The sequence below is a fragment of the Deinococcus psychrotolerans genome, assembly GCF_003860465.1.
GTDB classification, from domain to species: Bacteria; Deinococcota; Deinococci; order Deinococcales; family Deinococcaceae; genus Deinococcus; species Deinococcus psychrotolerans.
Genome location: NZ_CP034183.1, coordinates 1296333 through 1352538, shown reverse-complemented (window position 1 = coordinate 1352538; position 56206 = coordinate 1296333). Strand labels below are relative to the sequence as shown.

Genomic DNA, 56206 nt, shown 5'->3' with positions numbered 1-56206 from the left:
TGCGGGCCTCGTCAATGCTCAGCAGGCGAATGTTGCGCTCGCCGTGCCGCTCGCGCAGGATGTCGTACTCGGCTTTGACGCGCTCAGTGATTTCTTCGCGCCGCTGAATCAGATCACCCGCCACGCCCACCGCCCGGCTGGCGTCCAGCACATGCACGACTGGCCCGCCGTTGTAAGCCGGATCGATCTTGACGGCGGTGTGCGCCCGGCTGGTCGTCGCGCCGCCGATCATCAGCGGGGTGGTGAGGCCCCGGCGCGTCATTTCGCGGGCCACATTCGCCATCTCGTCCAGGCTCGGCGTGATCAGACCGCTCAGCCCTATAATGTCGGCGTTCAGCTCTTTGGCGGCGTCCAGCACTTTTTCGGCGCTGACCATCACGCCCAGATCGGTCACGTCAAAGCCGTTGCAGGCCAGCACCACGCCCACGATGTTCTTACCAATGTCATGCACGTCGCCCTTCACCGTAGCCAGCACGATTTTTCCCTTGCTGGTGCTGCCCCCAGCTTTCTCGGCCTCCAGGTACGGCATCAGGTAGGCCACCGCTTTTTTCATCACGCGGGCCGACTTGACCACCTGCGGCAAAAACATTTTCCCGGCCCCGAACAGGTCGCCAACCACGTTCATGCCGTCCATCAGCGGCCCCTCGATGACTTGCAGCGGCGACTTGAGCAGCTGGAAGGCTTCCTCGGCGTCGGCGTCCACAAAGTCGGTGATGCCGGAAATCAGCGCGTGCTTGAGCCGCTCCTGCACACTGCCGCCGCGCCACTCGCTGACGGCACTGACCTCACGCTTGATGCCCTTGTAGCGGTCAGCCAGCTCGATCAGGTTCTCGGTGGCGTCGGGGGTGCGGGCCAGAATCACGTCCTCCACCGCCTTCTTCAGCTCCGGCTCGATGTCGTCGTAGACCGCCAGCATTCCCGCGTTCACGATACCCATGTCCAGCCCGGCGCGAATGGCGTGGTACAGAAACACCGCGTGCATGGCCTCGCGCACATGGTTGTTGCCCCGGAAGCTGAATGACACGTTGCTGATGCCGCCCGACACCTTCGCGCCCGGCAAATTGCGCTTGATCCAGCGGGTCGCTTCGATGAAGTCCAGCGCGTAGCGGTCGTGCTCGCTCATGCCGGTGGCCACCGTCAGCACGTTGGGGTCGAAGATGATGTCCTGCGGCGGGAAATCGGCCTGCTCGGTGAGCAGCGTGTAGGCCCGCGTGCAGATTTCCTTGCGGCGTTCCAAGTTGTCGGCCTGCCCGGTTTCGTCGAAGGCCATGACCACAGCGGCGGCTCCGTAGCGGCGCAGCAGCCTGGCCCGCTTCAGGAATTCCTCCTCACCGTCTTTGAGCGAGATGGAATTGACCACCGCCTTGCCCTGCACCCGCTTGAGTCCGGCTTCCAGAATGCTCCAGCGGGAGCTGTCAAGCATGAACGGCACGCGGGAAATGTCGGGTTCTCCGGCCAGCAAATTCAGGAAATGAATCATGGCCGCCTCGCCGTCGAGCATGCCCTCGTCAAAGTTTACGTCAATGATCTGTGCGCCGTTTTGAACCTGCTGGCGGGCAATTTTGAGACCTGCGTCGTAGTCGCCTTCCAGAATATGCTTGGCAAACTTGGGGCTGCCGGTCACGTTGGTGCGCTCGCCCACGTTGACGAAGTTGGTTTCTGGCGTCACCGCGAACTGCTCCAGACCGCTGAGCCGCAGAAATGGCGCGAGTTTCTTCGGGCCGCGTGGCGCGTAGGGAGCCACCGCCGCCGCGATCTGCCGGATGTGTTCGGGTGTGGTGCCGCAGCAGCCGCCCACGATGTTGAGCAGGCCCTCTTCCGCGAAGGTTCGCAGCACCTCGGCGGTGTGCTCGGGCAATTCCTCGTATTCGCCGAAGGCGTTGGGTAGACCCGCATTGGGGTGAACGCTGACCAGCGACTCGGTGTTCTCGGCAATCGAGCGCAGGTAAGGCCGCAAATGGTCGGCCCCCAGGGCGCAGTTGAGGCCCAGGCTGAACGGCTTGGCGTGGGCCACGCTGACCGCGAAGGCTTCCGGCGTCTGCCCGCTGAGGGTGCGCCCCGAAGCGTCGGTAATGGTGCCGGAGACCATCACTGGGACGCGCCGCCCGACTTCGCTGAACACCGTTTCCACCGCGAACAGGGCGGCTTTGGCGTTCAGGGTGTCGAAAATGGTTTCGATCAGCAGCAGATCGGCCCCACCTTTTAGCAAACCGCGAATCTGCTGGGTGTAAGCGTCGTGCAGGCCGTCGTAGGTCACGGCCCGGAATTCGGGGCGCTCCACGTCGGGTGAGAGGGTGGCGGTGCGGTTGGTCGGCCCGATGGAACCGGCCACAAACCGCTGCCGCCCGTCCCGGGCTTCAAACTCGTCGGCCACTTCACGGGCCAGCCGGGCGGCCTCCACATTCAGTTCGTCCACCAGATGCTCCAGCCCGTAATCGGCCTGAGCAATCACCGTGCTGGAGAAGGTGTTGGTCTTGGTGATGTCTGCACCCGCCTCAAAGTACAGCGCGTGAATCTTTTTCAGCAGATCGGGGCGGGTCAGTTGCAGCAGGTCGTGATTGCCCTTGTACTGCCGGGCCTCTTCGAACTCGGGGCGGCGGTAATCGGCCTCGGTGAGTTCCTCGCGCTGAAACATGGTGCCCCACGCGCCGTCCAAAATCAGGATGCGCTCTCGGGCCAGTTGCTCTAACGTGGGTCGGGCTAAATCACGGGGCTGGTCATGAAGCTGGGTCATCTTGGGTTGTCCTTCTAAAACTCAAAAAACCGCCCTCACTCTGCCTTTGGTGCGCGGCAGTGGAGCGGGGCGGCGGGTCTCTTGCGCCGAAAAAGCTCCATCGTTCCTGCGCCGGGGAAGTCAATCCGGAAGCCATCGTTGGCGTGCAGGCTGGCCTGAGCACCGTGCCCGAAATGGGGGGCCGGTTGCCGCGCCGTCAGTGAGCCAGTTCTCTCGGGCGCTTCTGGATGGGAAAAAAAAGTTCAGCACTTGCGGGTGCCGCTCAGCAGTTTAGCGTGAATGGCTGGCGGCAGGGCGGGGGAGGGCAGACAATTTGAGCAAGCGGCGCAGCAATCACAGAAACCACTTTCGCCACAGCAGAGGCCCTCCGACACGGTGAAGCCAAGCGGTGACGTTCGTTTCATCTCAGCCTTATGTGTTACTTTGACAGCATGAAACATATCGCGCTCACAATTTTTCTGGTCTCTGCTTTCATGCTGGGAAGCGGTTCGAGCAAAATCAACGACAAGGTGCCTGCGGGCGCTTCCTTCGATGCCCGCATCAACAACTTGGACGGTTTGCTTTTTGCCAAGCCCACTTCGGCTGATGCTTGCGCTTCTTGGAAACTTTCGGGTATGGCTGCCGAGCGTAAATGGAAGCTGGTCAAAGTCACTGCGAAAGTCAGTGATATGCCCTCCGATTACGCACTTCAGCGTATTATGGGCGGTATCGACGGCTTACTTACGCCCAAAGGCTCTTACGGGGGCAACGACGAAGCGATCAATGCTATTCAGAAGTTTACCGAAACCAGTGACCTCGTGTACGCTGGGCTGTTTTCATTTTCTTGGTCGCCTAAATTGGTTTACTTTATAGGAACCAAGCCCTTGGAAAAAGAAACGAGTATTGTCTGTTACGCGGCATTTCAACGGTAGTTTTTGCATTGTGACAAGTACGGGTATGCGGGAAAGACACGAGCAGTTTTGAGTCATCTCCTTGCATGTTGAGAATAAATAATATAATTCGCTTAAATAGATAACCACAAAAAAGCGGCCCTCCTTGTAGGGGGCCGCTTTGAGTTGGGAAGGTTTAGAGGGCCAGAATTTTGGCGTAGGAGTTGCCGTTGGGGAAGTTGCTCAGCCCGTTGGGGAAGAACAAGCCCTTGGCAGCGTCTTTGGCACCAAACACAATGTTGCCAACTTGACGGGGGGTACGGCTGAACGCGATGGAGTCACTGTCAGTCGGAACGATATTGGCGCTGCCGTTGGCGTTGACAATGCCCTGGTCTTTGCCTCCGCCAAGCGAGCCGCGCAGCGCACTGATGAGCCCGATCAGTGTCTTCACGTCTACGCCGAAGCCCGTCTGAGCGTCTTTGTTGGCGTAAAGCAGCGTGCGGATTTCAGCCGCGTGATAAGCCTCAACAGCCAGAATGCCAGCGGCTTTTTCCAAGTAACCGTCTGGTTTATCGTTGACGATGAAGCGGGCTGCGCCCTTGTAGGCCGTAACGCCCACATCTTCAAAGATGAACGAGCCGTGCAGGAAGTACAAATCGGCGCTGGGCTCAGTGGTGTAGGGGCTGAAGGCGCTGGCGGCGGGCGCACTGGCAGCTAGCGCGGCAGCGACGCCGAAGGCTGGTCCAATATCAAGGACAGGCCGGGGAGCAGCGCTTGCGCCGAGTGCATTGCGCAAGAACTTGACGTGAGCCAGCTCGTCGTTGGCGATTTCGGTGGCGTAAGCCTTGACTGCAGGGCTAGAGAAGGTCATGCCCACGCCGTCACGGGCTTTGGTGTAGGCCGGTTGCGCGGCGCTGCCACCTGCTGGGATGCTGCCGTCAGGCAGTTTGATGGCGTTGGTGTTGCCGGGCTCTAAGGCTTCGAGCTCGTTCAAGCGGCCTACAGCAGCCAAGTAGAAAGCGCCTTCCAAGTACTCCAAGTTCAGGGCAAAGTTCAAGATCTCGACGTCAAGGTCGGTCTTGGTCACGGCGGCCATAGCGGGCGCACATGAGGCCAAAACGGCTCCGGCTCCCATCAGACCAGCGGCGGAGAGGAATTGACGGCGGTTGGGCAATTTACGATCTTCACTCATAGGAACTCCTCATAACAAACACAAAGGACGGGGGGCATTTGCCGACTCGCCAAGAAACCCGAAGGGATGTCCGACACTGTGTTGTATGCCGAGCTTAGCCGATTGGATGTGGAAGTATGAACGTACCCACCTTTGCCTAAAGTTCATGTAAATGTTTGGTTTCTTATTTAGGTGCGTATAGATTTTAATTTAGTCTCGTCTAAAAAAGGGAAGGCAAATGAAGAGACAGAGCACGCTTACCGTTGCTGCTACGAGTCTCTTCGGCTATGAAGGGGCCCCCATTGTGTGGTCAGGGGTTACGTCTGGGCGGGTAGCGGACATGTAGGGCGTGTCCATCCGGCCCGCGTACCTTGCACTAGCATACCCACGTGACCCTTTCGCCTCCCTCAGCTGAGTTGGTGGCCGCTTACCGCGCCAAGCACGGCGATTACCTCGCGCTGCGCGAAGACGCTATGCGCCTGATCGAGGGCCTGATCGAGGGCGCGGGCATCAAGATTCACCACCTCACCTCGCGCATCAAGACGCCCGGCAGCCTCGCGGAAAAAATGCGGCGCAAACCCGGCAGATACGCCCAGCTCTCCGACATCACCGACCTGGTGGGCGTGCGGATCATCACTTACTTTGAGCAGGATGTGGCGGCAGTGTCACGCGCCTTGGAAGCGGTCTTTGACATCGACTGGGACAACAGCGTGGACAAAAGCAAATTCCACGATCCTGACCGCTTCGGCTATATGGGCGTGCATTACGTGATGCGTTTTGAAAGCCGCAAGTACGTGGGCGGATACTCGCCGCGCTTCGAGGTGCAGATTCGCAGCATCTTGCAGCACGCTTGGGCCGAAATCGAGCATGATCTGGGCTACAAGAGCCGCGCCGCCGTGCCCAGAGAAGTGCAGCGGCGCTTTTACCGTTTGGCGGGCCTGCTCGAAGTCGCTGACGAAGAATTCATGACGATTCACCGCCTCTCGCAGGACTACGTGGCGACCTTGCCCGAGCGCATCGAGCAGGCCCCCGACGGCGTATTTATTGACGCGCAGAGTATGGCTTACCTGATGCACGACTCCTTTATTCATGGCCTCGATCTGGAGGTGGCCCGCGCCCTCAATGTGCCGCTGCTGGAAGACTGGATCGACCCCGAGCGTCCGCAGCGCTTATCCAGCATTCTCGATTATGTGGGGGTGCGCTCGGTAGGACAGCTTCACAAGGAGCTGCACCGCTTGAAAGGCGAAGTGGTGCAGTTTGCCGCCGCGCTCAATCCCGAATTGCAAGGCGTTTGGACTCCGGTGGGCGGCGCTCGCCCCGGCACCAGCATCATGCACTACGCGCTGTGGCGGGCCTGCGGTCACGCGGGCTTGGAGGCCGATGTGGTGGCCAAACTGCTCGATTTGCGCGGCTCGTCCGGCAGCTTGGAAACGCGGATTCGGGCGGTGTACGCCAAAGTACACGGTGAGCGGGCGGTGTGAGCCAAACAGGGGTGAGCCAAAAGTAGCCGCGAACCCCAAACAGGTCAAAACAAGTCAAAACGAGCTTGACAAGTTCGCTGATCCTGGCTTCAAATGAGTGGCGTATGACAATCTCAATGCTCGGTAAGCGTCTGGGGGCGTTGGCTCTCCTGTCACTCACGCTGGCGGCTTGCAACCCCGCGCCCCCGCCGCCCAGCGGCGCTCAGCAGTGGCAAGACGAAGTGATCTACTTTGCGCTGACCGACCGTTTCAGCAATGGAGATACCAGCAACGACAACGGCTCCAACCGGAATGCGGGCGACGTGGCCGACAAAACCAATCCGCTGGGTTGGCACGGCGGCGATTTTAAGGGCTTGACCGACAAGATCAACTCGGGCTACTTCAAGGCGCTGGGCGTCACGACCTTGTGGGTCAGTCCGGTGGTGCTGCAAGTTCCAGCCATCCCGGTCAACGACGGCCCCAACAAAGGCAAATTGTTTGCGGGCTATCACGGTTACTGGGCCGAGGATTTCAAAGCTGTAGACCCGCACTTCGGTTCGCTGGCCGAGTTCAAGACCCTGATTTCGGCGGCGCACGCCAGTGGCCTGAAAGTCATTCAAGACATCGTGGTCAACCATGCCGGATACGGGGCCACGCTGACCACCCAGCATCCCGAATGGTTTCACACGGACGCCGAGTGCAAAGTGGCGGTCAACACGCGCACCGATTGCCCGCTGGCCGGTTTGCCGGATTTCAAGCAGGATATTCCCGCCGTCACGACCTTCCTCAACGATTTCGTCAAGTACTGGCGCAGCAACACCGCTATTGACGGCTTCCGGATCGACACCATGCAGCACGTGCCCGACAGCTATTGGCAGCAGTTTTTTGCGGCAGGCGGCGCGGGAGATGCCAGCAAGATCTGGTCGGTGGGTGAAGTCTTCAACGGCGAGCCGAGTTTCCTGGCCAACTACATGAAGCTCGGCTCGCCCAGCGTCTTTGATTTCCCGCTTTACTACGCTGTCACCGATCAGCTCAGCAGTGCGGGCGGCAACCTCGCGGCCATCGGGGACGTGTTTGCCAAAGACGGCGCTTATCCTGACGCCTCGCGCCTGACCACTTTCGTAGACAACCACGACGTGACCCGCTTTATCACCCAAGTCACCAACAAGGGCGGCTCGGCGGACGAAGCCCAGCAGCGCCTCAATCTGGCACTCAGCTTGATCTACACGGTGCGCGGCACCCCCAGCATCTATCAGGGCACCGAAAACGCCGCGCCCGGTAAAGGCGATCCCTACAATTACCCGCTCGGCGAGGGCAACCGCGAAGACATGGTGTTTTCGGGGACTCCGGTACTGCAAAGCCGATTGGCGGCGCTGGCCAAAGCCCGCAAAGACTATCCGGCGCTGCGGCGCGGGGCTCAGCAGGAGTTGTACCGCTCCGGCAGCGTCTACGCTTTTCGGCGGGTCGTCAGCGGCAGCGATCCGGTGGTGGTGGTGCTGAACAACAGCAACGCAGCGGTTGATTTGAGTACCCTCGGCGGCGGCATTGCCCTGCTCGGCACCTTTTCCGGCTCCCTTAATGAAATCACCGGACAGACCAGCACGCTGAGCGTCTTGAATGGGCGGCTGATCGGCAGTGTTCCGGCCCGCAGCGCCCTGATGCTCAGCGGCAAAGCGGGCGGGAATACCGGCAGCGTGGTCATCAATCCGGCCTTGCCCGAAGTGTCTAGCCTCAGCGCCAAAGCCGGAGACGGCGCGGTGGGCCTGACCTGGACACCCAGCACCGACAGCGCGGTCAGCGGCTACCGCGTCTACGCCACGCCCGCAGGCGGCAAGGAAAGCCAGCTCAACTTCGCGCCGATTGCCGCTTATCAGGGCAGCTACGTGGCCAGCGGGGTGGGCAACGGCACCGCTTATAGTTTCCGCGTCGTCACGGTGGACAGCCAGGGCAAGGAAAGCACCGGGGTCAGCGCCTCGGCCACGCCCAGCACCTCGGCCACCACCGATGTCACCTTCACGGTGGACGCCCGCACGCAGGGCAACGGCCCCATCGAGCTGCGCCGCTTCGACACCGGCAGCCAGGTCGCCTACCCGATGACCCAAACTGGGCGCGGCGTCTGGAAGACCACCATCGCCTTGCCGCTTTACCGCGACATCACCTTCAAGTTTGGCAACAACGCCGCCTACGCCAAAAACAGCGGCTATGAAGGCCCGAATCAAGACAACCGCAAGCTGAATACTGGCCTCAGCACCAGTTACAGCGGCACCTTTGACTTCATCAGCGTGCCGGTGCCGACGTCCAGCTTGGAAGGGAAGGTTACGGGCGGCGGCAAACCGCTCTCCGGCGCACTGCTGACGGCCAGCGGCAACGGCGCGGACGCCAATCTCAACTACGGCTTCAGCTTCCCTGACGGCAGCTTCACGGTGCTGACCGCAGCGGGAGCGCAAAAACTGAGCGCCAGCAGCGCCGACTTGCCGCCAGTCACCAAAGACGCGGTGGCTCCGGCCAAAGACCTGACGGTTGAACTGAGCGCTCCACCGGTCATCACCCCGCCCAGCGGCCTCAAGTACAAGATTGACGGCGACCTGAGCGACTGGTCGGCGGCTCCTCTCAAGCTGAGTAGCCCCAGCGCGGGCGTGTTCGGCGACAACAACAACTGGCTGACCCTGCTGGCCGACTCGGACGCCACCTACTTGTATTTGGCCTACACCTACAAAGTGGACGGCAACAAAGCCATTTTGTATCTGGACACCAAACCTGGCGGCGCGACCAAAGCCGATGGTTTTGACGCTTGGAAGCAGGCCGCCAGTTTCAGCGCCGCTCAACCCGATTTCTTCCTCGCCCGTTATAACAATGAAGCGCCCGAACTGCGCCAAGTGATCAGCGACAGCGCCACCAGCGTGCTCAACGCCAACAACTATGCGGTGGCGACCAGCGGCACTCTGCCTGACCAAACCGTGGAAGTGGCGATTCCTTGGTCGGCGCTGGGCCTCAGCGGCAAGCCGGCGGGCGGCGTCAACTTGTACGGCGGCATTTTCGGCGGCGACGGCTACGGCGCGGGCGACATCGTACCGGACGCGGGCAGCACGCCAGCGGGGGCCAACACCATCGGCAGCTCAGGTGATAACCGCAAAGTGACATTCAGCGTGCCGCTCAACTTGCCCTAAACCAAAATCCAAAAAGCCAGCCGCCGCCTGAATGAAAAGGCGGCGGCTGTTTTGCTGATGCGGGCAAATGGATTTCGTCCCTAGCCTTCTTCCATCACAGCCCGCAGCTTTTCTACGCTCAGTTCCTGCGTCGGCGCGTCGAGTACCACCATGCCGTCGCGCAGAGCCACCACTCGCTCACCGAGTTTCAACGCTTCTTCCAGGTTGTGGGTCACGAACACCACCGTGATGTGCTGCTCTTGCCAGATGCCGCGCAGTTGCTCGCTCAGGTCGGTGCGGGTGCGCTCGTCGAGGGCGCTGAACGGTTCGTCGAGCAGCAGCAGGCCCGGACGCGTCGCCAAGGCGCGGGCAATGGCGACCCGTTGTCGCTGCCCACCCGACAGCTCGTGAATCCGGCGCTCGCCGTACTCGGGGAGGCCGACTTGAGCCAGTGCTGCCGCCACCCTGCGGCGCTGCTCGTCGCCGGGTACACGCTGGGATTTAAGGCCGAAGGCGACATTTCCGGCGACGGTCAACCAGGGAAAGAGAGCGTGTTCTTGCTGAACCAGTGTCAGCGCGGGGTCGGGGCCGCTGACGACCTGTCCAGCCAAACGGACTTGGCCCTGCTGCGGCTTCAAAAAACCAGCCAGAACGCTGAGCAAAGTGCTTTTGCCGCTGCCTGACGGCCCCACGATGGTCAAAAATTCGCCCGCCCCCACCATCAGATTGATTGGCCCCAATCCGGCGGTTCGCTGCCCACGTTTGCCGGCGTAGTGGTAAGCCACGTCCGAGAGTTCTAGGGTAGCTCCACTCGGTGGGTTAGTGGCGGCAAAGTCGTTACTCACATCACTCAGTCTAGCGGCCTCAGCGCGGCGCAGCAGGGGCCTTTCTTTAACGGTCATGCGCCCGCCTCCAAGCCGTAATCGCGGCGAATGCGGCTTTCCAGGGTGCGGATCAGCAGATCAAACAGTGCGCCGATAACCCCCACAATGATAATGGTGGCGATCACCAGCGCCATATTGGAGGTGTTGCGCCCGACTTCCAGCAGTCTGCCGAGGCCTGGATTGGCGGTCAGCAGCTCCGCGCCGATGAGTGCCCGCCAAGCAAAGCTCCAGGCGGTTCTGAGGCCGGTGACGATGTTGGGCAGCGCGGCAGGCAGCAGCACCCGCGTGACTAGGCCGAAGTTGTTTGCGCCCAGCGTGCGGCCCGCCGTGCGCCAGGCCGGAGGCACGTTCAGTACCGCGCCTGAGACCGCCAGCGCCACCGGAATAAAGCCCTCGATAATGACCACGAACATCACGGCCCGCTCGTTGAGGCCCAGAAACAAAATGGCAAACGGCACGAAAGCGATGCTGGGGACGCTCTGGAGGCCCTGCAAATACGCGCCAAGCGTTTCGCGCAGCGGTCGCCACAGCGACATCAATAAGCCCACCACTCCGCCAAGTCCCACCGCGATGACGTAACCCAGCGCCACCCGACGCAGCGAACTGCCCACCGAGGACAGCAGCTTGCCGTCTTGCGGGCCAGTGCCCCATAGCCCATAAGAAAACTCCTCCCACACGTCTTTGGGGCTGGGAAACACGTAAGGCGGCCAGATTTTCAGTACATCGGTGACCAGCCACCAGAGGCTGATGATGATGATGAGTCCCGCGATTTGCCAAACAAACGTCATGCTGCGCGGACGCCGCACCGCGCTGAGCGGCGCAGTGGTCATTTTCTTCCCAGGATGAGCGGCGCGGGCGACTTCTGGATGGGCACTTGGCTTTGAGGCGCGGTCAGGGAGCGCAGCAAGCTGAGGTCAACCAGACTGTCGAAGTCAGGTGATTTGCGGCTGTAGCCAGCATTGATATTGAGCTGTGCGTACTCTTTGATCGCTTCAATATCCACGTCGGCAGTGAAGGTGGTGCGTTTGAGGGCACGCTGCAAAACACGGGGATCGAGCTTCTGATTGGTCAGCTTGAACAGAGCGCTGCTCACTGAGGTTTGCGCGGCGGCGGGCGATTTGTTGAGCAATGCGATGGCCTGAAGGTGAGCCTTCAGAAAACTTTTGACCAGTTCGGGATTGGCCTGGGCAAATTTGATGTTGACGATCACCACCGCCGAAGGGTATTTGCCGCCGCGCCAGACAGTTTTTTCGTCGCCAACCGCTTTATTGCTCTGAGCTTCGAGCAGTGCGGCCCAGGGTTCGGGCACCAGTGCGGCGTCAACTTGCTTGCTCAGGAAAGCGGCGGCCACGTCAGCGGGGGCGAGCGGCACAATTGTCACGCTGCCGCCGTCGCTCTGGGGCTTGAGGCCCGCGTCAGCCAGAATGGCCCGCAAGCTGATGTCCTGCGTATTGCCCAAGCTCGGCACCGCCACTTTTTTACCGGCCAAGTCTTTGTAAGTGCCAATCCCTGAGCCTTTGCGGGCGATCATGACCGCGCCCGCTTCGGCAACGCCCGCAATGATCTGAATCGGCATTCCCTTGGCCGCCGCGTTGATGGCTGGCCCCGGGCCGATTAAGCCGATATCCAGCGCTCCCGCCGCAAAGGCTTCGCTGAGCGTAGTGCCGGAAACGAAATCTTTGGTTTCAATCTTGACGCCTTTCATTTGGGCGGCGTAATACCCCTTGTCCAGTGCCACCAGCGCCGGAGCGTGGGTCAGGTTGGGAAAAAAGCCGATGCGAACGGTGGTGGCCGTCTGGGCCGAGCTGCTGCTCAGCGATGTCCAGAGCAGTGACGAGAGGAGCAGCACGGCCAAGGACTTGCGGGTGCGGTGTGTCATGTTGACCCTCCGGAGGAAGTGGATGTGATGAGAAGGCGGTGGGCAAAAGGGTCAGCCGGAAACCAGAGCAACCTCAGCACTTGAGCTTTACGCCGCAGCGGTCTGCAGTATCTCAGCAGACTAAAAGTCGAGCGGCTGTTGGTGTGAGCTTGATGGACAAACAGCTAAGGCAATGGATGCGGGCTTGAAGAGTGTGTACAAGATTTCACGCCGATCTGAGCAGCGCTTTAACTTTGCTGCTGATACGCCGCCCGCAGCACTTCAGCGACTTCTCGGCGGCTAAATTCCGGCGGCAAGTTTTCGCCGGCCCGCAGCTTCTCACGCACCTTGGTGCCACTCAGGATCAAATGATGAGAGCTGTCGTGCGGGCAGGTGCGCGGGCTGACCAGTTGGCCGCAGGTCTGGCAATAAAAGGTGTGTTCAAATTTGAGAATCTGGATGCCGAGTTCCTGCGGCGTGTACGCCCCGAAAATCTCCTGCGCGTCGTAGGTGCCGTAGTAGCTGCCGACCCCGGCGTGGTCGCGTCCCACGATAAAATGGGTGGCTCCGTAATTGCGCCGAGACAGCGCGTGCAACACCGCTTCACGCGGCCCGGCGTAGCGCATGGCGGCGGGGTAGACGCTCAGCAGCGTGCGCTGAGCCGGGTAATACTTGTCCAGCAGCACTTCGTAGGCCTGCATTCTGGTGGCGGCGGGTACGTCATCGCCCTTGGTCTGGCCGACCAGCGGGTGCAGCAGCAGGCCGTCTACCAGCTCCAGCGCCACTTTTTGCAAGTATTCGTGGGCGCGGTGAATGGGGTTGCGCGTCTGGAAAGCCACCGTACTGTGCCAGCCGCGTGCCTCGATAACCTCGCGTACCTCGGCGGGCGTGCGGTGGGCATGTGGGAAGTCGCCTCGCGGCACTTCAAACAGGGTCACCGCACCGGCCAGATACACGTCTCCGGCAGCGTAAAGGGCCGCCACGCCAGGGTGGGCTGGGTCGGTGGTGCGGTAGACCTCGCGGGCCTCATAGTCCTTTTGCGCCGTGAATTGCTCGCTGACTTGCAAGGTGCCCACCGGCTGTCCGGCGTGCGTCAGCAGCACCCGCCCGGTGTATTGGCCAGCTTCGTCACGGTGAACTGGCAAGGTGATGGGAATGCTCCAGGGCGTGCCGTCGGCGAGACGCAGGTGTTCAATCACTGACAAATAGTCTTGCTCGCCCAAAAAGCCGGTCAGCGGCGAATACGCTCCGGTGGCGATCATTTCGAGGTCGGCAAAGCTGCGCCCGCTCAGCTCCAGGCGCGGCAGATGCTCAAACGCGCCGAGCTCAAAATCTTCGCCCAAACGCACCACGCGGTTGACGAGTTCACCGCCCAGCGGCGTCGGCAAAGTCAGGTTAGAGGCAGCGAACTGGGTCAGTGGAGTAAGGGTCATTGCAGGGTCTCCGAGTGAGGACAATTGAAGGAAGGAGGTGGGGGAGAGTCTAGAAGAGTTGATAGAAAGGGTCAACTATTGGAGTGTGAGGAAGGAAATCGCTACGGTCATTTTCCCTGTGCTGCTTTTCAGGGGAAGGGGAGGCATCAGTACCTAGCTTCAGAGGCCCAGTTTCAGAGCTGCCCTGCTCCATCCCACAGCCCGCATTCTGTCTTGCCTTTACCGGCCCAGCGGCCAGCGCGGGCGTCTTCGCCAGCACGGACGGCGCGGGTGCATGTCCAGCAGCCGACGCTCAGGAAGCCGTCAAAGTACAGCGGATTCACAGGCAAGTCATGCTCGGCGGCGTAGGCTTCCAGCATCTGGCGTGTCCAGTGGGCCAGCGGGTTGATCTTGCGCCTCGCGTTTCCATCTTCCACAAAGGCAATCTCGGCGCGGGTGCTGGCCTGATCGCGGCTGCGGGCGTTCAGCAGCGCCGAAGGAGCTTTGCCGCGTAAATACTGTTGCAGCGGCGCGACTTTGCGAACCGCGCAGCAAGCATCTGGGTCGCAGGCGTACAAGTTGTCCGGCGTCTGACCGTCCTCAGGGTATGCGCCCGCGTTCAGCGTTACGAATTGCAGTTCGGGATAGCGGGCCGCGAGGCGATCACGGGTCGCTAGCGTTTCGGGGAAATGATAGCCGGTGTCCACGAAAACCACTTCGCCCGCGTAGCCGGCCCGCACCGCCAAGTCGATCAGCACCACGCCGTTGAGGTTAAAGGCGCTGGGCATCACCAGATCGGGGTGGGTGGCAAGCGCCCAACCGATGATTTCTAACGGATCAGTTTCAGGACTGAACGGCGGCAGGCCGACGAAGGGAGCAGCAGGATGACGCTCCAAAGCCGTCACACTCCCACTTCCTCGCGCAGTCCGGCCAATGGGCGCAGGCGCTCCAAGCATTCGGCTACGCTGAGCTGATCGGTTCGCAGGTGCAAGTCCGGCGCGGTGGGAGCCTCATAAGGATCAGAGACGCCGGTAAAGTGGGCAATCTCGCCTGCGAGGGCTTTTAAGTACAGGCCCTTCACATCGCGCTCGGTGACGGTTTCCAGCGGCGCGTCCACGAAGATTTCGTAGGCGCTGGGAAGCTGGCTCAGCACTTCGCGGCGGGTTTGGGCGTAAGGGCTGATGGCGCTGACAAGCACCGTGACGCCGTGCCGCGCCAGCAGTCCGGCCACGTAGCCGATGCGCCGCACGTTGGTGTCTCGGTCGGCTTTGCTAAAGCCCAAGCCTTTGCTCAAATTCTCGCGCACGCCGTCGCCGTCCAGCAGCTCAGCCCTGACGCCCGCCGAAACGAGTTCCTGATACAGCGCACCCGCCAGCGTGCTTTTGCCTGCCCCGGACAGTCCGGTTAGCCACAAGACTCGGCCAGTGTATTGGCTTTGGTGATGGTCGCTGCTCACGCCAGCACCAGTTCGGGTTCGGTAGCAAGCACATGGTCGGGCAAGAAGTTGGCCTGTCCCACGCGGTCAGCGTATTCTACGAAGCTCTCGGCGGCGGCTTTGTTGGCTTTGAAGTCGCTCAGCACTTTGTCGGTGTACTCAGTCAATCTATCGGCGGGCACCACGCCCCTCAGCTTCGCACCCACCCGCTCGGCTTGCCCGATGCTTCCGGCCAGATGCACGTTGTACACCTCGTCAAACGCCCCTTCCTCACCCTCTTTGCTGGCCCGCTGCGCTCCCATAAAGCCCAGATCGGCCACCTGATAGCGGGTGCAGGCATTCGAGCAGCCCGTCAAATTGATCACGAACGGCACGTCCAAGTCGCTGTGCTTGACTTCCAACTCGTCGATCAGGCCCGCCACCCGCGCTTTGGTTTCGGTCAGCGCCAAGCGGCAAAACTGGGTGCCGGTGCAGGCGATGGTGGTGCCGCGCAAGGTGGCTTTGGGAGCCAAGTCCAGCGCCCGCAGTTCGTGGGTCAACGCGTCCAAATCTCCGGTTTTGACGTGCGGAATCATCATGTTCTGAAAGGCGGTGGTTCGCACGACCCCTTTGCCGTACTTATCGGCCAAATCGGCCAGCGCCCGCGCTTTTTCGGGGTTGATTCGGCCCACCGTCGTGGACAGCACCACATAATTCAGGCCGTCACGCTGCGGGTTGATGCCCAGCACGTCGCTGCCGCCGAAACGGGCCACCGGCGCGGCGGGGCCGTCCTGCAGGGCGTAACCCAGATACTGAGTTTCCACGATTTCGCGGAATTTCTCCACGCCGAGGTCTTTGATCAAGTACTTGAGGCGGGCTTTTTTGCGGTTGAGGCGGTAGCCGTGATCGCGGTAGGCTCCTGCAATCGCCCGCCCGACTTCCACCACTTGCTCAGGCCTGATGAACACGCCCAGCCGCTTGGCGAGGTGCGCCACCGCGCCCAAGCCGCCGCCCACCCACACGTCAAAACCCACTTCGCCGCCGACTTCGTGCGCCAGAAAGCCGATGTCATTGATCAGGTGAATGCCTTCGAGTTCCGGCGTCGCCGTGATGCTGATCTTGAATTTGCGCGGTAAGTCTTCAAAGTCTTTGTTGCCGCTCAAGCTGCCTTCCATCGCGGCGGCCAGTGGGCGCACGTCTAAGCGCTCGCGGGCGTCGAGTCCGGCCAGCGGCGAAGCGATCACGGCCCGCACGGTGTCGCCGCAGGCTCCGCGTGTATGCAGGCCCACCGTCTCCAAGCGCTCCAAAATGGCAGGGATGTTTTCAATTCTCAGCCAGTGAAATTGGAAGGCTTGGCGGTCGGTCACGTCCAGTAGGCCGCGCCCGTAGTCCTCGGCAATGCCCGCCACCACTCTCAGTGCGGCGCTGCTCAGCTCGGCGGTGGGCACTTTGACGCGCATCATCAGGTAGCCGTCTTCCTGCGGGCGCTGCGGATAAACACCGGCCCATTTCAGCAAATCCATTTTCTCCGGGTTGATGGCTCCGGCGGCGGCGTACTGCGGAATCAGGTCAAAGATTTCAAAAGGCGGCAGTGACTTTTTCAGAAGTTCAATATCAGACATGTGGGCTCCGGTGGGATCGTGTCAGGCTTTGGCGGTCAGGCGGTAGCGCAGCATTTTGTACTGGAAGTACATCCAACACCCCACACAAACGCTTTTGGTCAAGTTGAGCAGCACCAAGCCAATCACCACGAAGCCGAGAACCACGCCCAGTCCGGTGAGGCCGCTCAGCAGTGCCAGCGCCGAAGCCAGCAAGAATGCGCCGCCGACGCCCTGCGCGAAGTGGTGCGCTTCAGGCGACTCGCCCACAAGATTGGGCTTCAGGCCCAGCAGGGGAGACGCAGCCAGGTAAGCCGCTTTCATGGGGCTGCGCTTGGGCCACACCGCTCCCGCGAGCATGGCGGCACCCAGCGCGGCGATCAGCCAAGGCTGGCGAAACAGCAGCGCGGCGGCAGTGAGGCCCACCACGCTGAGCTGGTTGAACTTGAGGGCCGAGAGGTCAGTTTGCACGCCCGGTATTATTGACCAAACTTGTCAATAAAGAAAGTGAGTTGTTTGGTCAACTTGTCATGCCAACCAAATACGCAAGCTGCGACGGCTTCCTGCGCCAAGCACATGGTGTTTTATGGGTGTGAAAAAGCAAGCATGACCGGCGTTTCAAGCCGTGCTCATGATTTCACTGCTGACTCAGACTCTGAACTGTGCGAGCGGATCAGCCTTGAATCCGGGCCGGAAGAAACTGAGCAAGACAATCCCTACACTTGGCAGCCATTTTGAGGCGCTAGCCTCAGCGGATGCTCTCCCCAGCTTCTCCACCGGTTATTCGCCGCCTTTACGGCTTGCTGCTGCCTTACCGCCGCACCGTGCTGATCGGGATGTGCTGCTTGATCGGCAGTGTGGCCGCCGAACTCTATCCACCGCTGGTGTGGGGCCGGGTGGTGGATTTGGGCCTCATGAAACGCGATTGGCGCTTTGTCGGCTGGCAACTGGCGCTGCTGGTGGTCATCTTCGCCGCGCAGCAGGTGTTGGCCGCTTGGCGCGGGCTGCTGCTGGAGCGGGCCGGGCAGCAACTGACTTTTGATCTGAGGATGCGGCTGTACAACAAACTGGCCGGGCAATCGGCGGCTTACTTTGAGTCTCAGCGCAGCGGCGACCTGCTTTCCCGCGTCACCGCCGACGTGGACGGCATTCAAGATGTGCTGCTGCGCGGCACCGACGCCGTGCTGGGCAACGCCCTGCGCTTAATCGGGGTGGTCGCTATTTTTATCGCCCTCCAACCGCTGCTGGGCGTGATCGTGACGCTGCCGATGCTGGTGGTGGGCTTGCTGCTGCGGCGCTACAACAGCAACGTTCGCCCGGCTTACCGCGCGGCCCGGAACCGCCTCGGCGATTTGTCGGCGCTGATCGCCGACCGGCTGGCGGGTATCCGGGTGGTGCAGGGCTTTGCCCGCGAGGACGCCGAGGCCCAGAAAGTAGAAGCCATCGGTGAGTCGCTCTATCAGGAAGGAGTCAAAGCCGTGCAACTGCGCAACCGGGCTTTTCCGGTGGTGCGCTTCGTGTCCAACTTCGGCAACATCTTGATGCTCGGCGGCGGCGTGCTGCTGATCAGTCGCGGTCAATTTACGCTGGGCGGCCTGCTGGCTTACCGGGGTTACGGACGCTACTTTTACGGCCCGATTGACGACCTGGTCAATATCAACGACTTGTTGCAGCGGGCCGAAGCCAGCGGGCGGCGCATTTTTCAGGTGCTGGACGCGCCGCAGCAGATCGCCGAGTTGCCCGGCGCTCGCCCACTCGCTCAGCCTGTACGCGGCGAGGTGGCTTTCGAGCACATCACCTTTGGCTACGACTCCGCCGCGCCCGTTTTGAAGGCACTGAGCCTGCACGTTCCGGCGGGGCAGCGGGTGGCGCTGCTCGGCGCGTCGGGCGCGGGCAAAAGCACCTTGATCGGACTGCTGACCCGCACCTACGATCCCCAAGCGGGGCGGGTCACCTTAGACGGCCAAGACGTGAGTGAACTGACCTTGCCCTCGCTGCGCCGCGCCGCCACCGTGATGCAGCAAGACACCTTCCTTTTTCACGACACGGTGCTGGAAAATGTCCGGTATGCCCGACCAGACGCCACCCCGGAAGAAGTGCAGGCGGCTTTGACGGTGGCGGGCGCGGCTGAGTTCGTGGCTGCCTTGCCGCAGGGCCTGAACACCATGGTCGGTGAGCGCGGTGTGCGGCTGTCGGGCGGCCAGCGCCAACGCCTCGCCATCGCGCGGGTGCTGCTGGCCAACCCCGCCGTGCTGCTGCTCGACGAACCCACCAGCGCCCTGGACACCGAATCGGAAACGCAGATCGTCGGCGCTCTGGAACGCTTGATGCGGGGCCGCACCGCCTTAATCGTCACCCACCGCTTGTCGCTGGCCCGCAGCGCCGACCGGATCGTGGTGCTGGAAGGCGGTGAAATCGTGGAGGACGGCAAGCCCGAAGTGCTGCGCCGCCTGCGCGGTGGCCGCTACGCCGCGCTGGAGCAGGCCGCTCTGCTCTCCGAGGGCGTGCTGGCCGATGACTGAGCAGGGCGTGAGAAGTTGGGTCGTAGGGTAAGCGCCAGAATCGTCCGCTTCAGGATTCGTGAAGACGGTATTCGATCTTGTCACCCAGAGCGCGGCTGTAGGCGCAGATGGCTTTGCCTTTATCGACGAGGTGCTGGGCTTGCTCCCGCGTCAATTCGGGCAGGGTGATGTCCAGCGCTCCCGTCAAATCATGCGCCTCACCGTTGGCAATCAAGCCGACCTCGGCCCGCACGCCCATCACCCCGAACTCGGGATAGTGCTCGGCGCGGGCGGCTGCGCCCATCGCGCTTTCAAAGCAGGACGCCAGCGCGGCGGCAAAGAGCTGCTCCGGCGTGCTGCCTTCTCTGCCGTTGCCGCCGAGTTCGGTGGGTACGGCCAGGCGAACTTTGAGTTGATCGTCTTGGCTGTCCACATGTCCGGCGTGGCCCCCGTGAGCGTCGGTTTGGTCATGTTCGCCAGTGTGCTGGGCACTGTGCCCGCTCTCGGTAGGAGGCGATACGGTTCCGGCTCAGCGGTGAAGTTTGATTTAGAAAAGCTAAGCAGCTCAGGCGTTGGGCTTGAGCAGGTGCCCCAAGCAGTGGCCGTAGCTCACCCCCTGCTGGGCGTCGATCACCAAATCCTGCACGCTGAATTCTTGCAGCACCGAGAGCATGGCGTCTCTCATGCGGGTATAAATCGTGTTGCGGGCGTGGCAGCGCTCTTCTTCCACGCAGCTCTCGCGCCAGTTTAGGCTGATGCAAGACAGCGGAGCCACCGGCCCGTCCACGGCGCGAACCACCTCGCACAGCGAAATGAGCTGCGGCCTGCGCGCGAGGGAGTAGCCGCCGCCGATCCCTTTTTTGCTTTTCACCACGCCTTTGGCGCTGAGTGCGGCTAGAATCCGCACCAAATAGGGCCGAGCGATATGGGTGTGTTCGCTGATCTCTTCGCTGGACACCCAGCGCTGAGCCTCCTGCGTGCCGAGGTAGCCCAGCGCCTGAAAAGCATAGATGTCGGTGGTGGATAAGCGCATAGAAGTCTGAGTTTAGCGCTTGTTGAGCTGTTTTGTCAGGTATTGTGCTCCGGCTTTGGGGGTATGCTTTGGCCATGAGCAGCCCAGCCCCACGCCAATGACACAGAAGGCGATGAGTGTTGAGGACTACTTGCGTACCGAGGAACTCAGCCCCGTCAAGCGTGAGTACGTGGGCGGATTCGTGTATCCGCTGCACGGCGCTACGCGTTCACAGGCGGGGACGAGCAAAGCCCATATGCGGATCAGCCTCAACATCATCAAAGCGGTGGATGCTGCTGCCACACGCTTAGGCTGCCGCACCTCCATGGCCGATATGAAACTGCGAATAGAAGATAGTAATGCCTTTTACTACCCCGACGTGATGGTGGCGTGCGAGCCCGACAACGGGGAGGCGTATTTTGAAACGGAACCGTGTTTATTGGTCGAGGTTCTTTCCAAAGGCACCGCCAGCGTTGACCGGCACGCCAAATATCAGGCCTACACTGCTATCCCCAGTCTTCAGACTTATCTGATCGTGGAGCAGAACGAGCGGCGGGTTTACGCCTACGGACGCGGCGTTAAGCAGTGGCAACTCAGCGAGATGGTTGGGCAAGGCGATATTGCTTTGCCGTGCCTGAATCTCTCGCTGAGCTTGGATGAAATTTACTTCGGGGTGCTGGAGGGCTGAGACGCTCTATTCGTCGGTGTCTTCCGGCCACTCGGCGTTGGAATAAACGTTTTGTACGTCGTCCAAATCTTCGAGCGCTTCGATGAGCGTCATCAGCTTGCTCACGTCATCGCCGCTGACCGCCACCGTGCTGCTGGGCACCCGTGAAAGCTGGGCGCTCTCCACTTTGAAGCCTTTTTCGGTGAGGCCTTCTGAAACCGCATACAAATCGTTGGGCGCGGTGCTGATCTCCAAGCCTTCCTCGCCTTCCTGCAAGTCTTCCGCGCCGAGTTCGATGGCGGTTTCCTGCGCGGCTTCGGAGTTTTCCGGCAAGTAGATCAGGCCCTTGTTTTCAAACTGCCACGCTACCGAGCCGCTGTTGCCCATGCTGCCGCCCTTTTTGCTAAACACACTGCGGACTTCGGCCACCGTGCGGTTGACATTGTCGGTCAGCGTTTCGACGTAAAGAGCGGTTCCGCCGGGGCCGTAGCCCTCGTAGACCGCTTCCTTGTACTCGGTGGCCCCACTCTCGCTGCTGATGGCCCGCTTGATGGCGTTGTCGATATTGTCGACTGGCACGTTGTCTGTTTTGGCGGCGGCAATCGAGTTTTTGAGGCTCAGATTGCCCGCAGGGTCGCCGCTGCCGCCGGAGCGAACCGCTGCCGTGATGGCCCGAAGGTGTTTGCTGATGGTGGCCGAACGCTTTTTGTCGTTGGCTCCCTTTTTCCGTTTGATCTGCGACCATTTGCTGTGTCCTGCCATGTCAGCCAGCAGTTTAGCTCATCTAAGCGGCACACAAGCGCCCTACCGCATCATTTTCGGGAAGCCGATTTTTTGGGCATAGCCTCAAGCCAGCACCGTAGGCAGGGAAAGTGTCCGCTTGCTTTGCCACACTGTCACGCACGCTCACTTCTCACCCAAAATAATGCTCAGATGAAAGCGTAATCTCAGTTAGGTTTCGGCCCAATGGTTTCGTTCATTTTCGCTTCGGGAGGCCCATCCATGAAACGACTCAAGCGGCGCACCTACACTCTGCTCAGCTTCGCTCTGGCTTCGTCGGCGCTGGGATTTTGCGGCTTTTTTGTGGCCAAAGGTGACACCAAGCTGTTTAACCGCAGCAATCAGGTGGTGATCGCCCGCGACGGCAAACGCAGCGTGTTCACCATGATGAACGACTATCAGGGCGACGCCAAAGACTTTGCCCGCATCGTGCCGATTCCGGTGGTGCCGAAGCGCGAGGATCTGAGCATCGGCGATCCCAGCATCATCAAAAAGCTGGACGCCTACAGCGCACCGAGGCTGGTGGAATATTTTGACGAAGACCCGTGTGCGCCTCCGCCCGTGATGATGGATGCTGTGCCCGCGCCGAGTGCAGCTCCCATGCAAAAATCGGAGGCCCGCGCCAATGCCTTGGGCGTCAAAATTGAAGCCAGCTATCAGGTGGGCGAGTACGACATCGTGATTTTGAGCGCCAAGCAGCAAGACGGCCTCGCCACTTATTTGCGCGGCGAAGGCTATAAGTTACCCGCTGGAGCCGATGAAATGCTGGGCGGCTACATCAAAGGCGGCATGAAATTCTTCGTGGTGCGTGTCAATATGGAGCGCTTCGATAAGAGCGGCGGCGGATTCCTCAATCCGATTGTACTGTCTTACACGTCCGACAAGTTTATGTTGCCGATTCGCCTCGGCACGCTCAACTCGCCGGGTGAGCAAGATTTGACGGTGTATCTGCTTTCGCCGTATGGCCGGGTGGAAACCAGCAATTACCGCACCGCGCCGATTCCTACCGACAAAGAAGTGCCGATGCTGGTTCAAGATCAGTTCGGTTCCTTTTACCGTCATGTGTTTCGTAAAGCTTACGAGCGTGAAGGCAAAAGCGTAGCTTTTATGGAGTATGCCTGGAACACCAACAACTGCGATCCCTGCGCGGGTGAGCCGCCGACGGCCGCCGAACTCAAGAAAGCGGGGGTGTTCTGGGAGCAGCAGCAGGGCTTCGGCGGCAGGTCGGTGCCGTTACCGCCGCCGGGCCAGGGTTCTATCCGGCCGAGCGGAAACGGTGAAGCCAAGCCGGTGTTCCTCACGCGCCTGCACGTGCGCTATACCCGCGCCACCTTTCCCGAAGATTTGCAGTTCAAGCTCACTGACAATCAAGACACCTTTCAGGGCCGCTACATTCTGCGCCACCCTGCTGAGAGTGGCAAAACCTGCGCGGCCAGCAAGAGTTACACCGCTTCACTCAAGCGCCGAGCTGAGCTGCAAGCCCAGACGCTGGCCAATCTGACCGGCTGGGACATCAACCACATCCGGCAGCGCATGGCCGAGTAGGGTTAGGGTGGCCGAATAAGAGCGAAGCGCATTAGGAAGCGGCTGGCCGTGAGACAATGCCCACATGACGGATTTCTCTTCCAGAACCGACGCGCCGACCCGTTCAGGGTTCGTGGCGATTATCGGCAAGCCCAATGTGGGCAAAAGCACTCTCCTCAATACCTTTTTGGGTGTCAAGGTGGCCCCGACCAGCCCCCGCCCGCAAACCACCCGCAAAGGGGTGCGCGGCATCTACACCACCGACGACGCGCAGCTCGTCTTTGTGGATACCCCCGGCATTCACAAGCCCAAAGACGCTATGGGCAAGTACATGAACAACGAAGTCAATACGGCTCTGAGCGACGTGGACGCGGTGGTGTGGGTGGTGGATCTGCGCCATCCGCCCACCGACGAAGACCGAATGGTGGCCCGCCAGATTCGGGATTTGCCCAAGGCGCTGACCTTGGTGGGCAACAAAACCGACGTGGCCAAGTACCCCGACGAGGCCATGAAGCTGTATAAGGCGTTGCTGGAAGGCCGCGAACAGCTCAGCGAAGTGATGCTCAGCGCCCAGAACAATCCGGCGCGGGTACAGGAGCTGCGCGACCAACTTCTCTCGGAGCTGCCGGAGAATCCCTTTTTCTTTCCGCGTGGAGCCAGCAGCGATCAGAGCCGCGAGCAGTGGGCCGCCGAGATCATCCGCGAGGAAGCCATGAAGAAGTTGCGCGACGAGTTGCCTTACGCGGTGGCCACCCGCGTCAACTCGTGGACGGAGCGTGACGACGGCCTTCAGCGTATCGAGGGTGAGATCATCGTTGAAAAAAGCTCCCACAAAGGTATGGTCATCGGCGCAGGCGGCAAGCAACTGCGCGAAATCGGTCAAGCGGCCCGCAAGCAACTCGAAGTCTTCCTGAACCACAAAGTCTATCTGGGCTTGGAAGTCATCGTGATCAACGGTTGGCGTGAAGACGTTGAGGCTCTACGCGAGTTGGGATACGAGTAATAAAGTATCTTCACCCTTTTTCTAAGAGACGAAGACAGTTTTGACTTTGATGGGTTGGTTAAGTTGAACTAGTCGAGTCGTCTTTCCATCTGTCATCAACGCGGCAAATCTTATTGCCGTTCCGTCATCTAATCGGATATTTAACTCAGCTGTGTAGCGTCGGTTACCGTTGATGAAGACCTCTTTGCTTATTGGAGCACTTTTATACACTTTGTCTCCAGCCAAAATATAAAAACTATGAGCGACCACATTGGACGGAATGGGAAGATCAGAAGCTAAGTTGATGATGGCAAATGTGGGGCTCTTTCTGTTGTTTCCGCTGTTGACTATTTCTGCTGTGACAGTGATTGTTGCTCCGCTTAAAGTGATGCTTGAAGGCGCAGTTTCAATTTCCGAGCTTGTAGGGTTTGGGAGTGTGACTGTGTTGCAACCTGCCAAAAGTAGTGTGCCTGTTAGTAAAAAATCAAATCGTTTCACAAATCGAGTCTAACAAAAAGCGGGCGAGGAGTCTTGACACTCCCGCCCGCTTCTCTTTGCCATCTACTTGTTACAAATCCCGTTTCTCGAAAGCGAAGATCGCCAACACTGAAAAGCCGACCGTGTAAATGACCATTAAGATGATCGGCTGTGTCAAATCTCCCTGACGGCTGTAGAGATCGAGGTAAGTGGTAATCAAAATCTTTTGCAGCGCTTCGGGAAAGACCACCAACATATTCATGATCTGGATGGTGGCCAGCGTAGCCAGCGCCGCCGCCGCCGTGTTGAGGTAAAGCACCGCGAAGAGCAGGGCCAGCGCCGCAATCGGCATCAGCGCCAGGGCGTCGAGGAAAAAGGAGCGCAGCACTTGGCCAAACGCCTCGCCGCTGCTGAGTTGGCCCACGCCCACGAATAGGCCCGGCCCCAGCCCGGTGCCGCCGCTGAAATCGCCGAAGCCGAAGCGCAGGCCCGCCACCATACTGGCCACCAGCAGCACGGTGAGCAGCATGGCCGGGTAAATCAGCGCAGTAATCAGTTTGGCGATGATAATTCGGCTGCGGTCAATCGGGCGCAAAATCAGCGGAGCCAGCGTGCCCTGCGAAATCTCGCTGCCGATCATCTCGGCGCAGGTCAGGGCCACCAAGAGCGGCAGCAAAAACTGGGTGATGGTAATCAGCGAGAGCGTCGGCACTTGCCAGCCGCTGACGATGACCAGGTTATACACTTCTTTGAGGCGCGGGGCGAGCGGCCAAATCCACGGCAGCAGCACGCAGATGAGAACGGCCAAGCGGGCGCTGCGGGCACCGAACAGCTTGCGAAATTCAAGAGCAATGAGAGTCAGCATCAGTTTTGCTCCACCCGTTCGCGGTAGTACTCGTAGAGGTCAAAATGGTCGGGGCTGGCCTCAAACACCCGGATGCCCGCCGAGGTGAGTTGCGAGAGCGCGTCAGGTACACGTGACTCGCCGCCGAGGTGGGCGATGGCGTAGGGCGTGCGGGTCGTCGCCTTTTTGACATAAGGCAGCGCTGAGAGAATCTGGGTGGCTCCCACCGGATCGTCCACCCGAAAACGGTAAGCCGCTTGGCGGGCGCGGAGGTCTACCGAGTCGACCATCCGCCCGCCGGTCAGAATGCCGACGGTGTGGGCATAGGTGGCGATTTCGCGCAAGTGGTGGGTGCTCAAAATCACCGCGCAGCCGCTGGTGGCTAGCCCGGTCACGATCCGGTGAATCAGGCCGATGCCCAAAGGATCAAGCCCCGAAGTCGGCTCATCGAGGATCAGCACTTTGGGTTCGGCCAGAATCGCTGCCGCCACGCCGAGACGCTGCCGCTGCCCCAGCGAATACTGCCCCACCGGGCGGTCAGCCATGCGGGTGAGTTCGAGGAGGGCCAGCACCTCGCGCACCCGGTCACGGCTGATTTTTTTGGTGCCGGGGGCCATTGCCGCGAGCTGGGCGTGCATGCTCAAGTTCTGCGAGCCGGAAAACTGCGGGTAAAACTTGGCCGGCGCTTCCACCACTGCGCCCAAGTTGGCGCGGGCACGCGGGCCGTCGCTGTGAACGTCGCGGCCCATGATCGTGACCTCGCCGCCAGTCGGAAAGGCGAGGCCAGTCATACAGCGGATCAAGGTGGTTTTGCCCGCACCGTTGGGGCCGGTCAAGGCATAAACCTCGCCGGGTTTGACGCCCAGCGAGACTTCTTCGAGCACCACCTGATCTTTGTAGCGTTTCTGAAGGCCCTTGACCTCAATGGCCGGGCGCACGGGAGCAAGTGAGGATTTCGTCACAGAGTCAGCTTAAGGCAAACAAGCAGACGGGGTTCTTACACGCCAGCCGGCTTTTTTTCCACTTGAATTTGCTCCACCTCATAAAATGTTTCTTCCAAGATGCGTTCAGGAAATTTGCGAATAAAATCCACCGTGCTCAGCGCCTGGGAGCGGTGGCAGGCAATCGCTTGCAGTTTGCGGGTGATGTGGCGGCTCACGTCGCGCTTGATATTGGGCGGGATCCACATGGCCAGAAGCTCTTCATTTTCCGGCGGCTTTTCGGAGGCGTAATACCACAGCTTGGGCCGCTCCTGTTCCGGTAAGCTGTCCCAAGCGGCTTTGACGGCTCTGTGAGCAGTGATGTGGTCGGGGTGGCCGTTGCTGCCGTTCGGCGGAAAAGCCAGTACGGTTTCGGGTTTGTGGCGCTGCATGGCGTCGCGGGCGGCCTCGACCAGCGGCTCAAACGGCTGGTCTTTGAGGTACTTGTCGGGAAAGCTGAGCTGCTCGTGTACTTGCAGTCCGATCACGTCCAAGCAGGCCCGCAGCTCCAACTCGCGCAGCTTGGCGAGTTCCTCGGGCGTGTTGCACAGGCCCAGCGTGCGTCCCGCTTCGCCGCGTGTCAGGGTCACGAGGCCAACCGTGTGGCCCTGTTCAATCAAGTCCATCGAGGTGCCGGACGCGCCGTACACTTCGTCGTCGGGGTGGGGAAGAATCAGCAGGAGTTTCATCTTGGTTGGGTTGGCGGTGGCCAGGTTCAGTGAAGTTGGGGCGGCAGTCATAACGATCAGGATACGGCGTTCATTCGCTCAATTGCCGCTGCCGTCCTGGAAAAGTACCGCCGATCCAGAATGGCTGGTGCCGACCAAGCGCGGTGAAGAATCGCTAAGTAACGGACGAACGCTTAGAGAGCAAGCCTTCGTACACGCCCAGCAAGGCCTTGGCCCGTACCCGCAAATCGTATTGCTGAGCACTGGCTCTGGCCGCGGCGCGGCGGCGCGGCAAGGTTGCGGGTTCGAGAGCGCTTAGCAGGCCCTCGGCAAGCGCTCCCGCGTGGGCCTCTCTGATCAGGCCGTTTTCGCCGAGCAGCGCACTGGTGTGAATCAGGTCTTCGGCAGCTGGACTGCGGGCGGCCACCAATGGTGTGCCTGCCGCCAGCGCCTCGATCATCGACATCGGCAAGACTTCACTGGTGCTGGCGGTGATGAACACGTCGGCGGCGGCCAAGAGCTGCGGCACTTCCGCGTAAGGCAGCGCTCCGGTAAACACCGCGCCCTGCGGCCTGCGGGCTTCCAGCGCGGACTTCACCGGCCCGTCGCCCACCACCAGCAGCCGGAGGTCGGGGCGGCGCTGACGGGCTTCGTCAAAGGCCCGCAACATCACGTCCAGATTTTTTTCGGCGGCCAAACGGCCCAGCGAAATCACCAGCGGAGCCTCATCCGGCACCCCGTAGCGCTCCCGAACGGCCCGGCGAATCTCTGGCGTGTCTGCCGCCTGAAACGCCTGCAAATTGACCGGATTGGGCATCAGGGCCACCGAGCCGCCGTAGCCGTAATCGCCGAGCATCTCGGCCATCGCCCGCCCCGGCACCAGCACCTGATCCACGCTGCGGGCAAAGGCCGCCACGTGCGCCCGCGTGAGGCTGCGGCTGACCCGGCGCGGCACCAGCGGCGCGTAGTGCAGGTACTGCTCGTACTGGGTGTGGGCGGTAAATACCACCGGCGTCTGAAAGCGCCGCGCCCAAAAGCGGGCCAAAATCCCCGGCAAAAACGGGTGCATGGTATGGAAAATGTCGGTGCCCCGCAGCGGCAAGCCTGCCACCGCTGGCGGATTGGGCCACAACAGCACTGGATAATCGGCGGGCGTGCCCATCATGGTACTGGGCAGGCGGTACACGCCGTCCTCAGCGGGGGGGCGGGTAGGGTGGTTGGGCGCGTAGATGCTGACCTCGTGGCCGAGTGAGCGCAAACCCTGCGCGAACAAAGCGGTGCTGGTCGCGACCCCATTGCGCGAGGGAAGATAAGTGGTGGTGACAAAGCCAATCCGCACGGTAGTGCTGAGTGTAGCGTGATCGGCGGCCCTATAACCGCTGCTGAGCGCTTCAGGTAGACTTGCTCCATGACCAGCTCTTCTCCAGCTCCTTCCCTCGCGCCGCTGATTTTGCCGTGCGTGGACATCCAGCAGGGCCGCGCCGTGCGCTTATACGAAGGCGACCCCGAGCGCGAAACGGTGTATTTCGATTCGCCGCTGAAGGCCGCCGAGCACTGGGTGGCGCGGGGCGCGGGGATGCTTCACCTCGTTGACCTGGACGCCGCCACCGGACGCGGCGAAAATAAAGCCATCATCGCTGAGATTGTGGGCGCAGTGGGCGTGCCGGTCGAGGTCGGCGGCGGTATCCGTGACCACAAAAGTGCCGAGGCGCTGCTGCAACTCGGTGTGGCGCGGGTGGTGATCGGCACGGCGGCGGTTGCCCATCCCGAGCTGGTGAGCGAACTGCTCGCCGCGCACGGCCCCGAGCGGGTGGTGGTCAGCGTGGACGCCCGCGCTGAAGGTGGGCGCTTAGAAGTCGCCACCCACGGCTGGGCACAGGGCAGCGGCGTGCAGGTGGCCGAGATCACCGCCGACCTCGCCGGACGCGGCTTAGAGATCCTGATCTTTACCGATGTCAGCCGCGACGGAACTTTGCGAGGCCTCGACGCCGCTCTGATGGCTGAAATCCGCAAGTTGTGGATCAATACCTTGATTGTGGGCGGCGGCGTGCGCGACCTTCAAGACGTGGCCTTGCTCGAAGCCCTCAAGGTTCAGGGCGCAATCGTGGGCCGCGCCATTTATGAAGGGACGTTGCCTTATCCGCTGCCGGTTTAGGACAGCGCTGGGTGGGCAGGGCAAACATAATAGACCGGTCGGCGGCGAGCCAAGCGTCACGCTCTGTCGCGTCTCAGAACCGCGCCGTTCCGCGTCCCAGCAGCAAGGTGCCCAGTCCCCAAGCGCTGCCGACAATCGCCAAGCTCGCCGCCAGCGCCGGAATGCTCAGCGTGGCGCTGAAGGCCAGTAAGCCTGCCAGCGGGCCGGAGATGTCGGGCAACGCGAGGTGCAGTTTTCTGGCGACGCTGCGCCCCGCCGCGTAGACGCTGACGCTCAGGCCGGTGAGTGCCGCCAGTCCACTCAGCAGGGCCAGCACCAGTCCCGCGTCCGTCCAGCCGAACGAGAGTAGCAGCAGGCCCAGTCCGCTGAGGCCCAGTCCGGCCAGCGTGCCTGCTGCCAGCGTGCGAATGGGAGCGCGGCGCTGGGTGCGGGCCAAAGACGCGCCCCAGCCGCCCCGCAGCAGCAGGGCAGTGACCGCCAGCAGCAGCCCCGCGCCCAGCCAGCGCTCCAGCAGCAGGTTCGGCTTGGGATGCGCCGCGCTCAGCGCTGTCAAGTGCCCTTGCAGCGGCGTGTTTTGGATGGCGTCCCATAGCGCGGGTAAAGTCAATACGCCGGTCATGGCGAAGGCGAGCGTGCCCAACCGCTGCACCGCTGGGGTGGGCCGCGCCACGATCAGCCAACTCAGCAGTGCCAACACCGCCACGCCGAGAAGGGCGGGCAGTGGCAGCGCGAACGGCGCGGCGCTGCCGAGGAGTCCCAGGGCGCTCCTGGCCGCTTCATTGCCGCGCAGCACGGTGAGGCCGCCGAAGGCCAGCACCACGCCCAGTCCGCCCAAGCCTGAAGGTCCGCCGGGTGGATTGAGCCGGGTGCGGCCCAGCGGCGGCAGCGTTTCATGGATAGGCGTCTGAGGAGTCGGGGCATCTGCTGGTGCGTCAGCCTGAGCCGCCTCCGCCGCCACACGCGCCGCCAGCGAAAAGGCCAATGAGCGCGGCAGCTCCGGCTTGGGCCACTGCCGCAGGAGTTGGGCGAGCGGGTCGGTTTCGTCTGTTTCTTTCGGTTGCCCGTCTTCAGCGATCCGCGCGGCGATGCTAAAGGCCACCGAACGCGGCAAGGCCGCTTGCTGCTGCACGCTGTCAAACCAGCGGCTGATGGTGATGTCGCTGAGGACTTCAGCGGCCAGCGAGTGTGGCAAAGCAGGAGGAGCGGCGGCGCTGAGGACTTGCTGAGCTTGAATGTCTCGCCTTATTTCGGCGCTGAGTGAACGCGGCATCGGCGGGGTTTCGGCGCGGCTCAGCAAATGGCCAGCCGCCGCCCAGCGCTGAGTTTCACGCTGCTGCTCGGGGTCTTGCAGCGCCGCCTCAAGCTCGACTTGCTCATGGGCGCTGAGCATTTCGCCGTCCTGAGCGCGGTGCCACAAATCGCGCCAACTGTTCTGAGTCATGCTCTCACCGCCCTTTCGCCCCCGTTTCCTCACTGCCACAAAAAGGCCAAGGTTGGCCCCATACCTGCTCTACGCGCCTTGGCCCCGCCGAGTTCCCGGCAGCAAGTTTAATGTTAAAGAGTTCGGGTAAACATGAAAAAGCTCAGCGCCGTTCCCACGCTCACGGCCCGCAACCCGATTTCTGCGTTCAGTGAATATCGCTGAGACTCGTCAGCAGCGACGAGAGCTGCTCTTTGGCGCGGTACACCCGGCTTTTGGCGGTGCCGAGGGCCACGCCCTGAATGCGGGCGATGTCGTCGTAAGGCAGGTCTTCGACAAAGCGCAGCACCACCGCCTCGCGGTATTCGGGGGCGAGCTGCATCAAAGCACGCTGCACGCGGTCTTGGGTCTGAGCGCTCTCGGCTTCCTGCACCGGACTGCGCGAGGTGCTGACCACCTCAAAGCCCACCTCGTCTTGGGCTTCTTCGAGCGAAAAACGGCCGAGCTGCTTGCGGCGGTGCTTTTCGATTTGGGTGTTGCGGGCAATTTGGTACAGCCACGGCAGCGCCCGCTCTCCAACCCTGAAGGTGCGAATCGAGCGCCAAGCCCGGTAAAAAACTTCTTGGGTTAGGTCTAGGGCGTCTTCGGCGTGGCCTTCGAGGCGGTACAAATAAGCGTACATTCGCCGTTCGTAGAGCGAGATAAAAGCCTGCCACGCCGCTTCGTCGCCGCTCTCGAGTTGAGCGAACAAGGCGGAGTCAATCACATCTTCAGGCAAACTCATCATGCCTAAGATACAGCCAAGCGTCACTTTTGGGCGTCTATCTTTTGGTTGAGGTGGGTTGGCCAAGAGAGGTGAAGAGCAGGGGCCAAAAAACAGCGGTCAAATGAGCGGCGGCCAAATGAGCAGCAGCCAAGCTCGGTACTCAGACTTTGCCGTTAACATGGCGCGGTGTCTTCAGCTCCCGCCGCTTCCCCCGCCGATTCGTCGCTGGCCCACAGCCTTTCGCAGGCTATCTTGCCGCTGTTGCCGCCGCTGTCGCTGGGCGCGGTCTTGGGCTTCGCGGCGGGCTACGCCGTGCGGGTGGTGGGCCGCGTGGCCCTGCTGATCGTCGGCCTGCTGTTCGTGGCGATTCAACTGCTCTCGTACTTTGACCTCATTAGCGTCAACTGGCTGCGCTTTGAAGCGCTCAGCGGCCCCTGGCTGCAAGACAGTGGCAAAAGCGTTTGGAACTGGGTGTCCGGCGTGCTGACCCATGATCTGCCGTTTGGCGGCGCGTTCGTGGTCGGGCTGCTGCTGGGGCTGCGCAGCCGCTGAAAAGCCGACACTATTCAAAAAGCCGCTCTCCCTCTCCGGAAAGCGGCCCCTGCTTTTTGACTTGAGCTGTTCAGCCTTAAAGACTAGAACTCGTCGTCTTGATCGTCGTCTTCGCCGTGGGCGTGGCCGTGCGCCAACTCGTCTTCTGTCGCGTCGCGCACACTCTTGATGGTCACGTCAAAATTAAGCACTTCTCCGGCCAGCGGCGGGTTAAAGTCGACCGTCACGTCGTCGCCGTCTAAGCCCATCACGGTAAAGGGCGTCACGCTGCCGTCTTCGGCCTGAGCAAAGTAGGTGGCTCCCACTTCGATGTCGTCTTCGAAGTCTTCGCGGGCAATCACTTGAATGTCGTCTTCATTGCGCTCGCCGTAGCCGTCTTTGGGCTGCACCGTGACCATCATGTGATCGCCTGCCGATTTACCTTCCAAGGCCTTTTCCAAGCCGGAAATGATATTGCCGTGGCCTTGCAAGTAGGTCAGCGGCTCCCCGCTCTCGCTCTTGTCCACCACTTCGCCGTTGACGGTCAAGGTGTATTCGATTTCTACCACTTTATCGTTACTGATGTTCATGCTTTCTCCTGTGAACTGCGTGTTTGGATTTTGCTTGCTGAGATCATCGTCATCATGGACATGGCCGTGCGCCAACTCGTCGGCGGTGGCGTCTCGCACACTTTTGATGAATACATCGAAATTAAGCACTTCACCGGCGAGCGGCGGGTTAAAGTCGACCGTCACGTCGTCGCCGTTTAAACCCATCACGGTGAAGGGGGTCACGCTGCCGTCTTCAGCTTGCGCGAAATAGGTGGCCCCTACTTCTATGTCGTCGTCAAAATCCTCACGGGCAATAATCTGAATGGCCTCGTCGTCGTGCTCGCCGTAACCGTCTTCAGGCTGTACTGTAACTTTGACATGATCGCCTGCCGATTTACCTTTCAACGCTTTCTCTAGGCCAGATACGATGTTGCCGTGGCCCTGCAAGTAGGTCAGTGGCTCCCCGCTTTCACTTCGGTCTACCACCTCACCATCGATAGTCAGCGTGTATTCGATCTCGACGACTTTGTTATCGCTGATGTTCATGTGCTCTCCTCTAGGCTGCTCACTTTTGCCGAGCAACCAGTAACTACTCCCCAAATTTCGCTGCTTAGAATACCTCAGCGCGGCGCGGAGCCGTGTCCTTTACCAAGCTGGGCTTTGTAAGCCTGTTTCTTTAGGCGGCACTCTAGGCAGCAGCGCCCTGCTCTGGCGCGTCTCTGCCCGGTTTCGGGCGTTTTTTTGGGGGAGGCGTGTTAGCATACTCAAGCTGGATTTGAGCTGATCTGAGCTGAAGCTGGCTGGGCTAAAGCGGCGCGGTCAGCCCAACGCAGCGTTTTACCTTTTTCATCTGCCGGCTCTTTAAGGTGGAGTCGGTGTTGAAATGGGCTAAGCGGCGGACAAGGCAAGCGGAGATGAGTGAGGACAGTGGACGCTCAGCTGCCGGCTCGCCCACGCCACCACGAGGAGAAAAGACGAGCATGACTGACGCCCAAGCTGCCCCCCCAGAGCCTTCATCGGCTTTGGGTATTCAAGAGGTTCTGGCCACCCTACCGCACCGCTTTCCCTTCGTGTTGGTTGACCGCGTTCTCTCGCGCGGCGGCGGCGAGGCCCACGCCCTGAAAAATGTCAGCATCGGTGAGCCGTTTTTTGCCGGTCACTTTCCAGGTGAGCCGGTGATGCCAGGGGTCTTGATTCTCGAAGCCTTGGCACAGGCCAGCATGTTTTGTCTGCCGCTCGAAGCGGGCGCGATCGGTTACCTCGCGGGCATCGACGGCGCACGCTTTAAGCGCAAAGTGGTGCCGGGTGATCAGCTTCACCTGTATGCCAAGCTGGAGTTTTTTCGCCGGGGGCTGGGCAAAACCACCTGCCGCGCCGAAGTGGACGGAGTGGTGGTGGCCGAGGCGAATATTTTGTTTGCTCTGCCGCCCGTGCCCAAAGCTGCGCCTGCGATTCAAGCGGCCAGCGCTTCTGAGGCCAGTACCGGAGAACCGAGCTAAGCAATGCGCCTGACCCGTTACGTCACCCGCGAACTCTTGCCGCCGCTCATCGCCGGAACGTTGATGTTTACCGCCGTGCTGAGCTTTGGTTACTTTTTTATCAGCTCGCAGTTTATCGTCGGTGCGCCCATCGCGCTGATCGTGCGCTGGATCGCGTATCAAGTCCCCGATACCCTGGTCAAAATCTTTCCGATGGCCGTCGTGCTGATGGTGGTGGTGGCCTTTGGCCGGATGGCCACCGAGCGTGAACTGGTGGCGGTGCAGTCCGGCGGCATTTCGCTGGGCCGCCTGGCGCGTCCGGCGGCCATTTTGGCGCTGCTGGTCACGGCTTTGTCGGTGTGGCTTTCGCTGTGGGCGGCTCCGGCAGCCAATGTCGCCACCCGCAGCCTTTATTGGGACGTGCTGACCAGCGCGGGCCTCAGCACCCTTAGCGGCAAAACGGTGGACTTGGGCAAGGGATTACTGCTGAGTCTGACCAGTTACGACACCAAAACCCAGCTCATGAACGGTGTGCGGATTGAGCAGTGGGGCGCAGACGCCAGCAAGCCCCAGCAGGCCACCATCATTTTTGCCGAAAGCGGGACATTCACCGGCAATGAAATCAAGCTCAACAAGTACCAGCTCTACACCGCCAACTATGCGGGCGTGCAGGCGCTGAGCCAGATTCCCGACACCGATCCAGCCGCTTTTCGGGAAGCGGTGCAGACTATTTTTCCGCTGGGTGTGACGGCCCCGAGCGATCCCAACGCGCCGCTGATTATTGACACTGGCCTGTCACGGGCCGAGACGCTGGCCAAATACGCCGACGCCATTGGCGCGGACTCGGCAGGCTGGCCGCAGCTCATCACCCAGCTCACCGCCCCGAATGTGCCGCAGACCGAGCGCGACGCCGCCCGCCTGACCCTCAACCGCAAATTGTCGCTGCCGTTCGGCAACCTGGTGCTGGCGCTGGTGGCTTTGCCGTTTGCCCTGCGCTTCGGGCGCAGTTTGGGCGTGGCGCTCGGCAGCGCCCTGCTGATTTCGGTGGTGTATTACCTGCTGTTCTTCGTGGGCCTGACCGTCGCGGGCCAGAGCGCAGCGCTGAGCGAAGTGGGCGCGTGGCTGGCCAATATAATCTTCTTTTTCACGGGCCTGTGGCTCCTGAGACGGGCCTGACGGCGATGCGGGCGCTGATTCTCTCGGCCTCGTTTGGCAGCGGCCATCACCAGGCCAACGCGGCGGTGGGCGAGGCGCTGCGTACCCTGCTGCCCAGCACCGAGGCCCGCCAAACTGACTTTTTGCGCCACCTGCGCGGCTATGAGCGCCAGATCGTGCTGGGCACTTACTTGGCTTGGCTGCGGCACAGCCCCGAGAGCTACCGCTGGTATTACCGCTTCACCGACCGGGAAACGGAGCCGAAAACCATCCGCGACACCTACAAATGGATGGGCCGCGAGGGGCTTCGGCGCGAGCTGCAAAGTTATCAGCCAGAGGTGGTCGTCAGCTCGTACCCGACCCCGGCGGCGGTGGCGGGGCACCTGCGTGAGCGCGAGGGCTTTGATTTCCTGAATGTGCTGGTGGTCACGGATTACCGGGTGCATCAGCACTGGGTGCGGCCCGAAGCCGACTTGCTGCTGGTGCCGACGGCCGAAACTGGGCGTCAGATGGTCGAGCGCGGCATTCCTGAAGAGCGGGTGGTGGTCACGGGCATTCCGATTCACCCGCGCTACCGCGAGCTGATCGGTGCGGACCGGACTGGCCTGCGTCTCAAGCACGGCCTCAAGCCGGACGTGCCGCTGCTGCTGATGTCGGGCGGTGGGCAGGCCACTTACCGCAGCTTAGAAAAAGTCATCTCTCAGCTCGGCTTGCTGGAGCGGCCCGTGCAGGTGCTGGTGCTGGGCGGCAACGGCGCAAGCGGTGAGGTGGCCGTGGAGCAACGTGGCCAAGCCAGCGTCTACCGGCTGGGCTTTACCAACGCCTTTGCTGAACTGCTGGCCGCTTCCGACTTGGTGGTGGGCAAAGCCGGAGGGCTGACGGTGGCCGAGGCGACCACACTGGGCGTGCCGATGATTATTTATGATCCGATTCCCGGACAAGAAGAGTACAACGCCGATTACTTGGTGCGCGGAGACGCGGCGATTTGGTGCAAGAGCTTGGCCGAAGTGCGCCCCGCTGTGATACGCGCTTTAGAGAGTGCCGAACACGCCCTTCTGAGCGCTGGAGCTTTGCGCCTCAGCGTGCCCGACGCCGCCGACCGCGCTGCACAGGCCATTCTCACGGCGTTCGGGGAGCGCCAGAAGCGGTGAAGTGCCGCACGCGGGTCATTCTCGGCGGCGCGGCGGGTTTGACGGCTTATTACGGCCTGCCTTATCTGCTGGTGCAGGTTGTGGGCCTCGGGTTGGTCAGGGAGGGAAGCCGCAGCCATTACGACCTCGCCCTGACTTTCGATGACGGCCCCGACCCTAGTACCACCCCCGCTGTGCTGAACGCGCTGGCGGCAGTCGGGGCACGCGCCACTTTTTTTGTGGTGGTCGACAAGGCCGAAGCCCACCCCGATTTGATCGCCCGAATGCTCTCGGCAGGCCACCAAGTCGAACTGCACGCCGTCAAGCACCGCCACACTTGGCTGCGGAGTCCTTGGGGAGCGCTTCTCGAACCCCGGCGCGGCGCGGCGCGGCTCTCAAAGGTGCTGGGCCGTCCGGTGCGCTACCACCGCCCACCGCACGGCGCTTATACCCTCGCCACGGTGCTGGGTCAGCGCTGGGCCGGGCTCACCGGCGCACATTGGAGCGTGGAGTCCCGCGATTGGCACCCTGACTTTTCGGCGCAGGCGGTGCGCGAGCGGGTGTTGTCGCGCTCGCGGCCCGGCGCGGTCACCGTGATGCACGATGCTGGCCCCGGCGCGGCCAAAACGGTGGCGGCGTTACCGGTGTTGCTCAGCGAGCTTCAAGCGAGGGGCTACGCCTTTCATCCCTTAGCCACTTTACCGGGCCTCGCGCCGCTGGGCCGGGCCGGGTTGCTTCGCCGCATTTCTGGCATCACCGATTTGATTTTTGACCGTCTCAGCCACATCGAGCCGGTAACTCAGCGGGCCGACAACGCTTTTCGGGTCGGGGTGACACGTCTTCCGTTCGGGCCCATCACCTTGAAAACAGGTCAGGTCATCGAAAAGGGTGCAAAAGTGCTGGATTTGCACGTCCGCAGCGATCATATGGTGGATTTCGGCGTCAAGCGTGGGATGCGGCGGGCGACGGCGTGGGATTTACCCTGGCTGGCCGACGAAATTACGCGCCGCCCCGATTGGAAAGACGCGCAGGGCATTTATACGCTTGGCACATTGACCTCGCTGGCCGCCATGTTCGGCTTCGAAACCTATGACTTGCCGTCTGCGGAGGCCCAGCGCCTGACCCGCTGGGCCAACTGGCTGCGCCGCGCCTACGGCACGCAAAAAGAAGCGAACAGCGCTCGCCTGAGCATCATCGGTATGGACGCTTTTTTAGCGCGGTATTTGGGCAAAGGCAAAGACCAAGCCGAGGGCGGCCCCGCGCCTGCGAGTCGGCTTTAAGGTTTGGGCGGCGGGCACTTCTCCGGAGAGTGCAGGACAGTTCGCGGCAAACTCAGCCGAAAAGTATCAGGGCCTTTAAACCTCCTAACGCTCACTCGGAGGCAGGGTTGCCGCTGAGAATTGGACAGGCTAGTTGTAAGCGGCGCAAGTTCGGTGGGCGAAGGTGCGCCGTCACTCGGCTGGCCCCGAACGACCCTGTTTGTGGTGTGTGGGAGCCAGAAACTGGACGCCGACCCAGCCACAATCAAAAAAGCCAATGCTGAGGGCAGCATGGCTTGTTCTGAGCGTCTATTCGGTTAAAGCGGTGAAGCGGTTTACAACCCCGGAATCGGCGCGGCAATGTCTCTAATGGTCTGTCCGTTCGCTGCCGAGGCGCTGCTGACTTGCTGGGTCTGGTCATTGAGGCTTTGCAAGTCCGCTTCGTTGAACTTGCCCTGTTTGAGGTCGCTGCCGATGTTGCTGAATGAAGCCTGAAGCTTGGTCAGCTCGCCGTCCATCTTTTTGAGGAGAGGAGAGTTGCTGTTGTGGGCGACCTTCTCAGCGACATTGAGTTCGTGAGCGGCAAACAACAGGGCCGCGCCCCCCTTGACCAGTTTGACGGTGCGCCCCGCCGCGCCCGCCGCGAACTGCCCACTGCGGTAGGGTGCCCAAACCCAGTGGTGAAAGGCAAAATAGGCCGCGCCGAGGTGGGCCACGAAGCGGGTTTTGTCGAGAAGGGCGTGGCTGGTGCTGAGCGGGCCGACAGCCAAAACGAGGGTCGCGGTCAGCAAAGCCGACTTGCGAAATGAAGATGAAGTCATGCACGAAGAATGGAAGGCAGAGTTCAGGTCAGCATGAAACTTGCGGCCCGCTGCGGCAGATTACTCTTCGTCGTCTCCGCCCTTCTTGCCTTTCTTGTATGGCCCTTTCTCTTTCCATTTCAGGCGCACCGGCACGCCCGCCATCCCCAGATCCTCGCGGATACGGTTCATCAAAAAGCCCTCGTAAGCCCGCGTCACGAAATCGGCGCGGTTGCAAAAGACCGCAAAAGTTGGCGGCGCGGTTTCCACCTGCGTCATAAAGTACATCCGCAGCGACTTGCCGTGGAAGTTGGGCATCCGCTGTTTCATCGTCCAGATACCCAGCCACCTGTTGAGTTCGCTGGTCGGCACGCGGCTTTGCCACTTTTCATAGAGTTTCATGGCTTCGGCCAGCATGTCGTGGATGCCGTAATCGTTGATGGCCGAGGTATAGACGCGGGGCGCGTAGGCGATGTGGTGGAGCTTTTCGTTGAGTTCGCGCTCGGTGCGTTTGAGTTCTTCGTCGGGCACCAGATCCCACTTGTTGACCACCACAATGACGGGCTTGCCGCTCTCATACGAGAGGTTGGCGAGCTTGAGTTCGTGATCGCCGATCTCGCTGGCGTTGACCACCAACCAGATCACGTCGCTGCGCTCGATGGCGGTCTTGGAGCGCTCAATGGCGTATTCCTCGATGCTGGTGTCGGGCCGCTTGCGAATACCCGCCGTGTCGACCAGCACGAAGCGCTGACCCGAGTAATCCCATTCCACGTCCACGCTGTCGCGGGTGGTGCCGGGCTGATCGGCCACGATGACGCGCTCGGTGCCGGTCAGGGCATTGAGCAAGCTGGACTTGCCCACGTTGGGCCGCCCGATAAACGAAATGCGAATCGGCGCGATGTCCGGCACGTCTTCGGTATCTTCGGGCATGTGCTCCATCACGCGGTCGAGCAGGTCGTCTAGGCCGCGTGCGTGCTCGGCACTGAGCGCCACCGGATCGCCGAAGCCCAAGCCCCACAGATCGGCGAGGTAGGTTTCGTGCTTGGGCGAATCGATTTTGTTGGCGGCCACGATCACCGGCTTGCCGAGCTTGCGCAGCCAATCGGCCACCTCGTAGTCGGCAGCCGACAGCCCCTCGCGTGGGTCGGTCACGAAAATCACGCTCTGAGCGCCTTCCATGGCCCACTCGGCTTTTTCACGAATGGCCTGTTCCCACTCGTCGCCACTCCACAGTCCGCCGGTATCGATCAAAATGATCCGGTGGTTCTGGTACATCATCAGGCCTTCTTTGGCGTCACGGGTCACGCCGGGGAAGTCGGCCACGACGGCCTCGCGGCGGCCCACCAGACGGTTGAAAAGACTCGACTTGCCCACGTTGGGGCGGCCTACAATAGCGACTTTATGCATAACTGACTCTCCTTTGCGGTGTCGCAGTTCCAGCGGAGTCATGCCGGAAGTGCGCCGATATGGTGCGCCTGACCCTTACACATCTTTGGGGTGCGCGTTTTCGGGCGTTCGTTGATCTCACCTTGAGGCAAGTCTGAACGCGAAGCAAAATAAGATACAGGATACAGGTGCAGGCGTTTGTAACTGCGGGCGGCTTGTGGGTTTCGGCTGGTGAGAGAGCGCAAAATGGACTGTGTGGACGAACTCCTGACCCTGCTCGATTACCACGCCTGGGCAACCGAGCGCACTGTGCAGACGCTGACGCCGCTCAGCGCCGAAGAATTTGGCCGCGATCTGGGCAGCAGTCACGGCGGCATCGGCGGCACGCTGGCGCATCTCTACGGCTCTGAGCTGATCTGGACGGCGCGGCTCAGAGGGGAGAAGCCGCCCGGTTTTCCAGCGCCCGGTGAACTGCTGCCACTGTCTGAGCTGCTGCCCCGCTGGCTGGTTCACTTGCAGGAGCGCCGCGCTTTGGTGGTTCAATTGCCGCCAGAGCAGCTTCTGCACTACGACAATCTTTGGGGAGAGCCGATGGTGAGTCGGGTAGATGACAGTCTGCGCCACATCGTCAACCACGCCAGCTATCACCGGGGTCAGGTGGTGGGGATGCTGCGCCAGCTCGGTCACAGCGCCGTCAATACGGATTTGATCGGCTTTTACCGGCAGCAGAACCGAAGCTAGACCTCACTGTTTTGCCCTGCTGTCGTCTGCGTGGCGGTCAGCAACTTGATGAACTGCTGAGCGGGCAAGCTGAGCGGCTGACCCTCCAGTGTCACCAGCGTCAGCGGACGGGCCAGCGAGAGTTCGGGAAATTCCAGCATCAGCAGTTGGCCCGCCCCGACCTCGCGCTGAACGGCCAGCGACGAGAGAAACGCCGCGCCCACCCCCTGCATCACCAGTTCTTTAATGGTCTGGGTGCCGCTGGCTTCCAGCAAGGTGCGCCGCTCCAGCCCCAGAAGCTGGAAGGCGCGTTCGGTGACGGCCCGCGTCCCCGATCCCGGCTCGCGCTGAATCAGTAGGCAGCGGCTCAGATCGGCCAACTGGGGAGTTCCGGCGGCCCAGGGGTGCTGCGGCGAGATCACCAGCACCAGCCGGTCTTCCAGCAGGGGGCGGGCGCTCAGGGCGCTGTCGAGCCGCGAGAGTTCGCCCTCGACGATGCCCAGTTCGCCCCGCCCGGACAGCATCAGGTCTTCGACGTGCTGCGAATTGCAGGCCTCGATCTTGACCTGCACCTCCGGAAACGCTCGGCAAAACTGTGCGAGGTGCTGGGGCAAAAAATACTCCGCAGCGGTCACGCTGGCCAGCAGCGAAAGCTGGCCCCACTGCCCCGAATGCACTTTCTCGGCCCACTCCCGCGCCTGACGCAGGCCGCGCTCAGCACTCAGTGCGTGCGGCAGCAGCGCCCGGCCCGCTTCGGTGAGTTCGATACCGCTGCGGCGTCTGATATAGAGCGGCTCGCCCACCGCTTCGCGCAGCCCGCGCAACTGAGCCGAGAGAGCCGGTTGACTGCGGTTGAGTTGCTCGGCAGCCCGTGACACGTTGCCGAGCCGAGCCACCGCCGCAAAACAAATCAGACCATCTGCTTGAATTGCCACTCGCCCAGTCTAAAGTTATTCAGATAATGGATAACGTAGATCAAAGAATGAATTAGATTTATAACGCTGCCAAACCTAGCATGGATGCATGTCTTCCGCTCCCGCTCCGCACCAACCCTCCCGATTTCAGTCTCAGTTCGCTCAACTGCTGCCCGGTCTGCTGCTCTCTGGCGCGGTGGCGGGCAGTGCGCTGTGGCTGGACACGCAGGGCTGGCTCAGCTCATTTGGCCTCAGCAGCCTGACCCTGGCGATTGTGCTGGGCATTTTGGTGGGCAACACCTTTTACACCCGCCTCGCCCCCACCGCGCAACCGGGCGTCACCTTCAGCAAGGGTGCGCTGCTGCGGCTGGGCATCATCTTGTACGGTCTGCGCCTGACCATTCAGCAGATTCTGGGCGTGGGGCTGGGCGGGCTGCTGGCTGATCTGCTGATGCTCAGCAGCACCTTCTTTCTGGCGTTCTGGCTGGGCACGCGCTGGCTGAGGCTCGATGCCCAGACGGCCATTCTGATCGGCGCGGGCAGCAGCATCTGCGGCGCTGCCGCCGTGATGGCCACCGAACCCATCGTCAAGGCGCAGGCCGAGAAGGTCGCGGTGGCTGTCGCCACAGTGGTCATCTTCGGCACCATCGGCATTTTCTTGTATCCGCAGATGGATGCCTGGCACTGGTGGCCGTTTTCGGGGCTTCACTTCGGGGTCTACATCGGCTCGACGGTTCACGAGGTCGCGCAGGTGGTCGCCGCAGGCCGCGCCATCAGCCCGCAGGTGGCTGACGCGGCGGTGACGGTCAAGCTGCTGCGGGTCATCTTGCTCGCGCCGTTTTTAATGCTGCTGTCGTACTTCTGGGGCCGCTCAGAGCCGCGCCGCACCGATCAGCGCGGCGCACAAAAAGGCAGTGCAGAGAAAGTCAAGCTGAGCATTCCCTGGTTTGCCTTCGCCTTCATCGGCGTGGCGCTGTTTAACTCGCTCCACCTGCTGCCGGTGCGCTTACTGCACAACCTGATCACCCTTGATACCCTGCTGCTCAGCATGGCGATGGCCGCGCTGGGCCTGACCACCCACTTCGGAGCCATCCGTCAGGCCGGGGCCAAGCCGCTGCTGCTGGGCGCGGTGTTGATGGTCTGGTTGGTGGGAGCCGGGGGATTGGTGCAGGGGTTTTTGATGAGCGTGGGGCTGTAGTGGGTTTTGGGGCGCGGCGCGGCAAAAGGTGCTGAAGGCTCCCCGAAGCGGCAACCGTGCCCCGCCTTCCTAAACTGAGCCAGTATTTCTGTTAAACTGCCGCGTTTAGGGTCAGCCCGCTTAGATGGAGAGTTGCCTTTTGGTAGGCGCGGCGGCAGAGGTGGCCCGCCCAAGAAGGGTTTGAACTGAGGAGTTTGATTTGACGGCCACACTGTTTCCCCAACTGTCCGAAGAAGTTTTCCCCGCCCCGATCAAGTCGGTGGAAGCGGGCAGCGCCGCTGAGCGGGCGGGCGTGCGCCCCGGCGACCAACTGCTGCGCGTTAACGGCCAATCCGTCACCGACGTGCTGGCCTACCGGCACCTGCTGTCACAGGGTAAGGCGGCGCTGGAAATCAGCCGCCCCGCCGCCGTACCTTTTTTTGCCACGCCGCAAGACCACCACACCATCAAAATGGGCGAGGCCGCCCAGACCTTTTTCTTTGAGGTGGAATGGGAAGATCCGGGCCTGGAATTTGAAGAAGTCCTGTTCGACGGCATCAAGAAATGCGCCAACAAATGCGATTTTTGCTACGTCCACCAGATGCCGCGCGGCTTTCGCAAGAGCCTTTACATCATGGACGACGATTACCGCCTGTCGTTCCTCTACGGCTCGTTCGTCACCCTGACCAACCTGACCGAGGGCGACATCAACCGGATTCTGGACGAGAACCTTTCGCCGCTGTATGTCTCGGTGCATTCGTCCAATCAGGCGCTGCGCCAGGACATGATGAAGTGGTGGAAGCTCAAGGTCAAAGACCAGCAGGCCACCCAGATCACCGGCATGATCGAGCGCCTTTCGAGCATCGATCTCTACACCCAGATTGTGCTTCTACCGCAGCGCAACGACGGCGAGAACTTCGATGAGACGCTGGAGTACCTGACCTCGCGGCCCAACGTGATCTCGGCGGCAGTCGTGCCGATTGGCTTGACGGATCACCGTAAGAATTTGCCCGACGTGCGCCCCTTCAACAAAGAAGAAGCCAAAGACGTGATCAAGCGGGCCAACATCTGGCGCAAGAAGCTACTGGCCGAGCGCGGCACCCGCTTTATTTTCCCCAGCGACGAGTTCTATCTGCTGGCCGGTGAGCCGCTGCCCACCGAAGAGGAATACGAGGGCTTTCCGATGCTGGAAAACGGCGTCGGGATGATCCGCGACTTTTTGACCGAGGGGATGCCTGCTTTGCCGGAGCGCTTGCCCACACCCAAAAAAGTCATTTTGGGAACGGGCCTGCTGTTTGCCGAGTCGCTCGACCTTGCCGTAGAGCCGCTGCGGGCCATCGAGGGTCTAGAGATCGAGGTGCGGGCCATCGAGAACCAGACCTTCGGCAAAGTCACCACCGTGGCGGGCCTACTGACCGGGCGCTGCTTCCGGGCGGCTGTCAAAACCGGCGAGGCGGATTTGTTGATCGTGCCGCCCACCACTTTGCGCTACGGCACCGAGCTGATGATCGACAACACCAGCCTCTCGGAGTTGGCCCACACGCTGGGAATGCCGGTCAAATCCGGCGGCAGCACGCTGGGCGAACTGGCCCGCGTGATCTTGGGTGACGTGGTCAGCAGCGGCCCGCAGTTTGGCATGAGCGCCCACGCCGTCAAAGAAAACAGCAAGATCGATGGTTCAAGTCAGGCCTGAGTGTCAACACGCTGTTGGCTAAACGGCAACAAATCTTCCGAAGCACGTCAGAAATTGGCTTCATGTCTAGACGACATCGAGAGCTCCAGATTGTGCTCCGGCGCAGAAAGTGGAAAAATTAACACATGGTAAGTGGATTTCAGAAGTTTCTGTTGCGCGGCAATTTGATTGATCTGGCAGTCGGTGTGCTGATCGGTGCGGCTTTCGGCAAAGTGGTGGAGTCGTTCACCAGCGGCCTCATTCTACCGATCATCGGTATTTTTGGCGGTGTGCCGGATTTCTCGGCGCTGGTCTTCACCATCAACGGGAGCGTCTTCAAGTACGGCGCATTCATCACTGCTCTCCTGAGCTTTGTGTTGTCTGCCGCGGTCATCTACTTTTTTGTCATCGTGCCTTTCAATAGGTTGATGGAGCGCTTCAAGCGTGAAGAAAAGCCCCCGGTTGCCGAACCCACCAACGAGGAAAAGCTCTTGGCCGAGATCCGCGACGCGCTCCGGCAACGTCCCCTCTAAATTCTCAGCGTCAAGCAAAGTGGCCCGCCTGTCTGGGGGCCACTTTCGCATGGGTGTATGCTGCGCTCATGACCCGCGCTCAGAACTACATCAACGCTTACCGGATGCACCGCGCCGCCCTGCAAGACCTCTACGCCGAGTTGCCCAGCGAACAGGGGAACTTCAAAGCCTGGGAAGGGGGAATGAGCTTCGTGGGGCTGGCCGACCACCTCTCGGCCTCCACGGCCCGCATTCCCGCCATGCTCAGCGGCGAGAAACCTGTTGCCGCCGCTGAGGGCAGCGCTGATCTGGCGTCGGCCCGCACCCGGCTGGCGGCGTCCACCGAGCAGGTGGTGGACATGATAAGCGCTCTGAGTGACGAAGACTTTGACCGGCAGGTGTCCGCCTTCGGTGGCCGCGAAATGCCCATCGGCGCTTTGATGGAGTTTCTTGTTCAGCACGAAGCGCATCACAAAGGTCAGGCCTGGCTGATGGCCCGCATGGTGGGCGTAACGCCGCCGTTTTTTGTCAAGTTGGGGTAAAAGCCAAGCGATCTGCCGCAGCCCTCAGTACACTGCAAATCTGCTCAAAAGCTCCCAGCCGATCGCCTTCGTTCGCCAGAATAAGAGGGCTGCCACCGTGCAGGCGACGCCAAAGAGAGCCACGCCCAACCAGATCGGCGGTATGGCCCGGAATCCGGCAAGAAAGGAAGACTGGGGGTGGAAGCGTGAGTCACGCTGTTTAGGGCTTGACGTTCTTGGGTGTTCTGTAGAATTTTGCTTGTTGGAGTGCGCCCGGCGTCGTTCCCATCATCCTTTTGAACACCCGCATCAAGTGTGCTCGGTCGGCGGAGCTCAAACGTAATTCGACGCCGCTGACCAGTGCTGAGCAATTGTCGGGCCATCTGCCCTACTGAGTTTGTTTGGGGCGTGGTGTCCAGCAGCCCAGCAGCTGCCGGAGCAAGACAATTTTGCCCAGATGGTAAGCGTTGTGAACGGCGAGCTGCTCGAGTGCGTTTCGCCAGGTGAAGCCGGGATTGCTACTTTCCTCTTCGGTTTCCAGCCAGGCCCCGTTTTTGGCCAGCTCTACCGCACGCTGCGAAGAAGTCAGAAACGACGCAACCAACTCTTGCCAAGCTGCCTCGTCTTCAGGCGCAGGACTAGGGGGCAAGAGTTCGTTTTGCTCCCAGCGCTTGATGGCCTCCGCGTCTTGTTCTAAGACAATCTGCTGCCACAGAGCAGTGTGCCAAAGCTCCTCATAAATGCTATGGACATTCTCGGCGGGCCGCACACCGACTTGCTCAGAGGTCAGTCCGTCCAGAATGTACTGGCGCGGCGCGAACTCACCGTTGAGAAACAGAAAACTCCAGACGTCAGTCACAATAGCCTCCCTGAGGGCTGCATTCTACCGGCCTTGACCAAGTCCGCCTGAGCGCCGACTCCAGCGCTTTATCGTTTGCTCTCGCCCAAACGCCTTGAAGACAGGTTACGGAGAGGAGTTCTTTCATCTTCTCTTTATCTAAACTCAATGCTTTAGCTGAAAATGAGATGATTTGCTCATTCCTTTCCCAATTCACAATGCTTTACAAGGCTCAGGAGGTTACAAGTATGGCGCAGTTCAGGGCAATCAACGTGCGGTTGATGGTGGCGTTGGCCGCTGTGGCGGGGACACTTTCAGCTTGTAATCCTACCTCGCCGCCCTCTAGCATGGGTGGCGGCGGTAGCGGTAGTGGCGGTGGCGGAAGCGGTGGCCCTGTCGCAGGCACTTGCGCTTTCATGACTTTTGGTACGGGCGACACGCGCCTGAGCAAAGTCACTTCATTGGGGTCGCCTGCAAGTGTCCACTACAGCCGCGAAACGGTGCTGGGCAGCCGCAGCTTCAAAGGCCAGACGCTGACGGCGGTGGAAACCAGAACGTACAGCGACGCGCAGGCGACCATCCTGACCGGCTCGAGCGTCATCTACTACGACGTGCAGGGGGCTACTTTCGGTGCGGTCTACGCCCAGAGTTTTGACGCCAGCGGCACCACTACCAGTGATGTGGTGTATAGCCCTGTGCCTTACTTGCCGCTCAAGCTTGCCAGCGGCTCTAATTCAACGGTTGCCTTCGCGGCGACGGCCACATCTTCAGCCGGTGGTTTCAATATCAGGGCCAGGGTAGACACCGCCTATACCCTCAGCGTCGGCGCGGCCACCAGCGTGAACGTACTTGCTGGAAGCTTTTCGGCTTGCCCAGTCACCTACAGTGCCTACAAATTGGAGGTGACCATTTCTGGCATTGGGCTGCTGTCCAGTACACAATCGAACTGCACCTTCACTGGCACCACTTACGCGGGTATGCCGGGCAGTGTCAAATCGGATTTTAGTAAAGCTGGATGTACCGTCGGAGGGGTGGGCGGCTACGCCCCGTTTTCCACTGAACTGATCAGCGCTCAGGTGGACGGCAAGAACTACCCCTGACTTCTGTCTTCAAATCACCCGGCGCTGCGGCAAGCTCTCACCGCGTGAGAACCGCCGCTCCAGCCAGCGCACGATGCGGGTCAGCACAAAGGTCAGGGCAAAATACATCAGCGCCAGCACCGCGTAGACTTCAAACTGCCGGTAGGTGGCGTTGGTGATGTAGCGCCCCTGCGAAAACAGTTCTTGCAGCGTCACGGCGCTCGCCAAGCTGCTGCCCAAAATCAGCGAGATGAACTCGTTGCCCAGTGCGGGCAGGGCCACCCGCCAAGCCTGCGGCAAGACCACGTGCCGCACGGCTTGGGGGCGGGTCAGTCCCAAACTGCGCCCCGCTTCGATTTGGCCTATCGGCACGCTGCTCAGCCCACCGCGCACGATTTCGGAGGTGTAGGCCGCCGAATACACGCCGAGTGCCAGCACCGCCGCTGGAAAACTCGGCAAGGTCAGGCCGAGGGTAGGCAGGCCGTAATACACCACGCTCAGCAGCACGATCAGCGGAATGCCGCGCACCACGTCCACATAAGCGTTACTCAGTGGAGCCAAGATCGGCAACCTAAAAAAGCGCACCAAGCCCAGAAATGTTCCCAGCACCACGCTGACGAGCAGCGCCGAGAGGCTGACGGCCAGCGTCAGTTCAAGCCCCGTGAGCAGCAGCGCTGGGTACTGTCCTGAAAAAATGGTTTTGAAGCCCTCCAAGAGATCGGCCATATCGGGGCAGTCTAACGGCTGGGGCGGGGAAGGCGGCAGCGGGGGGGCGGGCTTTGGGGAAAATGGGTCTAGACTGTGGCCCAGATCAATTCTGGGAGTTCACATGACAAACCAAACTCAACTTGCTCAAATCCAAGCCGCTCCAGTCCAGCCGCCCACCTCAGAGCGGGTCAGCATCGGTGTGGATGTGGGCGGCACCAAAATCGCGGTGGGCGTGCTGCGCGGCGAACACCTGCTTGACCGCCACGTTCAGCCCACCCCCGAAACCGGCTGGCCTGCGGTGCTCGACGCTGTCGCCGCCCAGATTCGGCTCCTGCAAGTCGCCCACCCCGACGCCCTGCACATCGGCGTGGGTGTGCCGGGGCCGCTGACGCCTGACCGGATGGGCGTCAAGTTCGCTCCCAATATCTACGGCTTTACCGACGTGCCGATGGTGGCTGGACTGAGCGAGCGACTGGGCATGGCGGTGGTGCTGGAAAACGACGCCAAAGCGGCGGCGCTGGCCGAAGCCACGCTGGGCGCGGCGCGGGGCAGCAGCAGCAGCGTTTACATCACCGTGTCAACTGGCATCGGCAGCGGCATCGTCATTGGCGGGCGCATCTGGCGCGGCTTTCACGGCGTTGCCGGTGAGTTCGGCCACGTCACGGTGCTGCCGGGCGGCCCGGTCAGCGGTGCGGGCCTCGACGGAGCGCTCGAAGCCGTCGCCAGCGGCACCGCCATCGCCAGAGACGCCAGCTACGCCCTCAACCGCGAGGTCAGCACCGCCGAAGCGTTCGCGCTGGCCCAGACCGGCAATCCGCAGGCCAAACGGGTGGTTGAGCAGGCCATGAAACACATTGGCGTGGCGATTGCCGATATTCAAAAGCTGCTCGATCCTGAAGTGTTCGTGATCGGCGGCGGTGTGGCGGCGGTTGGCGACTACTTTTTTGAGGGCGTAGACAGGGCGGCGCAGGAATACGGCGCAGCTTTCGCGCCCGTCACCATTCGCCGCGCCCAACTCGCCTCAGACGCGGGCGTGATCGGGGCGGCACTGTCGGCGTTTGAGGGCATTTAACGGCAAAACAAAAGGGAGGGGAGAACATTCACTCCCACTCCCTTCCCTGTGCCCTCAGCGGTAGCGGGCAATGTCGCGCAGGTGGGCGGCGTAGTCGTTGTTGACGTGAATGATGCCGTCGGTGCCGTGCAAGAAGTACAGCGCCGCTTTGCCGTTGGGGGTGGTCAGCTTGGCGTTCAGGACGCTGCTCAGCGCCGCTTCGCCGGGGTTGTTGATCGGGCCTTTGGGCAGGCCCATGCGGGTGTAGGTGCTGTAAGGGGTGTCTTTGGTGAAGTCGCCGGCTGAGCGGTCGAGGTCAGGCAAGTCTTTGCCGAGGCCGTACGCCACTGTCGGGTCGCTACCCAGCGCAATGCCCTGCTTCAGGCGGTTGAGGAACACCCCCGCCACCACCGGCATCTCCGCGTCGTTGGCGGCTTCGGCCTGCACCATGCTGGCCAGCGTCACCCACTGCTCCACATTCAGATTCAACTTTTTGGCGGCGGCGACACGCTCCGGGGTAAATTCTTGGGTCATCCGTTCGGCCAGCCCCTTGACGATGTCCTCGGCACTGGCTTTGGGCCGAAACGGGTAGGTGGCTGGAAACAAAAAGCCTTCCAAGTTGCCCGCCCCCGCTGCTTTGGCCGCTGGGCTGAGCGAGACATCATTCAGCGCGGCTTTGAGAGCAGGTGCGCTGCTCAGGCCCGCCGCCGTGATGATCTCCGGTAAATCTTTGAGGCGCTTGCCTTCGGGAATGGTCACGCTGACAGTGGGAATGCGCGGATTGCCGGCCAAGTCGTCGGCCACCTCAAAAACGGTTTGATCGGCGGGAATCTCGTACAGCCCTTCTTTGAGCTTGCCTGCCGTGCCGCGCTGACGCATGACGTAGCGCAGCGCCGTGGCATTTTTAATGACGCCGCGCTGCGCTAGCTCGCCCGCTTTGGCAGCCAGGGTATCGCCGGGTTTGATTTCGAGGGTGTATTTGGGGCCGCCCGCACTGGTGGTCAGGCTGTAAACATAGGCGGCAACCGCCAATATGGCGAGCAGAAGCAACAAAAAGATCCAGAACAGCGCCCGTTGCCAAGCGGGGCGGCGGTTGTTGAGGCGGGTCACGCGCCCACCTCTGGACTGGGCTGAGAAAGCAGCGGGGCGAGCCGAAGCTTAAGGGCTTCATCTACCGGCGGGCGTGCGCCAAAGCGCGAGACCACCCAGCCGCCCACCTGCGCGGCTATCTTGGCCGCTTTCACCGGATCACCATGCTCCAGATAATGGGCCAGAAAGACGCCTCCAAAAGCGTCTCCGGCTCCGGTGGCGTCCACCAAGGTATCTTGCGACGCCTGAATGTGGGTGCGCGGAGTCTGCGGGCCTTCCAAAAGTGCGCCGTCCTCGTCCATTTTCAGCACGATCAGGGCTTTGGGGTAATGGCCGCGCAGCCATGCGAGCGCCGCCTCGGAGGTACTTTCCCCGCTCATGGCGCGGGCTTCGTCGGCGTTGGGAAAGAAAATATCGAACGGCACTTCGCTGATCCACGACAAAAAGTTCTCGCGGCCTGCCTGCTGAATCATCTGAAAGCTGCCGGGATCGAGGCTCAGCGTCGCTCCGGCTTCCTCAGCGAGTTTGGCGGCGGCCAAAGCGGCGCGGCGCGGCGGATCGCGGAACAGACTCCAAGCGGTCAGGTGAACGTGGCCTGCGCCCAGCAGCACTTCACGCGGCAACTCTTCGGGCAGCAGTTCCCAGTCGGCTCCCTGTCCGGTCAGCATGGCCCGCTGGCCCCGCTGGTCAATGAGAGCCAAAATCACGCCGGTCGGATGCAGCGGCGTGCGAATCACCTCAGCCAGCACGCCTTCATCTTCGAGGCCCGCCTGCGCCAGCGCTCCGAAGTGGCCGGTGCCGATTTTGCCGACAAAGGTGCTGGGGTAGCCCAGGCGTCTGGCCCAGACCGCCAGGTTGGCTGCGCTGCCGCCGGGGGAAAGTTCCATGCGGCCAGTGGTGTCTCCTCCCGGAAGCAGCGAGGTATCGGGTTTGGCCAGCACGTCCCACGCGAGGTCGCCGACAGAAACGAGCGGCTTGGTGGTGGGCGGCAAAGAGGATTGGTTGAAGGGCACCCGCTTATCATAAATCGGAAATGGCCGCGCGTTGCGCCAGCAGGACTAAGGGGCCAAGCGTTAAGCCCGCTCTTGGACTCCGGCCATGACCGCTGCGATCACGCCCGCCAAGTCGAGGTCGCTGGTGTCGATGATCTGGGCGTCGGCAGCGGGGTGAGACTGCAACTGATCTTGTTCATCGCGGGCAATCAGGGCCTGCTCCACGGCCTCCACATCGCCGACGCGCTCTTTGACGCGCCGCAGCGCCCGCACACGCGGGGAGGCCACCAAAAAGAACTTGGCCCGCGCCTGCGGAAACACGGCGGTGCCCATATCGCGTCCCTCGGCCACGAACGGCGGAGTCAGGGCACGCAGCCGGGCGTTGACCCACTCGCGCAGCTGCGGCAGTTGGGCCAACGCGCTCACGCCCGCGTCGACTGCGCTGGTGTGGGCGTCGGCGGTGAGTTCACGCGGGCAATCAGGAGTATCGAGGTAAATGCGGTTGCCTCCGGCCAGCGGCTCCAAGCGCAGTGGGGCAGCGCCCAGCAGCGAGAGCAGGGCTGGTGCGTCGCTCAGGGACGTGCCCGCTTCGAGTGCCAGCAAGGTCGCGGCCCGGTACAGCAGACCGCTGGAGACATAAGGAATACTCAGGGCGCTGGCTACGCCGCTGGCCACGCTGGATTTGCCGCTGGCCGCTACGCCGTCAATCGTTACAATCACACCAATCGCTACAGTCACGCCGCCGAGTTTAGCTCACCGGACGGGCTAGGCTGCTCCTCAAGGCCGTCTCATCAAAGGGTCGGCTAAACTAAAACCAAATGAAGCGTATTGCCCTCCTCACTTTGCTGACCCTGAGTCTGGCCGCTTGCCAGAAAAAAGAAGCCACCACGACCACCACCGACACCACGGCGGCGGACACCACCAAAACCGACACCACCAAAACAGATACCGCAACACCGGACGCCACCAAGACGGATACCACCAAAACCGACGCGGCCACCCCCGCCGCTCCCGCTGCCATCCCCAGCGGCTACACCCTTGTCCCCGACCTCGGCAAAACGCCCGTGACCACCTTCACGGCCCCGCCCGAAATGAAGCTGGAAGACGGCAAAGATTACTACGCCGTGATCGACACCGACAAAGGCCAGATCGTGGCGGATTTGCTGGAAAATGAAGTGCCGGTGACGGTCAACAACTTCGTGTATTTGGCCCGCAATCACTTCTATGACGGCCAGCGCTTTCACCGCGTCATCGACGGCTTTATGGCCCAGACCGGCGATCCCAGCAGCACCGACGAAAGCAAGAAGGCGACTTGGGGGCAGGGAGGCCCCGGCTACCAATTCCCCGACGAAATTCGCAGCAAATTGGTGTTCGACCAGCCCGGCATGCTGGCGATGGCCAACAGCGGCCCCAACACCAACGGCTCGCAGTTTTTCGTGACCTTTGCGCCTTCCACTTTCCTGAATGGCCACTACAGCTTGTTCGGCAAAGTGGTCGGCGGTGAAGACGTGCTGCCCAAACTGACCCGCACCGCCACCAGCGGACAGGGCGGCGAGCAACCGATTGCCGGCGCGGTGCCCGACACCATCACCAGCGTGCGAATCGTTACCAAGCCCTAAGCATCTCTTGGGGTGCTGGCAATGTTCTCATGAGATTTAGCGGCTAGAATGCTGGCTATGACTTACACCAACGAAGGCTATACCCGGATGAGCGCCCTCAGCGAAGACCGCAAAATTAGCTTCAAGACCGCGCCCAGCTTGGGTGAGGCCATTGAGCCCGGCAAGCAGTACCAGGCCGTGTTTGAGACTACTAGGGGTCGCATCGTCATGGATCTGTACCCCGACGACGCGCCGCAGACGGTCAACAGCTTTGTCTACCTGATCCGCCACCACTATTACGACGGCATTTCCTTTCACCGCGTTCTTCAGGACTTCATGGCCCAGACCGGCGACCCGACCGGCACCGGAGCGGGCGGCCCCGGCTACCAATTTGAAGACGAGTTCAACTCACACCGTCACGACAAAAAAGGCGTGCTGAGCATGGCCAACCGTGGCCCCGCCACCAACGGCTCGCAGTTTTTTATGTTGTTCGCGCCGCAGCCGCACCTTGACGGCAAGCACACCGTCTTCGGGCAAGTTGTAGAGGGGTTAGAGGTGCTCGACAGGCTGACCCGCATCCAACCCGGCTATCCCGGCACGGCGGACAAAATCGAGAAAGCCTACGTGATGGAGAAGTAAGCACAGCAACAAAATGGATCAACTTTGAAGGCCCGCTGAATTGGCGGGCCTTTTTTGATGTCAACCTAACTGGGTTTGGCCTGTGCCAGCCGCTCCATGAAGACCACTCCAAAGCGCACGCCCGCTGCAAAGTCGCGCTTCAGGATATTTTCGTTGGGGGCGTGAACCCTGCCGCCGATGTTGCCGATGCCCATGATCACGGTCGGCACGTTGAGGTGCTTGACGAACGGATAAAGCGGGCCGCTGGCCGCGCTCGACGGCGATACCACCGGCTCCTTGCCGTGCGCCTCGCGGGCCGCTTGCAGGGCGACTTTTACAAATGGATTGTCGGCGCTGGTGCGGGCAGCGTGTTCGCTCGATTCGAGTTCGATCAGCTCGATGTCTTCAAAGCCCAAAGTGTCCAAATGGGTACGCAGCAACTTGACGATCTCATCCGGGTCTTGGTCGGGCACCAAGCGGATGTCGAGCTTGACGAAACCCGCAGCGGGCAGCACGGTTTTGCTTCCCTCACCTTCGTAGCCGCCGTGAAAGCCGTTGACGTTGATGGCCGGCGTCAAGTTGCTGCGCGTCTGGTGCTCGGTGTCGTCGCCCAAAAAGCGGGTGATGTTGTAAGTATCACGCAGCGGCCCTCTGGCGTCAGGCAACTCGCGGATGGCCTGCAAGTCGGCTTCACTGGGAGCGCGGATAGCGTCGTGGAAACCGGCAATACTGGCCCGCCCGGTGGAGTCTCGTAGCGAGGCCACCGCCGCTGCCAAGCGCCACAGCGGATTGTCGACCACTGCGCCCAAGCTGCTGTGCAAATCCGAGTCGGCCACGCGGCAGCGCAGTTCCAAGCACACCACCCCTTTAAGGCCCAGCGACACCATCGGGCGGCCTTCCGAATTGATGCTGCCGAATTCCCACCAACAGCCGTCGGCGCTCAGCTCACTGGCGTGCTGCTCGACGAAGCGGGCCAAACTGGGACTGCCGATTTCTTCTTCGCCCTCGATCAGCCAGCGAATCTTGAGCGGCAGGTGGCCCGCGTGTCTGGCTTTGATGGCCCGCACCGCCGCCAGCCGCGAAGCAAATTCGCCTTTGTCGTCGCTTGCGCCGCGTCCGTACAACCGCCCGTCGCGCTCGGTCAGCACGAACGGCGGCGAGTCCCACAGCTCTAAGGGGGTTTCGGGCTGCACGTCGTAGTGGTTGTAAATCAGCAGGGTGCTTGGTCCCTCTCCCGCTTCGGCAATCAGCAGCGGAGCCACCTGGCCGGGGTACTGGCGCACCGTGAAGCCCTCGGCGCTCAGCAAATCCGTCACGGCCTGCGCGGTTTGCGGCAGCATGCGGCGCTGGGCGCTGACGCTTTCCAAGGCCACCAAAGCGCTCAGATCACGCAGGCCCGCTTCCACGAAGGGTAAGAGTTTGGCGTCACTGGGCACAGGCGATTCAGGCAGCGGGGAAGTGGGGGAAGGCATACCTTGAGGGTAACATCTGGGCTGAGGGCAAGTCCAAAACTTAAGCGCATAAAGTGTCCCAAAGTCGGTTCCGCATTCAAGGCAGCGTGCTGATTGGAGCGCCCTACTCTTGAGCCGTTCTCCTCGCCGTTTCTACTTCCCACCGACCGTCCCAGATGAGGAGCGGCGCGGCGCGTGTCAGGCAACTTCTCACCTCTGCCCGCTATGCTTGACCTCGCATGGGTTCGCGCCATTTCCGCCGTATTCTCCCTGCTCTCAGCTTGTGTTGTCTGTTGGGGGGCTTAACGGCGTGGAGCGGAGCGGCCACTTTCCAAACAACGGGGCAGGGCGCACCCACCTCAGTCAACGATTGGCGCAGCAAACTCGGGCCGCTGCTGCCGCAAACCGGCCAACTGGCTCAGATTATGGAAACGCGGGCCAAGTTCTCCATGACTGAAGTGCGCCGCCGGGTGCTGGACGCGGGCGGCGATCCACGCCTGCTCGACCAAATGCAGGTGAGCGCCGAGCGCGGCGTGGCTCCGCTGTATGACAAGCGGGTCAAGATCAGCGAGAACGACTTTCGGCGCTACCTCGTCATTCAGCAGGAGTTGCAGGCCAGCGGCAAGGTGGTGCGGCTGAGCATTTCGCGCAGTGGCAACCGCCTGACCTTTGGCGATGCGGGCGGCACCGCCCTCCTGCGCGGCATCAGTTTGGATTTGGAGACAGGAGATTTGCGCTTTCCTGAAGGCTTTAGCGCCAAGCCCGAAGCGCTCAATATCTCGGCCCTTCAGGCTGCCAGCGCTGAAGACCCGCTGGGCAAACGCAGCGGCTATGTCTGGAATGTGCGCGGCAGCAATCCGTTTACCCTCAATGCCCTCAATGGCCACTTCGCGCTGCTCTCGCTTGGTGACGGCAGCGTGCTGATCAGTTACAACCGCAACGGGATTTTGAACGGCACGGTGGCCACCGGCACCCTGATTCTAAATTTCAACCGTGACACCGCCGCGCCGCGCTGACTCCACTGCGGAGTTAGGGAGTGATCCAGTGACTTACCATCCGCAAGATGAGCGTCGTCTGGGAACTTGCACAAGGCGGCTCGCCCGAGCAGGCGCTCAGAATAGTCGCTATGGCTAAAGTTGACTCTGCTGCACTCGACTTGTCTTGGCGCAGTTTGGAAGCCCGCCTGCCGCTCGACGAATTGCCCACCTTTCACCGCGCTTTTTTGAGCTGGCGCGGCGTGGAGGGAGCCGCCGAGATGCCGCTGCGCCGCGTGCAGCAGCGTGTGGAAGCCGAACTGAACAAATGGGTTCAGTCCGGCGAGGCCAGCCGTGAGGGAGATGATCTGCTGATCAGCCGCGCCGCGCTCAGCGGGTTTTCGGCGGCTGAGCCTTGGTTAACCCCGCAGCCGGAAACCCAGACGCAGCAGCCGGACTGACCTCGCCATGCGCCGCTTTCCTATTGTCCCGCGCTTCTCGGCTTGGCCCAAGCTGACCGAGTTTCCGCTGCTGAACCGGCGTGAGTTGCCGGCTGGCACGCTCAGCGGTGAAGCGGCTGTTCAGGCTCTGTGGGCTTTGGGAGAAGCGCGGGGCCTCACGCTGCTGGCAGACTGCGCCGCCGCGCTGTGCCTTTATCCGGCGTGGGAGCGGCGCGACTG

General features: G+C 61.4%; 55 protein-coding genes (2 of these 55 only partly in view). 25 read left to right on the top strand and 30 right to left on the bottom strand.

From position 1 onward, the window contains the following. On the bottom strand, window positions 1-2734 hold the 5' portion of the coding sequence (metH, locus tag EHF33_RS06610; protein ID WP_124869101.1) for a methionine synthase. The gene continues 947 nt to the left of window position 1, outside the view; the window shows 2734 of its 3681 coding nt (coding positions 1-2734); it begins with the start codon at window positions 2732-2734; the stop codon falls past the left edge of the window. A 431-nt stretch (window positions 2735-3165) separates the two neighbouring features. Here metH and EHF33_RS06605 point away from each other — a divergent pair, with 431 nt between their 5' ends. Further along, entirely contained in the window at window positions 3166-3645 is a 480-nt protein-coding gene (locus EHF33_RS06605; protein WP_124869098.1) for a hypothetical protein, read from the top strand. A 154-nt stretch (window positions 3646-3799) separates the two neighbouring features. On the opposite strand, the gene EHF33_RS06600 is transcribed toward EHF33_RS06605, so the two are convergent. After that, window positions 3800-4795: a ferritin-like domain-containing protein gene (locus EHF33_RS06600; RefSeq protein ID WP_124869095.1), complete on the bottom strand. Its 996-nt coding sequence runs from the start codon at window positions 4793-4795 to the stop codon at window positions 3800-3802. Between the two features lie 368 nt (window positions 4796-5163). Here EHF33_RS06600 and EHF33_RS06595 point away from each other — a divergent pair, with 368 nt between their 5' ends. Both EHF33_RS06595 and EHF33_RS06590 read left to right on the top strand, forming a co-directional pair. Next, a complete protein-coding gene (locus EHF33_RS06595; RefSeq protein ID WP_241191298.1) occupies window positions 5164-6255 on the top strand; it encodes a GTP pyrophosphokinase in 1092 nt (363 codons plus the stop codon). A 104-nt stretch (window positions 6256-6359) separates the two neighbouring features. Continuing rightward, window positions 6360-9401, top strand: coding sequence for an alpha-amylase family glycosyl hydrolase (locus tag EHF33_RS06590; protein WP_124869092.1), 3042 nt, complete (start codon window positions 6360-6362; stop codon window positions 9399-9401). Between the two features lie 80 nt (window positions 9402-9481). Here the strand turns inward: EHF33_RS06590 and EHF33_RS06585 are convergent, their stop codons facing one another. From EHF33_RS06585 to EHF33_RS06550, 8 genes are all read right to left on the bottom strand, one after another. Continuing rightward, a complete protein-coding gene (locus tag EHF33_RS06585) occupies window positions 9482-10282 on the bottom strand; it encodes an ABC transporter ATP-binding protein (RefSeq protein WP_124869089.1) in 801 nt (266 codons plus the stop codon). Continuing rightward, window positions 10279-11094 carry an ABC transporter permease gene (locus tag EHF33_RS06580; RefSeq protein ID WP_124869086.1) on the bottom strand — a complete coding sequence of 272 codons (816 nt, stop codon included), beginning with the start codon at window positions 11092-11094 and terminating at the stop codon, window positions 10279-10281. Before EHF33_RS06580 ends, EHF33_RS06585 begins: the two co-directional genes overlap by 4 nt. Continuing rightward, complete coding sequence (locus EHF33_RS06575; RefSeq protein WP_124869083.1) at window positions 11091-12143, bottom strand: ABC transporter substrate-binding protein; 1053 nt, start codon at window positions 12141-12143, stop codon at window positions 11091-11093. The genes EHF33_RS06580 and EHF33_RS06575 overlap by 4 nt, the downstream gene beginning before the upstream one ends. A gap of 227 nt (window positions 12144-12370) precedes the next feature. Beyond that, on the bottom strand, window positions 12371-13555 hold the full coding sequence (gene sat / locus EHF33_RS06570; protein WP_164473429.1) for a sulfate adenylyltransferase: 1185 nt from the start codon (window positions 13553-13555) through the stop codon (window positions 12371-12373). Between the two features lie 173 nt (window positions 13556-13728). After that, the gene (locus EHF33_RS06565) at window positions 13729-14439 is read right to left on the bottom strand and encodes a phosphoadenylyl-sulfate reductase (protein WP_241191297.1); all 711 of its coding nucleotides are present in this window, start codon (window positions 14437-14439) and stop codon (window positions 13729-13731) included. Next, window positions 14436-14990 (bottom strand): adenylyl-sulfate kinase, encoded by a 555-nt coding sequence (gene cysC / locus EHF33_RS06560; RefSeq protein ID WP_124869077.1) that lies wholly within the window; start codon window positions 14988-14990, stop codon window positions 14436-14438. Before cysC ends, EHF33_RS06565 begins: the two co-directional genes overlap by 4 nt. Then, window positions 14987-16570, bottom strand: coding sequence for a nitrite/sulfite reductase (locus tag EHF33_RS06555; protein WP_124869074.1), 1584 nt, complete (start codon window positions 16568-16570; stop codon window positions 14987-14989). The genes cysC and EHF33_RS06555 overlap by 4 nt, the downstream gene beginning before the upstream one ends. Before the next feature lie 21 nt (window positions 16571-16591). After that, window positions 16592-17017 (bottom strand): DUF4395 domain-containing protein, encoded by a 426-nt coding sequence (locus EHF33_RS06550; RefSeq protein WP_241191296.1) that lies wholly within the window; start codon window positions 17015-17017, stop codon window positions 16592-16594. Between the two features lie 284 nt (window positions 17018-17301). Between EHF33_RS06550 and EHF33_RS06545 the strand changes: the two genes are divergently transcribed. After that, complete coding sequence (locus EHF33_RS06545; RefSeq protein ID WP_124869068.1) at window positions 17302-19068, top strand: ABC transporter ATP-binding protein; 1767 nt, start codon at window positions 17302-17304, stop codon at window positions 19066-19068. Window positions 19069-19117: 49 nt separating this feature from the next. Here EHF33_RS06545 and EHF33_RS06540 read toward each other — a convergent pair whose 3' ends face one another. Together EHF33_RS06540 and EHF33_RS06535 are read right to left on the bottom strand one after the other, a co-directional pair. Continuing rightward, window positions 19118-19480, bottom strand: coding sequence for an Ohr family peroxiredoxin (locus EHF33_RS06540; protein WP_124869065.1), 363 nt, complete (start codon window positions 19478-19480; stop codon window positions 19118-19120). A 132-nt stretch (window positions 19481-19612) separates the two neighbouring features. Further along, the gene (locus EHF33_RS06535) at window positions 19613-20080 is read right to left on the bottom strand and encodes an Rrf2 family transcriptional regulator (protein WP_124869062.1); all 468 of its coding nucleotides are present in this window, start codon (window positions 20078-20080) and stop codon (window positions 19613-19615) included. A 112-nt stretch (window positions 20081-20192) separates the two neighbouring features. Between EHF33_RS06535 and EHF33_RS06530 the strand changes: the two genes are divergently transcribed. Continuing rightward, complete coding sequence (locus tag EHF33_RS06530) at window positions 20193-20747, top strand: Uma2 family endonuclease (protein ID WP_241191295.1); 555 nt, start codon at window positions 20193-20195, stop codon at window positions 20745-20747. A 6-nt stretch (window positions 20748-20753) separates the two neighbouring features. Here EHF33_RS06530 and EHF33_RS06525 read toward each other — a convergent pair whose 3' ends face one another. After that, window positions 20754-21488 (bottom strand): YebC/PmpR family DNA-binding transcriptional regulator, encoded by a 735-nt coding sequence (locus EHF33_RS06525; RefSeq protein ID WP_124869057.1) that lies wholly within the window; start codon window positions 21486-21488, stop codon window positions 20754-20756. 240 nt (window positions 21489-21728) lie between these two features. Between EHF33_RS06525 and EHF33_RS06520 the strand changes: the two genes are divergently transcribed. Together EHF33_RS06520 and era are read left to right on the top strand one after the other, a co-directional pair. Further along, complete coding sequence (locus tag EHF33_RS06520) at window positions 21729-23051, top strand: DUF2330 domain-containing protein (RefSeq protein ID WP_124869054.1); 1323 nt, start codon at window positions 21729-21731, stop codon at window positions 23049-23051. A 64-nt stretch (window positions 23052-23115) separates the two neighbouring features. Then, entirely contained in the window at window positions 23116-24033 is a 918-nt protein-coding gene (era, locus tag EHF33_RS06515; RefSeq protein ID WP_124869051.1) for a GTPase Era, read from the top strand. A gap of 21 nt (window positions 24034-24054) precedes the next feature. Here the strand turns inward: era and EHF33_RS06510 are convergent, their stop codons facing one another. The 5 genes from EHF33_RS06510 to EHF33_RS06490 form a co-directional block, all read right to left on the bottom strand. Then, window positions 24055-24510: a hypothetical protein gene (locus EHF33_RS06510; protein WP_124869049.1), complete on the bottom strand. Its 456-nt coding sequence runs from the start codon at window positions 24508-24510 to the stop codon at window positions 24055-24057. A gap of 70 nt (window positions 24511-24580) precedes the next feature. Beyond that, on the bottom strand, window positions 24581-25354 hold the full coding sequence (locus tag EHF33_RS06505; RefSeq protein WP_124869046.1) for an ABC transporter permease: 774 nt from the start codon (window positions 25352-25354) through the stop codon (window positions 24581-24583). Continuing rightward, window positions 25354-26295 carry an ABC transporter ATP-binding protein gene (locus tag EHF33_RS06500; RefSeq protein ID WP_124869043.1) on the bottom strand — a complete coding sequence of 314 codons (942 nt, stop codon included), beginning with the start codon at window positions 26293-26295 and terminating at the stop codon, window positions 25354-25356. Before EHF33_RS06500 ends, EHF33_RS06505 begins: the two co-directional genes overlap by 1 nt. A 35-nt stretch (window positions 26296-26330) precedes the next feature. Further along, window positions 26331-27053 carry a PIG-L deacetylase family protein gene (locus EHF33_RS06495; RefSeq protein ID WP_124869040.1) on the bottom strand — a complete coding sequence of 241 codons (723 nt, stop codon included), beginning with the start codon at window positions 27051-27053 and terminating at the stop codon, window positions 26331-26333. Window positions 27054-27156: 103 nt separating this feature from the next. After that, the gene (locus tag EHF33_RS06490; RefSeq protein WP_124869036.1) at window positions 27157-28320 is read right to left on the bottom strand and encodes a glycosyltransferase; all 1164 of its coding nucleotides are present in this window, start codon (window positions 28318-28320) and stop codon (window positions 27157-27159) included. A 69-nt stretch (window positions 28321-28389) separates the two neighbouring features. On the opposite strand from EHF33_RS06490, the gene hisA reads away from it, so the two are divergent. Further along, on the top strand, window positions 28390-29136 hold the full coding sequence (hisA, locus tag EHF33_RS06485; protein ID WP_124869032.1) for a 1-(5-phosphoribosyl)-5-[(5-phosphoribosylamino)methylideneamino]imidazole-4-carboxamide isomerase: 747 nt from the start codon (window positions 28390-28392) through the stop codon (window positions 29134-29136). Between the two features lie 73 nt (window positions 29137-29209). On the opposite strand, the gene EHF33_RS06480 is transcribed toward hisA, so the two are convergent. Together EHF33_RS06480 and EHF33_RS06475 are read right to left on the bottom strand one after the other, a co-directional pair. Continuing rightward, a complete protein-coding gene (locus tag EHF33_RS06480) occupies window positions 29210-30577 on the bottom strand; it encodes an anti-sigma factor (RefSeq protein WP_124869028.1) in 1368 nt (455 codons plus the stop codon). A 187-nt stretch (window positions 30578-30764) separates the two neighbouring features. Further along, window positions 30765-31343, bottom strand: a complete 579-nt coding sequence (locus EHF33_RS06475; RefSeq protein WP_124869025.1) for an RNA polymerase sigma factor — start codon at window positions 31341-31343, stop codon at window positions 30765-30767. A gap of 165 nt (window positions 31344-31508) precedes the next feature. Here EHF33_RS06475 and EHF33_RS06470 point away from each other — a divergent pair, with 165 nt between their 5' ends. Further along, entirely contained in the window at window positions 31509-31874 is a 366-nt protein-coding gene (locus EHF33_RS06470; RefSeq protein ID WP_225429929.1) for an FUN14 domain-containing protein, read from the top strand. An 83-nt stretch (window positions 31875-31957) separates the two neighbouring features. Here EHF33_RS06470 and EHF33_RS22120 read toward each other — a convergent pair whose 3' ends face one another. Continuing rightward, window positions 31958-32950, bottom strand: a complete 993-nt coding sequence (locus tag EHF33_RS22120) for an FKBP-type peptidyl-prolyl cis-trans isomerase (protein WP_338135035.1) — start codon at window positions 32948-32950, stop codon at window positions 31958-31960. A 434-nt stretch (window positions 32951-33384) separates the two neighbouring features. Here EHF33_RS22120 and fabZ point away from each other — a divergent pair, with 434 nt between their 5' ends. From fabZ to EHF33_RS06440, 4 genes are read left to right on the top strand one after another with little or no spacing between them, the layout of a single operon-like run. After that, window positions 33385-33903 carry a 3-hydroxyacyl-ACP dehydratase FabZ gene (fabZ, locus tag EHF33_RS06455; RefSeq protein ID WP_124869022.1) on the top strand — a complete coding sequence of 173 codons (519 nt, stop codon included), beginning with the start codon at window positions 33385-33387 and terminating at the stop codon, window positions 33901-33903. Between the two features lie 3 nt (window positions 33904-33906). Further along, window positions 33907-35058 (top strand): LptF/LptG family permease, encoded by a 1152-nt coding sequence (locus tag EHF33_RS06450; protein WP_124869019.1) that lies wholly within the window; start codon window positions 33907-33909, stop codon window positions 35056-35058. Beyond that, on the top strand, window positions 35001-36188 hold the full coding sequence (locus EHF33_RS06445) for an MGDG synthase family glycosyltransferase (RefSeq protein WP_241191294.1): 1188 nt from the start codon (window positions 35001-35003) through the stop codon (window positions 36186-36188). The genes EHF33_RS06450 and EHF33_RS06445 overlap by 58 nt, the downstream gene beginning before the upstream one ends. Next, entirely contained in the window at window positions 36185-37447 is a 1263-nt protein-coding gene (locus EHF33_RS06440) for a polysaccharide deacetylase family protein (protein WP_164473428.1), read from the top strand. The genes EHF33_RS06445 and EHF33_RS06440 overlap by 4 nt, the downstream gene beginning before the upstream one ends. Before the next feature lie 314 nt (window positions 37448-37761). On the opposite strand, the gene EHF33_RS06435 is transcribed toward EHF33_RS06440, so the two are convergent. Then, window positions 37762-38247: a hypothetical protein gene (locus EHF33_RS06435; RefSeq protein WP_124869016.1), complete on the bottom strand. Its 486-nt coding sequence runs from the start codon at window positions 38245-38247 to the stop codon at window positions 37762-37764. Between the two features lie 60 nt (window positions 38248-38307). Next, complete coding sequence (gene der, locus EHF33_RS06430; RefSeq protein ID WP_124869013.1) at window positions 38308-39633, bottom strand: ribosome biogenesis GTPase Der; 1326 nt, start codon at window positions 39631-39633, stop codon at window positions 38308-38310. Between the two features lie 234 nt (window positions 39634-39867). On the opposite strand from der, the gene EHF33_RS06425 reads away from it, so the two are divergent. Then, window positions 39868-40353 (top strand): DinB family protein, encoded by a 486-nt coding sequence (locus EHF33_RS06425; protein ID WP_164473427.1) that lies wholly within the window; start codon window positions 39868-39870, stop codon window positions 40351-40353. Here EHF33_RS06425 and EHF33_RS06420 read toward each other — a convergent pair. After that, the gene (locus EHF33_RS06420; RefSeq protein ID WP_124869007.1) at window positions 40350-41267 is read right to left on the bottom strand and encodes a LysR family transcriptional regulator; all 918 of its coding nucleotides are present in this window, start codon (window positions 41265-41267) and stop codon (window positions 40350-40352) included. The two genes, EHF33_RS06425 and EHF33_RS06420, sit on opposite strands and share 4 nt — an antisense overlap. Before the next feature lie 88 nt (window positions 41268-41355). On the opposite strand from EHF33_RS06420, the gene EHF33_RS06415 reads away from it, so the two are divergent. From EHF33_RS06415 to EHF33_RS06400, 4 genes are all read left to right on the top strand, one after another. After that, the gene (locus EHF33_RS06415; protein ID WP_124869005.1) at window positions 41356-42444 is read left to right on the top strand and encodes a YeiH family protein; all 1089 of its coding nucleotides are present in this window, start codon (window positions 41356-41358) and stop codon (window positions 42442-42444) included. Between the two features lie 199 nt (window positions 42445-42643). After that, window positions 42644-44116 (top strand): DUF512 domain-containing protein, encoded by a 1473-nt coding sequence (locus EHF33_RS06410; RefSeq protein WP_241191293.1) that lies wholly within the window; start codon window positions 42644-42646, stop codon window positions 44114-44116. 125 nt (window positions 44117-44241) lie between these two features. Continuing rightward, complete coding sequence (gene mscL, locus EHF33_RS06405; protein ID WP_124869002.1) at window positions 44242-44628, top strand: large conductance mechanosensitive channel protein MscL; 387 nt, start codon at window positions 44242-44244, stop codon at window positions 44626-44628. 68 nt (window positions 44629-44696) lie between these two features. After that, window positions 44697-45149 carry a DinB family protein gene (locus tag EHF33_RS06400; protein WP_124868999.1) on the top strand — a complete coding sequence of 151 codons (453 nt, stop codon included), beginning with the start codon at window positions 44697-44699 and terminating at the stop codon, window positions 45147-45149. A 367-nt stretch (window positions 45150-45516) separates the two neighbouring features. Here EHF33_RS06400 and EHF33_RS06395 read toward each other — a convergent pair whose 3' ends face one another. Then, complete coding sequence (locus tag EHF33_RS06395) at window positions 45517-45987, bottom strand: DinB family protein (RefSeq protein WP_164473426.1); 471 nt, start codon at window positions 45985-45987, stop codon at window positions 45517-45519. 395 nt (window positions 45988-46382) lie between these two features. On the opposite strand from EHF33_RS06395, the gene EHF33_RS06390 reads away from it, so the two are divergent. Further along, complete coding sequence (locus EHF33_RS06390) at window positions 46383-47066, top strand: hypothetical protein (protein ID WP_124868992.1); 684 nt, start codon at window positions 46383-46385, stop codon at window positions 47064-47066. A gap of 9 nt (window positions 47067-47075) precedes the next feature. On the opposite strand, the gene EHF33_RS06385 is transcribed toward EHF33_RS06390, so the two are convergent. Continuing rightward, a complete protein-coding gene (locus EHF33_RS06385; protein WP_124868989.1) occupies window positions 47076-47771 on the bottom strand; it encodes an amino acid ABC transporter permease in 696 nt (231 codons plus the stop codon). Window positions 47772-47874: 103 nt separating this feature from the next. On the opposite strand from EHF33_RS06385, the gene EHF33_RS06380 reads away from it, so the two are divergent. Beyond that, a complete protein-coding gene (locus EHF33_RS06380; protein WP_124868986.1) occupies window positions 47875-48825 on the top strand; it encodes an ROK family protein in 951 nt (316 codons plus the stop codon). A 54-nt stretch (window positions 48826-48879) separates the two neighbouring features. On the opposite strand, the gene mltG is transcribed toward EHF33_RS06380, so the two are convergent. The 3 genes from mltG to cmk are packed head-to-tail and all read right to left on the bottom strand — an operon-like array spanning window position 48880 to window position 51605. Further along, complete coding sequence (gene mltG / locus EHF33_RS06375) at window positions 48880-49914, bottom strand: endolytic transglycosylase MltG (protein WP_124868983.1); 1035 nt, start codon at window positions 49912-49914, stop codon at window positions 48880-48882. Further along, the gene (locus tag EHF33_RS06370; RefSeq protein WP_241191292.1) at window positions 49911-50906 is read right to left on the bottom strand and encodes a carbohydrate kinase family protein; all 996 of its coding nucleotides are present in this window, start codon (window positions 50904-50906) and stop codon (window positions 49911-49913) included. Before EHF33_RS06370 ends, mltG begins: the two co-directional genes overlap by 4 nt. Window positions 50907-50966: 60 nt before the next feature. Further along, a complete protein-coding gene (gene cmk, locus EHF33_RS06365) occupies window positions 50967-51605 on the bottom strand; it encodes a (d)CMP kinase (RefSeq protein WP_124872907.1) in 639 nt (212 codons plus the stop codon). A 98-nt stretch (window positions 51606-51703) separates the two neighbouring features. Here cmk and EHF33_RS06360 point away from each other — a divergent pair, with 98 nt between their 5' ends. Then, complete coding sequence (locus EHF33_RS06360) at window positions 51704-52504, top strand: peptidylprolyl isomerase (RefSeq protein ID WP_124868981.1); 801 nt, start codon at window positions 51704-51706, stop codon at window positions 52502-52504. Window positions 52505-52591: 87 nt separating this feature from the next. Next, window positions 52592-53122, top strand: a complete 531-nt coding sequence (locus tag EHF33_RS06355; RefSeq protein ID WP_420889958.1) for a peptidylprolyl isomerase — start codon at window positions 52592-52594, stop codon at window positions 53120-53122. Between the two features lie 65 nt (window positions 53123-53187). Here the strand turns inward: EHF33_RS06355 and EHF33_RS06350 are convergent, their stop codons facing one another. Next, window positions 53188-54573 (bottom strand): M20/M25/M40 family metallo-hydrolase, encoded by a 1386-nt coding sequence (locus EHF33_RS06350; RefSeq protein ID WP_124868975.1) that lies wholly within the window; start codon window positions 54571-54573, stop codon window positions 53188-53190. A gap of 218 nt (window positions 54574-54791) precedes the next feature. On the opposite strand from EHF33_RS06350, the gene EHF33_RS06345 reads away from it, so the two are divergent. The 3 genes from EHF33_RS06345 to EHF33_RS06335 all read left to right on the top strand — a co-directional run. Beyond that, entirely contained in the window at window positions 54792-55568 is a 777-nt protein-coding gene (locus tag EHF33_RS06345) for a hypothetical protein (protein ID WP_124868972.1), read from the top strand. Between the two features lie 110 nt (window positions 55569-55678). Continuing rightward, entirely contained in the window at window positions 55679-55987 is a 309-nt protein-coding gene (locus EHF33_RS06340; protein WP_124868969.1) for a hypothetical protein, read from the top strand. Between the two features lie 7 nt (window positions 55988-55994). After that, a protein-coding gene (locus tag EHF33_RS06335) for a Tle-like phospholipase domain-containing protein (protein ID WP_124868966.1) crosses the window boundary here: on the top strand, window positions 55995-56206 show its 5' portion. 700 nt of this gene lie beyond the right edge of the window; only the first 212 of its 912 coding nucleotides appear in the window; the start codon lies at window positions 55995-55997; its stop codon lies beyond the right edge, outside the window.

Excerpts from the sequence above, each read along its gene's own strand:
- fabZ (WP_124869022.1), top strand. The coding sequence starts at position 33,385 with ATGACTGACGCCCAAGCTGCCCCCCCAGAGCCTTCATCGGCTTTGGGT.
- EHF33_RS06530 (WP_241191295.1), top strand. The coding sequence starts at position 20,193 with ATGAGTGTTGAGGACTACTTGCGTACCGAGGAACTCAGCCCCGTCAAG.
- der (WP_124869013.1), bottom strand. The coding sequence starts at position 39,633 with ATGCATAAAGTCGCTATTGTAGGCCGCCCCAACGTGGGCAAGTCGAGT.
- EHF33_RS22120 (WP_338135035.1), bottom strand. The coding sequence starts at position 32,950 with ATGAACATCAGCGATAACAAAGTCGTCGAGATCGAATACACGCTGACT.
- mscL (WP_124869002.1), top strand. The coding sequence starts at position 44,242 with ATGGTAAGTGGATTTCAGAAGTTTCTGTTGCGCGGCAATTTGATTGAT.
- EHF33_RS06415 (WP_124869005.1), top strand. The coding sequence starts at position 41,356 with ATGTCTTCCGCTCCCGCTCCGCACCAACCCTCCCGATTTCAGTCTCAG.
- EHF33_RS06340 (WP_124868969.1), top strand. The coding sequence starts at position 55,679 with ATGGCTAAAGTTGACTCTGCTGCACTCGACTTGTCTTGGCGCAGTTTG.
- EHF33_RS06350 (WP_124868975.1), bottom strand. The coding sequence starts at position 54,573 with ATGCCTTCCCCCACTTCCCCGCTGCCTGAATCGCCTGTGCCCAGTGAC.
- EHF33_RS06345 (WP_124868972.1), top strand. The coding sequence starts at position 54,792 with ATGGGTTCGCGCCATTTCCGCCGTATTCTCCCTGCTCTCAGCTTGTGT.
- hisA (WP_124869032.1), top strand. The coding sequence starts at position 28,390 with ATGACCAGCTCTTCTCCAGCTCCTTCCCTCGCGCCGCTGATTTTGCCG.
- sat (WP_164473429.1), bottom strand. The coding sequence starts at position 13,555 with ATGACCCTTACTCCACTGACCCAGTTCGCTGCCTCTAACCTGACTTTG.
- EHF33_RS06495 (WP_124869040.1), bottom strand. The coding sequence starts at position 27,053 with ATGACTGCCGCCCCAACTTCACTGAACCTGGCCACCGCCAACCCAACC.
- EHF33_RS06535 (WP_124869062.1), bottom strand. The coding sequence starts at position 20,080 with ATGCGCTTATCCACCACCGACATCTATGCTTTTCAGGCGCTGGGCTAC.
- EHF33_RS06400 (WP_124868999.1), top strand. The coding sequence starts at position 44,697 with ATGACCCGCGCTCAGAACTACATCAACGCTTACCGGATGCACCGCGCC.
- EHF33_RS06380 (WP_124868986.1), top strand. The coding sequence starts at position 47,875 with ATGACAAACCAAACTCAACTTGCTCAAATCCAAGCCGCTCCAGTCCAG.
- EHF33_RS06605 (WP_124869098.1), top strand. The coding sequence starts at position 3,166 with ATGAAACATATCGCGCTCACAATTTTTCTGGTCTCTGCTTTCATGCTG.
- EHF33_RS06585 (WP_124869089.1), bottom strand. The coding sequence starts at position 10,282 with ATGACCGTTAAAGAAAGGCCCCTGCTGCGCCGCGCTGAGGCCGCTAGA.
- EHF33_RS06600 (WP_124869095.1), bottom strand. The coding sequence starts at position 4,795 with ATGAGTGAAGATCGTAAATTGCCCAACCGCCGTCAATTCCTCTCCGCC.
- EHF33_RS06385 (WP_124868989.1), bottom strand. The coding sequence starts at position 47,771 with ATGGCCGATCTCTTGGAGGGCTTCAAAACCATTTTTTCAGGACAGTAC.
- EHF33_RS06590 (WP_124869092.1), top strand. The coding sequence starts at position 6,360 with ATGACAATCTCAATGCTCGGTAAGCGTCTGGGGGCGTTGGCTCTCCTG.
- EHF33_RS06580 (WP_124869086.1), bottom strand. The coding sequence starts at position 11,094 with ATGACCACTGCGCCGCTCAGCGCGGTGCGGCGTCCGCGCAGCATGACG.
- EHF33_RS06480 (WP_124869028.1), bottom strand. The coding sequence starts at position 30,577 with ATGACTCAGAACAGTTGGCGCGATTTGTGGCACCGCGCTCAGGACGGC.
- EHF33_RS06525 (WP_124869057.1), bottom strand. The coding sequence starts at position 21,488 with ATGGCAGGACACAGCAAATGGTCGCAGATCAAACGGAAAAAGGGAGCC.
- EHF33_RS06505 (WP_124869046.1), bottom strand. The coding sequence starts at position 25,354 with ATGCTGACTCTCATTGCTCTTGAATTTCGCAAGCTGTTCGGTGCCCGC.
- EHF33_RS06355 (WP_420889958.1), top strand. The coding sequence starts at position 52,592 with ATGAGCGCCCTCAGCGAAGACCGCAAAATTAGCTTCAAGACCGCGCCC.
- EHF33_RS06360 (WP_124868981.1), top strand. The coding sequence starts at position 51,704 with ATGAAGCGTATTGCCCTCCTCACTTTGCTGACCCTGAGTCTGGCCGCT.
- EHF33_RS06450 (WP_124869019.1), top strand. The coding sequence starts at position 33,907 with ATGCGCCTGACCCGTTACGTCACCCGCGAACTCTTGCCGCCGCTCATC.
- EHF33_RS06390 (WP_124868992.1), top strand. The coding sequence starts at position 46,383 with ATGACTTTTGGTACGGGCGACACGCGCCTGAGCAAAGTCACTTCATTG.
- EHF33_RS06545 (WP_124869068.1), top strand. The coding sequence starts at position 17,302 with ATGCTCTCCCCAGCTTCTCCACCGGTTATTCGCCGCCTTTACGGCTTG.
- EHF33_RS06520 (WP_124869054.1), top strand. The coding sequence starts at position 21,729 with ATGAAACGACTCAAGCGGCGCACCTACACTCTGCTCAGCTTCGCTCTG.
- EHF33_RS06575 (WP_124869083.1), bottom strand. The coding sequence starts at position 12,143 with ATGACACACCGCACCCGCAAGTCCTTGGCCGTGCTGCTCCTCTCGTCA.
- EHF33_RS06435 (WP_124869016.1), bottom strand. The coding sequence starts at position 38,247 with ATGACTTCATCTTCATTTCGCAAGTCGGCTTTGCTGACCGCGACCCTC.
- EHF33_RS06555 (WP_124869074.1), bottom strand. The coding sequence starts at position 16,570 with ATGTCTGATATTGAACTTCTGAAAAAGTCACTGCCGCCTTTTGAAATC.
- EHF33_RS06475 (WP_124869025.1), bottom strand. The coding sequence starts at position 31,343 with ATGATGAGTTTGCCTGAAGATGTGATTGACTCCGCCTTGTTCGCTCAA.
- era (WP_124869051.1), top strand. The coding sequence starts at position 23,116 with ATGACGGATTTCTCTTCCAGAACCGACGCGCCGACCCGTTCAGGGTTC.